This is a genomic window from Bradyrhizobium sp., from assembly GCF_016219575.1.
Taxonomy (GTDB): domain Bacteria; phylum Pseudomonadota; class Alphaproteobacteria; order Rhizobiales; family Xanthobacteraceae; genus Bradyrhizobium.
The window spans coordinates 1-56496 of sequence record NZ_JACRMG010000032.1; the positions used below are offsets into that span (position 1 = coordinate 1).

The 56496-nt window shown below is 65.4% G+C and carries 54 protein-coding genes, 2 tRNA genes and 1 riboswitch (1 of these 57 only partly in view); of the genes, 24 read left to right on the plus strand and 32 right to left on the minus strand.

What is annotated here, in order from left to right; translation table 11 throughout:
• Positions 1–304 precede the first annotated feature (304 nt).
• Genes folD through HZB49_RS24635 form a run of 3 tightly spaced genes read right to left on the minus strand, consistent with a single transcriptional unit; the run spans position 305 to position 1834 of the window.
• Positions 305–1189: a bifunctional methylenetetrahydrofolate dehydrogenase/methenyltetrahydrofolate cyclohydrolase FolD gene (folD, locus tag HZB49_RS24625; protein WP_291616111.1), complete on the minus strand. Its 885-nt coding sequence runs from the start codon at positions 1187–1189 to the stop codon at positions 305–307.
• Between the two features lies 1 nt (position 1190).
• Positions 1191–1535 carry a DUF167 domain-containing protein gene (locus tag HZB49_RS24630; protein ID WP_291616112.1) on the minus strand — a complete coding sequence of 115 codons (345 nt, stop codon included), beginning with the start codon at positions 1533–1535 and terminating at the stop codon, positions 1191–1193.
• 8 nt (positions 1536–1543) lie between these two features.
• Complete coding sequence (locus HZB49_RS24635) at positions 1544–1834, minus strand: YggT family protein (protein WP_291616113.1); 291 nt, start codon at positions 1832–1834, stop codon at positions 1544–1546.
• Between the two features lie 175 nt (positions 1835–2009).
• On the opposite strand from HZB49_RS24635, the gene HZB49_RS24640 reads away from it, so the two are divergent.
• A tRNA-Ala gene (locus tag HZB49_RS24640) sits at positions 2010–2085 on the plus strand.
• Positions 2086–2191: 106 nt separating this feature from the next.
• Here the strand turns inward: HZB49_RS24640 and HZB49_RS24645 are convergent.
• From HZB49_RS24645 to HZB49_RS24680, 8 genes are all read right to left on the minus strand, one after another.
• Entirely contained in the window at positions 2192–3004 is an 813-nt protein-coding gene (locus HZB49_RS24645) for an enoyl-CoA hydratase (RefSeq protein ID WP_291616115.1), read from the minus strand.
• Positions 3005–3045: 41 nt separating this feature from the next.
• Complete coding sequence (locus HZB49_RS24650) at positions 3046–3558, minus strand: nuclear transport factor 2 family protein (RefSeq protein WP_291616117.1); 513 nt, start codon at positions 3556–3558, stop codon at positions 3046–3048.
• A 90-nt stretch (positions 3559–3648) separates the two neighbouring features.
• Positions 3649–4446, minus strand: a complete 798-nt coding sequence (locus HZB49_RS24655) for a glutamine amidotransferase (protein WP_291616119.1) — start codon at positions 4444–4446, stop codon at positions 3649–3651.
• 135 nt (positions 4447–4581) lie between these two features.
• Positions 4582–5361 carry an SDR family oxidoreductase gene (locus tag HZB49_RS24660; protein ID WP_291616121.1) on the minus strand — a complete coding sequence of 260 codons (780 nt, stop codon included), beginning with the start codon at positions 5359–5361 and terminating at the stop codon, positions 4582–4584.
• Positions 5362–5579: 218 nt separating this feature from the next.
• Positions 5580–6080 (minus strand): TerB family tellurite resistance protein, encoded by a 501-nt coding sequence (locus HZB49_RS24665; RefSeq protein WP_291616123.1) that lies wholly within the window; start codon positions 6078–6080, stop codon positions 5580–5582.
• Between the two features lie 233 nt (positions 6081–6313).
• The gene (locus tag HZB49_RS24670; protein WP_291616125.1) at positions 6314–7723 is read right to left on the minus strand and encodes an adenylate/guanylate cyclase domain-containing protein; all 1410 of its coding nucleotides are present in this window, start codon (positions 7721–7723) and stop codon (positions 6314–6316) included.
• A 16-nt stretch (positions 7724–7739) separates the two neighbouring features.
• Complete coding sequence (locus HZB49_RS24675; protein ID WP_291616127.1) at positions 7740–9128, minus strand: cytochrome P450; 1389 nt, start codon at positions 9126–9128, stop codon at positions 7740–7742.
• 81 nt (positions 9129–9209) lie between these two features.
• A complete protein-coding gene (locus HZB49_RS24680) occupies positions 9210–10583 on the minus strand; it encodes a hydrolase (RefSeq protein WP_291616129.1) in 1374 nt (457 codons plus the stop codon).
• Between the two features lie 151 nt (positions 10584–10734).
• On the opposite strand from HZB49_RS24680, the gene HZB49_RS24685 reads away from it, so the two are divergent.
• Positions 10735–12423 (plus strand): MFS transporter, encoded by a 1689-nt coding sequence (locus HZB49_RS24685; protein ID WP_291616131.1) that lies wholly within the window; start codon positions 10735–10737, stop codon positions 12421–12423.
• A gap of 8 nt (positions 12424–12431) precedes the next feature.
• On the opposite strand, the gene HZB49_RS24690 is transcribed toward HZB49_RS24685, so the two are convergent.
• Positions 12432–12641 carry a hypothetical protein gene (locus HZB49_RS24690; protein ID WP_291616133.1) on the minus strand — a complete coding sequence of 70 codons (210 nt, stop codon included), beginning with the start codon at positions 12639–12641 and terminating at the stop codon, positions 12432–12434.
• A gap of 135 nt (positions 12642–12776) precedes the next feature.
• Entirely contained in the window at positions 12777–13061 is a 285-nt protein-coding gene (locus tag HZB49_RS24695) for a hypothetical protein (RefSeq protein WP_291616135.1), read from the minus strand.
• Positions 13062–13384: 323 nt separating this feature from the next.
• Between HZB49_RS24695 and HZB49_RS24700 the strand changes: the two genes are divergently transcribed.
• Positions 13385–14431, plus strand: a complete 1047-nt coding sequence (locus tag HZB49_RS24700; protein WP_291616137.1) for a polysaccharide deacetylase family protein — start codon at positions 13385–13387, stop codon at positions 14429–14431.
• A gap of 69 nt (positions 14432–14500) precedes the next feature.
• Here HZB49_RS24700 and HZB49_RS24705 read toward each other — a convergent pair whose 3' ends face one another.
• The 5 genes from HZB49_RS24705 to HZB49_RS24725 all read right to left on the minus strand — a co-directional run bounded on the left by HZB49_RS24705 (position 14501) and on the right by HZB49_RS24725 (position 19081).
• Positions 14501–14980, minus strand: coding sequence for a hypothetical protein (locus tag HZB49_RS24705; RefSeq protein WP_291616139.1), 480 nt, complete (start codon positions 14978–14980; stop codon positions 14501–14503).
• Positions 14981–15102: 122 nt separating this feature from the next.
• Positions 15103–15178, minus strand: a tRNA-Thr gene (locus tag HZB49_RS24710).
• 159 nt (positions 15179–15337) lie between these two features.
• Positions 15338–17071 carry a heme biosynthesis HemY N-terminal domain-containing protein gene (locus HZB49_RS24715; RefSeq protein WP_291616141.1) on the minus strand — a complete coding sequence of 578 codons (1734 nt, stop codon included), beginning with the start codon at positions 17069–17071 and terminating at the stop codon, positions 15338–15340.
• A gap of 17 nt (positions 17072–17088) precedes the next feature.
• Positions 17089–18285: a hypothetical protein gene (locus tag HZB49_RS24720; RefSeq protein ID WP_291616143.1), complete on the minus strand. Its 1197-nt coding sequence runs from the start codon at positions 18283–18285 to the stop codon at positions 17089–17091.
• A gap of 49 nt (positions 18286–18334) precedes the next feature.
• Complete coding sequence (locus HZB49_RS24725) at positions 18335–19081, minus strand: uroporphyrinogen-III synthase (protein ID WP_291616145.1); 747 nt, start codon at positions 19079–19081, stop codon at positions 18335–18337.
• Between the two features lie 146 nt (positions 19082–19227).
• On the opposite strand from HZB49_RS24725, the gene tsaD reads away from it, so the two are divergent.
• The 4 genes from tsaD to HZB49_RS24745 all read left to right on the plus strand — a co-directional run bounded on the left by tsaD (position 19228) and on the right by HZB49_RS24745 (position 23175).
• A complete protein-coding gene (tsaD, locus tag HZB49_RS24730) occupies positions 19228–20301 on the plus strand; it encodes a tRNA (adenosine(37)-N6)-threonylcarbamoyltransferase complex transferase subunit TsaD (RefSeq protein ID WP_291616147.1) in 1074 nt (357 codons plus the stop codon).
• Position 20302: 1 nt separating this feature from the next.
• The gene (locus HZB49_RS24735) at positions 20303–21283 is read left to right on the plus strand and encodes an NAD(P)H-dependent glycerol-3-phosphate dehydrogenase (protein ID WP_291616149.1); all 981 of its coding nucleotides are present in this window, start codon (positions 20303–20305) and stop codon (positions 21281–21283) included.
• Between the two features lie 2 nt (positions 21284–21285).
• A complete protein-coding gene (locus tag HZB49_RS24740; protein WP_291616151.1) occupies positions 21286–21699 on the plus strand; it encodes an EVE domain-containing protein in 414 nt (137 codons plus the stop codon).
• Positions 21700–21828: 129 nt separating this feature from the next.
• Positions 21829–23175 carry a diguanylate cyclase gene (locus tag HZB49_RS24745; RefSeq protein ID WP_291616153.1) on the plus strand — a complete coding sequence of 449 codons (1347 nt, stop codon included), beginning with the start codon at positions 21829–21831 and terminating at the stop codon, positions 23173–23175.
• 6 nt (positions 23176–23181) lie between these two features.
• Here the strand turns inward: HZB49_RS24745 and HZB49_RS24750 are convergent, their stop codons facing one another.
• A complete protein-coding gene (locus tag HZB49_RS24750) occupies positions 23182–24321 on the minus strand; it encodes a DNA topoisomerase IB (protein WP_291616155.1) in 1140 nt (379 codons plus the stop codon).
• A gap of 380 nt (positions 24322–24701) precedes the next feature.
• Here HZB49_RS24750 and acs point away from each other — a divergent pair, with 380 nt between their 5' ends.
• On the plus strand, positions 24702–26654 hold the full coding sequence (acs, locus tag HZB49_RS24755; protein WP_291616157.1) for an acetate--CoA ligase: 1953 nt from the start codon (positions 24702–24704) through the stop codon (positions 26652–26654).
• Between the two features lie 340 nt (positions 26655–26994).
• Entirely contained in the window at positions 26995–27510 is a 516-nt protein-coding gene (locus tag HZB49_RS24760; protein ID WP_291616159.1) for a L,D-transpeptidase, read from the plus strand.
• Between the two features lie 158 nt (positions 27511–27668).
• On the opposite strand, the gene HZB49_RS24765 is transcribed toward HZB49_RS24760, so the two are convergent.
• Together HZB49_RS24765 and HZB49_RS24770 are read right to left on the minus strand one after the other, a co-directional pair.
• Positions 27669–28247: a thermonuclease family protein gene (locus HZB49_RS24765; protein ID WP_291616161.1), complete on the minus strand. Its 579-nt coding sequence runs from the start codon at positions 28245–28247 to the stop codon at positions 27669–27671.
• Between the two features lie 50 nt (positions 28248–28297).
• Positions 28298–28501 (minus strand): DUF1674 domain-containing protein, encoded by a 204-nt coding sequence (locus tag HZB49_RS24770; RefSeq protein WP_291616162.1) that lies wholly within the window; start codon positions 28499–28501, stop codon positions 28298–28300.
• 173 nt (positions 28502–28674) lie between these two features.
• On the opposite strand from HZB49_RS24770, the gene HZB49_RS24775 reads away from it, so the two are divergent.
• Positions 28675–30021 carry an RsmB/NOP family class I SAM-dependent RNA methyltransferase gene (locus HZB49_RS24775; protein ID WP_291616163.1) on the plus strand — a complete coding sequence of 449 codons (1347 nt, stop codon included), beginning with the start codon at positions 28675–28677 and terminating at the stop codon, positions 30019–30021.
• Between the two features lie 155 nt (positions 30022–30176).
• Positions 30177–31892 (plus strand): heparinase II/III family protein, encoded by a 1716-nt coding sequence (locus HZB49_RS24780; protein WP_291616392.1) that lies wholly within the window; start codon positions 30177–30179, stop codon positions 31890–31892.
• A 214-nt stretch (positions 31893–32106) separates the two neighbouring features.
• Here the strand turns inward: HZB49_RS24780 and HZB49_RS24785 are convergent, their stop codons facing one another.
• The 4 genes from HZB49_RS24785 to HZB49_RS24800 form a co-directional block, all read right to left on the minus strand.
• The gene (locus tag HZB49_RS24785) at positions 32107–32862 is read right to left on the minus strand and encodes an SDR family oxidoreductase (RefSeq protein WP_291616164.1); all 756 of its coding nucleotides are present in this window, start codon (positions 32860–32862) and stop codon (positions 32107–32109) included.
• Positions 32863–32953: 91 nt separating this feature from the next.
• The gene (locus HZB49_RS24790) at positions 32954–33316 is read right to left on the minus strand and encodes an HIT family protein (RefSeq protein WP_291616166.1); all 363 of its coding nucleotides are present in this window, start codon (positions 33314–33316) and stop codon (positions 32954–32956) included.
• A gap of 73 nt (positions 33317–33389) precedes the next feature.
• The gene (locus HZB49_RS24795; RefSeq protein ID WP_291616168.1) at positions 33390–33875 is read right to left on the minus strand and encodes a pyridoxamine 5'-phosphate oxidase family protein; all 486 of its coding nucleotides are present in this window, start codon (positions 33873–33875) and stop codon (positions 33390–33392) included.
• A 99-nt stretch (positions 33876–33974) separates the two neighbouring features.
• Positions 33975–34544 carry a pyridoxamine 5'-phosphate oxidase family protein gene (locus HZB49_RS24800; protein WP_291616170.1) on the minus strand — a complete coding sequence of 190 codons (570 nt, stop codon included), beginning with the start codon at positions 34542–34544 and terminating at the stop codon, positions 33975–33977.
• Between the two features lie 99 nt (positions 34545–34643).
• Here HZB49_RS24800 and HZB49_RS24805 point away from each other — a divergent pair, with 99 nt between their 5' ends.
• Together HZB49_RS24805 and purH are read left to right on the plus strand one after the other, a co-directional pair.
• Positions 34644–35447, plus strand: a complete 804-nt coding sequence (locus tag HZB49_RS24805; RefSeq protein WP_291616172.1) for a helix-turn-helix transcriptional regulator — start codon at positions 34644–34646, stop codon at positions 35445–35447.
• Between the two features lie 46 nt (positions 35448–35493).
• Positions 35494–35574, plus strand: a riboswitch (ZMP/ZTP riboswitch).
• Between the two features lie 23 nt (positions 35575–35597).
• Positions 35598–37190, plus strand: coding sequence for a bifunctional phosphoribosylaminoimidazolecarboxamide formyltransferase/IMP cyclohydrolase (gene purH, locus HZB49_RS24810; RefSeq protein WP_291616174.1), 1593 nt, complete (start codon positions 35598–35600; stop codon positions 37188–37190).
• A gap of 108 nt (positions 37191–37298) precedes the next feature.
• On the opposite strand, the gene HZB49_RS24815 is transcribed toward purH, so the two are convergent.
• A complete protein-coding gene (locus tag HZB49_RS24815) occupies positions 37299–38735 on the minus strand; it encodes an MFS transporter (protein ID WP_291616175.1) in 1437 nt (478 codons plus the stop codon).
• Between the two features lie 124 nt (positions 38736–38859).
• Here HZB49_RS24815 and ggt point away from each other — a divergent pair, with 124 nt between their 5' ends.
• From ggt to HZB49_RS24830, 3 genes are all read left to right on the plus strand, one after another.
• Positions 38860–40602 carry a gamma-glutamyltransferase gene (gene ggt / locus HZB49_RS24820; protein ID WP_291616178.1) on the plus strand — a complete coding sequence of 581 codons (1743 nt, stop codon included), beginning with the start codon at positions 38860–38862 and terminating at the stop codon, positions 40600–40602.
• A 283-nt stretch (positions 40603–40885) separates the two neighbouring features.
• The gene (locus HZB49_RS24825) at positions 40886–41782 is read left to right on the plus strand and encodes an NAD(P)-dependent oxidoreductase (protein WP_291616180.1); all 897 of its coding nucleotides are present in this window, start codon (positions 40886–40888) and stop codon (positions 41780–41782) included.
• A 35-nt stretch (positions 41783–41817) separates the two neighbouring features.
• Positions 41818–43212 (plus strand): serine hydrolase, encoded by a 1395-nt coding sequence (locus HZB49_RS24830; protein ID WP_291616182.1) that lies wholly within the window; start codon positions 41818–41820, stop codon positions 43210–43212.
• A gap of 102 nt (positions 43213–43314) precedes the next feature.
• Here HZB49_RS24830 and HZB49_RS24835 read toward each other — a convergent pair whose 3' ends face one another.
• Positions 43315–43980 (minus strand): glutathione S-transferase, encoded by a 666-nt coding sequence (locus HZB49_RS24835; protein WP_291616184.1) that lies wholly within the window; start codon positions 43978–43980, stop codon positions 43315–43317.
• Between the two features lie 191 nt (positions 43981–44171).
• On the opposite strand from HZB49_RS24835, the gene HZB49_RS24840 reads away from it, so the two are divergent.
• The 6 genes from HZB49_RS24840 (at position 44172) to HZB49_RS24865 (ending at position 49730) form a co-directional block, all read left to right on the plus strand.
• Complete coding sequence (locus HZB49_RS24840; protein ID WP_291616186.1) at positions 44172–44750, plus strand: DUF2239 family protein; 579 nt, start codon at positions 44172–44174, stop codon at positions 44748–44750.
• Positions 44751–44830: 80 nt separating this feature from the next.
• Positions 44831–46186 (plus strand): MATE family efflux transporter, encoded by a 1356-nt coding sequence (locus HZB49_RS24845; RefSeq protein WP_291616188.1) that lies wholly within the window; start codon positions 44831–44833, stop codon positions 46184–46186.
• Positions 46187–46271: 85 nt separating this feature from the next.
• Positions 46272–46877, plus strand: a complete 606-nt coding sequence (locus HZB49_RS24850; protein WP_291616190.1) for a 2-hydroxychromene-2-carboxylate isomerase — start codon at positions 46272–46274, stop codon at positions 46875–46877.
• 126 nt (positions 46878–47003) lie between these two features.
• A complete protein-coding gene (locus HZB49_RS24855) occupies positions 47004–47741 on the plus strand; it encodes an SDR family oxidoreductase (protein ID WP_291616192.1) in 738 nt (245 codons plus the stop codon).
• A 125-nt stretch (positions 47742–47866) separates the two neighbouring features.
• Complete coding sequence (panE, locus tag HZB49_RS24860; protein ID WP_291616194.1) at positions 47867–48790, plus strand: 2-dehydropantoate 2-reductase; 924 nt, start codon at positions 47867–47869, stop codon at positions 48788–48790.
• A 13-nt stretch (positions 48791–48803) separates the two neighbouring features.
• Positions 48804–49730: an MBL fold metallo-hydrolase gene (locus tag HZB49_RS24865; protein ID WP_291616196.1), complete on the plus strand. Its 927-nt coding sequence runs from the start codon at positions 48804–48806 to the stop codon at positions 49728–49730.
• Between the two features lie 6 nt (positions 49731–49736).
• On the opposite strand, the gene HZB49_RS24870 is transcribed toward HZB49_RS24865, so the two are convergent.
• From HZB49_RS24870 to cobS, 4 genes are all read right to left on the minus strand, one after another.
• Entirely contained in the window at positions 49737–50747 is a 1011-nt protein-coding gene (locus HZB49_RS24870; protein WP_291616394.1) for an esterase-like activity of phytase family protein, read from the minus strand.
• A 64-nt stretch (positions 50748–50811) separates the two neighbouring features.
• Positions 50812–52701 carry a cobaltochelatase subunit CobT gene (gene cobT / locus HZB49_RS24875; protein ID WP_291616198.1) on the minus strand — a complete coding sequence of 630 codons (1890 nt, stop codon included), beginning with the start codon at positions 52699–52701 and terminating at the stop codon, positions 50812–50814.
• Positions 52698–53108, minus strand: coding sequence for a GNAT family N-acetyltransferase (locus HZB49_RS24880; RefSeq protein ID WP_291616201.1), 411 nt, complete (start codon positions 53106–53108; stop codon positions 52698–52700). The genes cobT and HZB49_RS24880 overlap by 4 nt, the downstream gene beginning before the upstream one ends.
• Positions 53109–53111: 3 nt before the next feature.
• Positions 53112–54107, minus strand: a complete 996-nt coding sequence (gene cobS, locus HZB49_RS24885) for a cobaltochelatase subunit CobS (protein WP_291616203.1) — start codon at positions 54105–54107, stop codon at positions 53112–53114.
• 275 nt (positions 54108–54382) lie between these two features.
• Here cobS and HZB49_RS24890 point away from each other — a divergent pair, with 275 nt between their 5' ends.
• On the plus strand, positions 54383–55033 hold the full coding sequence (locus HZB49_RS24890; RefSeq protein WP_291616205.1) for a DedA family protein: 651 nt from the start codon (positions 54383–54385) through the stop codon (positions 55031–55033).
• A gap of 2 nt (positions 55034–55035) precedes the next feature.
• Here HZB49_RS24890 and HZB49_RS24895 read toward each other — a convergent pair whose 3' ends face one another.
• Positions 55036–56259: a citrate synthase family protein gene (locus tag HZB49_RS24895; RefSeq protein WP_291616207.1), complete on the minus strand. Its 1224-nt coding sequence runs from the start codon at positions 56257–56259 to the stop codon at positions 55036–55038.
• 76 nt (positions 56260–56335) lie between these two features.
• Between HZB49_RS24895 and HZB49_RS24900 the strand changes: the two genes are divergently transcribed.
• Positions 56336–56496, plus strand: the 5' portion of a protein-coding gene (locus HZB49_RS24900; RefSeq protein WP_291616209.1) for a citrate synthase/methylcitrate synthase. 934 nt of this gene lie beyond the right edge of the window; only the first 161 of its 1095 coding nucleotides appear in the window; the start codon lies at positions 56336–56338; its stop codon lies beyond the right edge, outside the window.

Consider the following 56496-nt stretch of genomic DNA (forward strand, 5'->3'; position numbering starts at 1 on the left):
AAATGCTATCGCGAAATCGCATGCTCGGCCTTCTGTGTCTCGACAACCAGAAATGACCGATTTGCCTCGGTCGCGCCGGGCATGCACCGCGACATAGTGAATCATTCCCCGGACAGCCCTGCGCTCTTGCGGGGAGAGGGTCGGGGTGAGGGGTGGTTCTCCAAACTCGATAGAGAACGTGACGCGGTGAGTCCCCCTCACCCGGATCGCTTCGCAACATAGCCGAAGCTCCGCTTCGGCGTTCTTAGGAACGGCCGCCGAAGGCGGCCTATGCCTCTCCCCGCACGCGGGAAGAGGTGAAACGTCAAACCCCCGGCGCGGGGAGCTTGTGGATCGCGCAGGCCGCGCGCAGCGTGTTGACCAGCAGGCACGCCACCGTCATCTGGCCGACGCCGCCGGGCACCGGCGTGATGGCGCCGGCGACATCGAGCGCTTCCTGGAAAGCGACGTCGCCGATCAGCTTCGTCTTGCCTTCCGCCGTCGGGATGCGGTTGATGCCGACATCGATCACGGTGGCGCCCGGCTTCAGCCAGCTGCCGCGCACCATCTCCGGCTTGCCGACGGCGGCATAGACCAGATCGGCCTGCGCGCAGAGTTTCGGCAGATCGCGCGAGCGCGAATGCGCGATCGTCACCGTGGCGTTCTCGTTGAGCAGCAATTGCACCAGCGGGCGGCCGACCAGATTGGAGCGGCCGATCACGATGGCGTTCATGCCCTCGAGCGAGGGATGCACGCTCCTGGTCAGGATGATGCAGCCGAGCGGCGTGCAGGGCGACAGCGCGGCAAAGCCGCCGGCGAGCCGCCCGGCATTGTTCGGGTGCAGGCCGTCGACGTCCTTGGCGGGATCGATGGCGTTGATGATTGTTTCGGTATGCAGGTGCTTCGGCAGCGGCAATTGCACCAGAATGCCATGCACTGCGGGATCGCCGTTGAGCCCTGCAATCAGCGCCAGCAGGTCGGCCTGCGAGACATCGGCCGACAGCTTGTGCTCGAAGGAAGCCATGCCGGCGGCCTGGGTCTGGGTATGCTTGCTGCGGACATAGACTTCGCTCGCCGGGTCATTGCCGACCAGCACGACCGCGAGCCCCGGCGTGAGCGAGTTCTCGCGCTTCACCCGCGCTACTTCCCCGGCGACGCGGGCACGAAGATCGGCGGCAATGACTTTTCCATCGATGATGCGGGCCGTCATCTCAATCCTTCTGTTCAGAACTCCTGGCGGTCAGTGCGCGCAAGGCCTCGCCGAGCGATTTGGGGTCGCCGTCGACCGCGACCTGCTTGAGCCGCGAGGTCGCGCCCGACAGGATTTTCACGCTTGCCTTGGGCACGCGCAGCGCTTTCGCCAGCAATTCCGTCACCGCCTTGTTGGCCGCGCCGCCATCGGCAATGGCGCGGACCCGCACCTTCACCACGGAGCGGCCGTCGGCCAGCGTCTCGATCCCGTCGATGTCGTCACGGCCGCCGCGCGGAGTGACGCGCAAGGCGATGCTGATGCCGTCGCTGGAGTAGCGCCAGGGATCAGCGGACCGATCAGCCAATGACCCGCTCAAACGACGTTGGGATAGATGTAGTAGGAGATCACCCGCTGAATGAACATGATGATCAGGATCACGATGATCGGCGAGATATCGAGCCCGCCAAGGGACGGGATGAAGGAACGAATCGGCCGCAGCGCCGGCTCGGTGATCCGGTACAGGAACTCGGACACCGCCGCGACGAACTGGTTGCGGGTGTTCACGACGTTGAAGGCGATCAGCCAGGACAGGATGGCCGAGGCGATCAGGAGCCAGACATAGAGGTCGAGCACGATCAGGACGATGTCGAGGACGGCGCGCATGGCGGGAAGGGCTCGCGAGGTGTGATGCCGCCTAGATATCGGTTCAGCCCCCCGCAAACAAGGGAAGTTCCCGGCAAAATAATGCGGAAAACCGTATGGTTACCGTTCTTGACTTGGCCTGTGCCCGGCAGGTAAATGGCGCCGATTGTCGGTCGCCTTCCGGGGCGGCCGCGACGGGGCCATAGCTCAGCTGGGAGAGCGCGTCGTTCGCAATGACGAGGTCGGCGGTTCGATCCCGCCTGGCTCCACCAGCCTTCGCAGGCTGCGGCTGCTTCGGCTCGGCAAGCCCTATCGTAGCGAAGGCTGCCGCGGCGTAGCCCGAAGGGCGAAGACGGACTAGATCAGCAAACTCCCCTCCTACTTCCCCGTAAACCTCGGCGGCCGCTTCTCCATGAAGCTCGCCACGCCCTCCCGGAAGTCGCTGCCCCTCAGCGCCACCACCATCTCGCGGTTCGCATCGATCGTGGCTTCCGCCAGCGTCTGGAACGGCACGTCATAGAGCTGGCGCTTGATCACCGATATCGCACTCGGCGAGACGAAGTCGGCGAGATCGCGCGCGTAGGCATAGGTCTGCTCGGCCAGCTGGTCCGGCGGATAGAGCCGGTTGACCAGCCCAATGCGCAGCGCCTCGTCGCTGTAGACGCGCCGTGAGGACATCAGGAGATCCAGCGCATTGGCATGGCCGACGATGCGCGGCAGCATCCAGCTGATGCCGTGCTCGGCGATCAGGCCGCGGCGGGAGAAGGCGGTGGTGAACACCGTGTTGTCGGCGGCAAAGCGCAGGTCGCAATAGAGCGCATGCACGAGGCCGATGCCGGCGGTCGCGCCGTTGAGCATTCCGATCACCGGCTTGCCGATCGACGGATAATAGCCGTAGCGCGTCTGCCAGTCCGGCCCGCGGTTCATGTCGAATGGCGGCAGGGTCGCGGCCCGCCTGATATCGTCGGGATCGAGGGTCTTCAGCGCGTCCATGTCGGCGCCGGCGCAGAAGGCGCGGCCCGCGCCGGTCAGCACGATCACCCGCACATTGTCGTCGGCGGCCGCGGTCTCCATCGCGTGCCGCACGTCGCGCTCCATGATCGGTGTCCACGCATTCATGCGGTCGGGCCGGTTCAGCGTGATGGTCGCGATCTTGTCCTTCGCTTCATAAAGAATGTGCTGATAGCTCATGTCGTCTCCCTTGCTCGCCGCCTCAGGCAGCGGCGCGTTCTTCATTGGTTGAATGATTTCGCCCGCGAGCCCGTCGGCCGCGCCAGATAGTCCTGCGTCTCCGGCCGCTCGATCAGCCAGCCGGTCCAGCGCCTGAAGACTTTCGCCATCCGCTCCGGATCGACGCCGAGCTGCGACATCGCAACGCCGCCATTGACGGATTCGCGGTACTCCGCAATCAGCCCGTCGCGCACGATGAAGCGGCTCATGCCGTCGATCACCACGCGCTTGCCCTTGAACTGCGGGATGGTGGAGGTGAAGCTCGACAGCGACCACGCATAGCCCATGGCGCCGTCGAAGACAGGATCGAACATCTCCCAGCGATAGTCGGTGGCATCGCGGTGGAATAGATCCTGCATCATGTGCGCGATATCGGCGCGACCTGTGTGCGGGCCGTAGATGTAATCGTGGTAGATGCCGTCTTCGCAAAAATGCCGCGCGAAGCGTGCGCCGTCACCGCTCTCTGCCGAATGCGTGAAATCGCTCAGGAGTCTTGCGAATTCCTCACGCGTCATGCCGCCTCCCAACTTTGTTTGGGAGCGACAGTAGCACACCTGCGGAAATGACAAGCCGCCATGCGCGCACCGGATATTTTGCGCCGCGGATTATTCCGCAGCCTGCGCCAGCACCGGATGCGGCTTTCGCGCGAGCCAGCCGTCGATGAATTGCCTGAGCCAGGCGCGCTCGGCGAAATCATACACGGCGCGATCGGCAAAATGCTGGTGCCGCGCCCGCGCGCCCGGCGAATCCATGTTGTCGTAACCGCGCGTGGTCCAGCAATGCATCATCGCCCAGGTCACGTCGGGATGAAACTGGAAGCCGAAGGCTTGGCCGCTCTGGAAGGCCTGCACCGGGAAGTCGTCGCCTTCCGCGAGCAGCTCGGCACCATGAGGCAACTCGAAGCCTTCGCGGTGCCAGTGATAGACATGATCGGGCCAGTCCGGGCACACGGCGTTGCCGGCGGCAGTCGGGCGGATCGGATAATAGCCGATCTGGGTGACGCCTTGCGGATGCGGCGCGACTCTTGCGCCGAGCTGCATGGCGAGCATCTGCGCGCCGAGGCAGATGCCGAGGAACGGCCGCTGCTCGCGCAGGGCAATCTCGATCCAGTCGATCTCGCGGCGGATGTAGTCGTCGGAATCGTTGGCGCTCATCGGCCCGCCGAAGAACACGGCGCCAGCATGCGCATCCATCGTCTCCGGCAGCGCGTCGCCGAAACGCGGACGGCGGATGTCGAGGGTGTGGCCGAGCGCGCGCAGCGCATTGCCGACGCGGCCGGGCGTGGAGGTCTCCTGATGCAGGACGATCAGGACCGGAAGCAGGGCGTCGGACTCGACGGCGCGCGCCCCTCGCCCCGGAAAGGGCAGCACGCTTCCGCTCATCATGGTCCGCCGAAAAGACATGGTCCTTGCTTCTGACGACGCTCGGGTGAAATCGTACCTAAGTGGTCGTTAATTTGCGGTGAGTTCGGTCACACTCGGAAAAATCCAAGCAAATCACGGGCCAGTGATAACGGAGGAGCAGTTTGGGGCCGGATTTCAGCGATTCCGGAGCTGGAATCCGCCGACCGCCGCCAGGATGAACGAGCGGGGGAAGAACCGCAGCAGGAAGGGCACCAGCTTGATGCCAAGGCCGGGCAGCACGGCCCGCTTGTTGGCCATCAGCCCCTCATAGCCCTGCCGCGCCACTTCGGCCGGCGAGACTTTCAGAACTGCCGAATCGAAGCCGGGTGCGAACCCCGCCCGGGCCTGAAACTCGGTCAGGACGGGACCGGGGCAGACCACCGTGACGCGCACACCGTGCGGCGCGAGCTCGCGGCGCATCGCCTCGGAGAAGGACAGCACATAGGCCTTGGAGGCGTAGTAGACCGCCATACCCGGCCCCGGCAGGAAGCCCGCGATCGAACCAATATTGAGGATGCCGCCGCGATTGCGAACGAGCTGATCGGCAAAGCGCAGCGTCAGATCCGTCAGCGCGCCGACGTTGACCGCGATCATGCCGAGCTGGTCGTTGCGGTCGCGCCTGATCGCGTGGCCGAAAACGCCGAAGCCCGCATTGTTGACGAGATATTCGAGCTCGGCGCCGGCGGCAGCCAATGCGCTCTCGATCGTGGCGCAGGCATCCGCCTGTTCGAGATCGCAGGGAATGACGATGGGCTGTGCGCCGCCGGAGGCGACGATTTCACCGGCGAGCTGATCTAGGCGATCGGCACGGCGCGCGGCCAGCGCAACGCGATGGCCCTTCGCTGCAAAGATGCGCGCAAGCTCCATGCCTATGCCGGCCGAAGCCCCCGTAATCAGCGTCACACGCTCAGTCACGATCCAAACTCTAAAATAAAATGCCTGTGGCATCCCGTCGCGGGCGCGACAAGACCATAGGCTTGTGATGTGAGCAACCCACCCCGGGGCATCCCAGCATGCGCAATGCACTACAGAAAACATTGGAGCGCTGTGATTTGCCACACAGTCCGGCTGCGCGGCCACGTTAAATTTTGGTCATGTATGAATAGGCAGGCCGGAAGCGGCCGGCCGGCACCTCAAATGGCCGCGCCGGCACTGTCCTTGTCACCCCGGGCACGCGCCGCCTGGCGCTCCTGCACGGTATGCTTGAGATCGATCCGGTCGCGCCCGGAAATGCCCAGGAGTTCGGCGGCGCGCCACAGCACATTGTCCTCGAATTCGGTGACCTTGCCATCGGCAAACACCATCTCCCACATCATCTCGACGATGCGACGCCGGACCGCCTCGTCCACCTCGCGCATGATCACGCTGGTGAACCGGTAGAGATCGACCGCATCGCTCTCGGCCCGGGTGGCGGAGGCAATCAACCGGTCGGCCGTGCCGGGATCCAGCTTGAAGCTGGTTTCGATCAGGCTGTGCAGTTTGCGCTTCTCCATCGCCGTGGGCTCGCCGTCGAGCGAGACGATGTGAATCAGGAGCGCGGTTGCGGCAAGACGATAATCGGTCTCGTCAAAGACCCGCTGCATGGCGTCGGGAGAAACGATATCGGCGATGAATTGGCGAAGTCCGTCCAGCATCGATTCTCTCTGTCGAAAACGGTGAGGTTGCTCGGCTGAATATATGGGCCGGACCGTGAAGGGCGCAATCGGCACAGGCGACGGCAGTGCATTACGTTTCGGAAACCTCTCTCCTCGTCATGCCCGGGCTCGTCCCGGGCATCCACGTCTTCCTTTCCCGCTGGTCCAATGACGTGGATGGCCGGGACAAGCCCGGCCATGACGGCGTGGAAAATGCGGGTGTCAACAATTCCTCACGGTATCTCGTACACCACCATCTTGTCGGCGATGCCCCGCAGCGCGGCCTCTTTCCGGATCGGCTTGATCGCCTCGCGCTCTATGATGGCGGCAACTTCAGGCGCGCCGATCACCGGCTGGGTGATGTGGATTTCCTGATTGGTAGACAGGCTCTGCACCCGCGCCGCCACATTCACGGTCTGGCCGAAATAATCCTGCCGTTCGTTGAGCATCACGGCGAGGCACGGCCCTTCGTGAAGGCCTATCTTGACGATCAGGTCTTCGGTGCCGCGCGTCTTGTTGAGCTCCTTCATCGCCGACCGCATGCGCAAACCCGCCTGCAGCGCATGCTCGGGGCGGATGAAGGTTGCCATCACGGCATCGCCGATGGTTTTCACCACCGCGCCCTTTTCCGAGGCGATGATTTCGAGCAGCGCGCGGAAGTGCGCTCGCACCAGGTCGAAGGCAGCGAGATCGCCGACGCGCTCATAGAGAGCGGTCGAGCCTTTCAAATCGGTGAACAGAAAGGTCAGCGAGGTGATCTTGAGCCGCTGGTCGATGTTGAGATTGTCCGCCTTGTAGAGGTCGCGGAACGTCTGGTTGGAGAGAATCCGCTTGGCGGTGAGGATCGGCTTGCGCTTGCCCAGCAATTCATGCAGCGCGTCGCCGGCGATCCAGACGCCCGGCAGCACGCGGTCACCGGACTGATTGTCGAGGGTGAGGCGAATCGGCCCCGGGCGCATCACCGTGGTCCCGGTTGGCGCATGCACCTTGTTGAACACGATCGACAGCTGCTGGCGCTCTTTGGTCGGCTCGCCCTGCACGTCGATGAAGTGTGCCGAATGCGTCACCGGCTCGAATATGATGATGAACTGCTTCGGCAATTGCAGCGACAGCACGGCCCTCTCGCCGGGAGGCAGCTCCATCGACTCCAGCGTGACCTCCTCGGTCAGCTGCGGCATCGTCTCTTCGTTGAGATCGATGCCCGAACTCCAGAAGATCTGCCGGTAATACTCCCAGAACGGCAGCGTGCCGGGGTCGTGGGCGCCGATGCGCCGGATGCGCGGGCTGACGGTGAAGGAGACCTCGACGAGATCGTCGACCGACGCCTCGTATCCCGCGGCGCACAGCGCGCAATTGTAGTCGTCCGGGCGAAGCGATTTCAGCGTGGCGTGGGCGTCGAGCACGCCGCTGCAGCCGGGGCAGAGCACGTTCCAGCCGAGATCGAATATGCCGAGCCGGGAGGCATGCAGAAAGCCGGAGATTACCTTCTCCTCGTCGAGACCGGTCTTGCGCGAGAAATCCAGCAGATTGACGCGGTTGAGTTCGCGGTCCTCGCCCTTCTCGACCACGTCCTGGATTGCGTCGACCACCGCCGGATCCGCGGTCTGCTTCAGCACCGAGAACAAGGCCTGCGTTTCGCTCATGGTGCTGACCTTGGTTTCAACGCGGCGAGATCGCGAACATCGGCGAGCGGTCGGGCTGCGTGGTGACGACACCGACCGGCATCACCGGTGCCTTGTCGAGCAGCGTGACCCGGAAGGCGCCGATGATCTGCGCCAGAGCCAACGTGGCTTCGACCAGCGCGAAATGCGCGCCGATGCAGATGCGCGGACCGACGCCGAACGGCAGATAGGCAAAGCGGTCGGGCGGCGGCGACGGCGCCATGAAACGCGACGGGATGAAGGCGTTGGGATCCTGCCAGAGCTTTTCGTGGCGATGCAGCAGCCATGGCGAGATCAGGATCACGTCGTTCTGGCGCACGGGACGGCCGGCGATGACGTCGGGCCCCGCGGCGGCGCGCGCGATCAGGAAGGCGGGCGGATAGAGCCGCATGGTCTCGTCGAGAACCGCGCGGGTGAATTTCAGCCGGTCCAGATCAAGCCCGCCTTTGGCGACGGCTTCGCGCGCTTCCACCGCCACCTGTTCCTGCACGGCGGGATCCAGCGCAAGCAGATAGAGCGACCAGAACAAGGCGGTCGCGGTCGTCTCATGCCCGGCGAGGATCATGGTGGCGACTTCGTCACCGAGCTGCTCTTCATTGAACGCCTGCCCGGTCTCGGGATCGCGCGCCTCGCCCATCAGGTCGAACAGGTCGCGCGGCGGCGCGCCGTCCTTCTTGCCGGCGGCGCGGCGCTCGGCCATCAGCTGGCCGACGAACTTCGTCCAGCGCTTGCGGAAGCGGGCGCGCTGGAAATCCTGCGGGCTCGGCCAGTTCAGCGGCAACAACAGATCGAGCAAGTGCGGCCGCGCCAGCCGCTCGCCATATTCCATGACATAGTCGCGCAAGGTCGCGCCGTGCTGCCCCATCCCGAACGAGAACATGGTACGGCCGGCGATCTCCAGCGTCATGCGCTGCATCACCTCGCGCAGATCGACCGGCGCATTGCTCGCGGCCTTGAGTTTAGCAAGCGTCTCGTCGATGGCACCGGTCATATGCGGGATCAGCATGTTGACGGCGCGCGGCGTGAAGGCCGGCGCCAGCGTGCGCCGCTGGTGTTTCCAGGCGCGGCCCTCCGCGATCAGGACACCGTTGCCGAGAATGGGGCGCAGCACGCGGATGCCGGCGGCCGTGCGGGTATAGTTTTCGTAATTGTCGACCAGCACATGCTTGATCGTGTCCGGCGTGTTGAGGATGAAGCTGCTGCGCCCGACGAAGCGGCCCTGGATGATATCTTCTTCGTAGGCGCGGTTGCCCCAGGTCTGGATCGGGTTGACGCGCATGGTCCGCATGCGTCCGAACGCCGTCATGTTGTCGGGCGCGCGCGGCGGGCGCGGCGGCACCAGGGGCTGTCGGGTGAGCGGCAGATCGATGACTTCGGCAATGCTCATGGGGCCTCGCTGGGGGCTCGGTCTCTACCCAATCTATGTGCGCCAGGGCGGCACCGCAAAGGCCCTTTCGCCCGGAAAGGCTCAGTAAGTCAGCTCCGCCATCACAATCCGGTTTTCCGACGCCGGCCAGGCCCGCGCCACAATCCGTTCATGATTGAAGATGGCAACCACCGGCCGCCCCGTCTCGCCAGTGGGGAGCCGCAACGTGGCCGTGGAGTCGGTCGGAACCCCGGTCTTCACGTCGGCCGGCTCCTTGCCGTCGAGCAGGACCACGTCGCGCGGCAGCCCGAAATAGCCGCGCGGCCGCGTCATGATGACGACGCTGCCCGCGCCTGCATCGGCAGGCCCCGGCGCCTTGGCCGCACGCAGGTGCACGACGTCTGAAGAGCGCGGAAACGGCGAACGGTAGAAATGCGTGATCGGCGCGCCCGGCGAGGTCAGCACCATCTCGAGATGCCAGGCGGGATCGACCTTCGCGGGACCCCAGCGCCCGTCCGCGCCGGTCTGCGAGGAATGGATCGGACCGCCGAGACGCCCGCCGCTGTCCGGCGACACATGATAAATCTCGACGGTGGCGCCGCCGACCGGCCGGTTGGTCTGGACGCCGCCGGGCGTTGCCGTGACGAGGCCGCTCAACCTCACCTCCGCTTCCGGCACGATCTCGATCCGCGAGGGCTCGCGGCCGGCGATGAACCTGTAGATCTCGCGGAAGGCGCGCGGATGGAACGCGACCTCGCGGTGATCGATCGTTCCCAGCATGAGATTGGTCGCGCCCTTCAGCGCCGGACCGTCGTTGGTGACATTGGTCGGCACGCCGGGCTTGCCGACAAAGCGGCCGTCTCCTTGCGCGTATTTGTCCATGCCGTCGCTGCGCAGCGTGAGGAATGCGGTGCCCGGCGTGACCTCGCTCTCGCCTGCGTTGAGTTCGCGCAGGAATGGACCGCGGCCGTTGAACTCGCTGCCGGGATTGTCCTCCCAGTCGAACACGCCGTGATTGGGCACGCCGCACAGCACGGCGTGGCTGACATCGCCGCCGCCGCCATTCCTGATGACGTTGCGGATCGCGTAGCCGCCGCGCGAATTGCCGACCAGCGCGACGCGCGAGGCGCCCGTGCGTTGTTTCAGATCCTTGATCGCCTCAGCGAGTTCGCGCCGCTGGTCGGCGGTCGAGGAGCGGCCTTCCTGCGCCACCGAATCATCGGTGCGGGCGAGCGGATCGGTGAAATTGATCGCAACCATCCGCTCGCGCGGCACGCCGTTCGATTCCATCCGCCACAGCGTCGAGATCCACAGCGCGGCATGATCGCCATTGCCGTGCACGAACAGGATCGGTGGAATGTCGGCCGCGGCAGTGCCGGCCGGCGCGGTCTGGGCGATGGCCGGAGCCACAAAGCTGCCGGTCCACAGGGGCAAGGTTCCGGCAGCCCCCAGCAGCGTTCGCCGCGATATGCCCATCCTGTAATCTCCCTCGTGTTTTCAGCAATTTAGCGGAGCCGAAAGAGTCCGGAAAGCACGCTTATCCACTGGACAGGGGCGCGCATTCACAGGCATCTCTTGGGCTGGCCGCTGCTCGCGGCCTGCCATAGCAAGCCAAACGGGACGGGATATGACGGAATCGCCGCCGCGCAAGACCGCCGATCACAGCATCACCGCACCGCTGAAATTTTCGGTCTTCCGCCGCATCTGGCTGGCCAGCCTGCTCTCCAATCTCGGCCTGTTGATCCAGGGTGTCGGCGCCGCCTGGGCGATGACGCAGATGGCATCGTCAGCCGACAAGGTCGCGCTGGTGCAGACCGCGCTGATGCTGCCGATCATGCTGATCTCGATGCCGGCCGGCGCCATCGCCGACATGCACGACCGGCGCGTCGTCACCATGGTCGCGTTGTCGATCTCGCTGGTCGGCGCCACCGCGCTGACTGTCCTCGCCTGGCTCAACCTGATCACGCCGAACATCCTGCTCGCCTTCTGCTTCATCGTCGGCACCGGCATGGCGCTGATGGGCCCGGCCTGGCAGTCATCGGTGAGCGAGCAGGTGCCGCCCGAAGCCTTGCCGGCGGCGGTAGCGCTCAACGGCATCAGCTTCAACATCGCGCGCAGCGTGGGCCCGGCCATCGGCGGCGTCATCGTGGCGACATCGGGCGCGGTGGCAGCCTTTGCCGTCAACGCCGTGATGTACCTGCCGCTGCTGGTCGTGCTGTTCCTGTGGAATCGCGTCAGCGAGCCGTCGCGGCTGCCGCGCGAGCGGCTCAACCGCGCCATGGTCTCCGGCGTGCGCTACATCGCCAATTCGCCGTCGATCAGGATCGTGCTGACGCGCACGCTGGTCACCGGCATCATCGGCGGCTCGGTGCTGGCGCTGATGCCGCTGATCGTCCGCGATCTCCTGCATGGCGGCGCGCAGATGTACGGCATCATGCTGGGCGCCTTCGGCATGGGCGCGGTGGTCGGTGCACTCAACATCACCGAGGTGCGCAAGCGGCTGAATGGCGAGAGTGCGATCCGCGCCTGCACGATCTCGATGGCGGGCGGGATCACGGCGGTGGCGCTGAGCAAGCAGCCGGCGCTCACCGCAGCCGCACTGGTGGTGACGGGCGCGGCATGGATGCTCGCGGTCGCCTTGTTCAATATCGGCGTGCAGCTTTCGGCGCCGCGCTGGGTCGCCGGCCGCTCGCTCGCGGCGTTCCAGGCGGGAATCGCGGGCGGCATCGGCGTCGGCAGCTGGTTCTGGGGCCACCTCACCGACTATGCCGGCGTCGAGATCGCGCTGCTGACTTCCGCCGGACTGATGCTGCTGTCGCCGCTGCTTGGCCTGTGGCTGCGCATGCCGCCGATCGGCGCGCGCAACGAGCCAGCCGCCGAATTGCTCGCCGATCCCGAGGTGAAGCTGTCGCTCACGGGACGGAGCGGTCCGCTGGTGGTGGAGATCGAGTACCGCGTCGCGACGGACAACGCGCGCGCGTTTCACAACGTGATGCAGGAGGTGCAGCTCAGCCGCCAGCGCAACGGCGCCTATGGCTGGTCGATCGCGCGCGATATCGCCGATCCCGAGCTATGGACCGAGCGCTATCACTGCCCGACCTGGCTCGATTATCTGCGCCAGCGCAACCGCGCCACGCAGTCCGAGCGCGTGTTGTATCAGCAGGCGATCGACTTCCATCTCGGCCCCGAGCCGGTGCGGGTGCGCCGCATGCTGGAGCGGCCGTTCGGCTCGGTGCGCTGGAAGGAGGAGACGCCCGACCGCGCCGCCGAGGAAGTGCTGCCCGTGGTCGCGCAGGCGGCGGGGAGCAGCACGTAGCGCTCGTCTTATCGCCCGTGCGAGGCCAGCGTCGCCTGGCAAGCCTTGCTCAGGCGGGCGCGATTCTGCTGCAGGCAGGCGAGCACGACCATGTCGCCGGCATTGAGATGGGCGCGGCAGAAGCGCGAGGCGTCGCGCGCGCAGGCGTCCTGGCCCTGCGCCGAAGCGCTGCCAGCCGCGATCGCGACAAAGGATACAACGAGAAGAAACCGGATCATCGCAGTCACCTTGAATACCCAGCGATGAGGGCGTTCTAAGGCCGGCTTGCCCGCATCGCAATGGGCATGTCGGAAAACGACGATCCGGCGCGAGGAAGCCTCGCGCCGGATCGCGTGACCGCAAACTTCGGAGGATCAGTCCGCGGCGGAAATCTTGCGCGTCTTCTGGGCCGCGAGGTCCTTGTCCATGACGGAGCGGCAGCCCGGAGAAAGCTCGGCGCGGTGCTTGAACATGCAGGCGGTGATTTTCGGGATGTTCGGGATCTCGCTGCTGCAGAGGCGGAACGCGTCGCCCGTGCACTGCTGCTGGGCCTCGGCGCTGTAGGCGAAGGTCTGGGTCGAGGTCATCGCGCCAAGCGTGGTCGCAATGGTCAAAGCCAGAATGGCCTTGCGAAGGGTCTTGGTGAGGGCGGCGGTCATGGTCGGCTCCTGTTGGCCCCGCCATGGGGCCGTTGACTGTTGGTGTCACAATGCCCCGACCGCGTTCCCGGCACCGTGATAGCCATCACAGAGCAGATCACACAAGCAAGCCATTGATAATACTGCAGTATCAGGAGTACGGCGGATTCCGGCGCCGGTTTCGTACGGCGGCGGCCAAAATTTTCCTGGGCCGGCCGGCCATTCGTTGGTGGGGCGTTAAGACCTCATTCGCATTAATGCGCCGTTACGGGATTGGAGCGTTTTCGAGCGAAGTGGGTACCGGTTCGCGCGAAGAAACGCGTCGTTCAGTGGGAATTTTAGTGATGCGTAATGCGTTGGGCCTGATGCTGGCCAGTGTCGTTGCGGCGGTCGTGATCGCCGGAGTTTGGTTCTGGACTTCCTCGCCGCACGCCGATGCGGCCGCTCCCCAAACCATCGCCGCCAGGAGGGCCGAGCCGCTGCCGCCGGCCGCGGCGAAGCCCGCCGCAAAGGACGATGTCCAGGCTACCGCCTCGCTCTCCAGGCCGGTTCAGATGGCCGCGCCTTCGCCCGCACCGGCCACGCCCGTGCAGCAGAAGCCGGCCTGCGCCAATCCCAACGCGCTCGGCGTCGCCCGCACCGTCGTCATCGACACCAAGGGCGGCCCCGGCTTCGGGTTCGAGCATTTCAAGCAACTCGATTTCCTCGCCGACAAGGAAGTGGTGCTGACCTTCGACGACGGCCCGTGGCCGAACAACACGCCGGCCGTGCTGAAGGCGCTTGCCGAAGAATGCACCAAGGGCCTGTTCTTCTCGGTCGGCAAGCATGCGACCTATCACCCGGAGATCCTGAAGCAGGTTCTTGCCGCCGGCCACACCGTCGGCACGCACACTTGGTCGCACGTCAACCTCAACAACAAGAAGATGACGGAGCAGCAGGTCCGTGACGAGCTGGAGAAAGGTTTCAGCGCCGTGAAATCCGCGCTCGGCCAGGCGCCGGCGCCGTTCTTCCGGTTTCCCCAGCTGCAGCACAATCCGGCGGCGATGACCTATCTCGGCACGCGCAATGTGGCGATGTTCTCGACCGATCTCGATTCCTTCGATTTCCGCTCGAGCAATGCCGATCAGATCATCAACACCGTGATGACCAAGGTCGACAAGCTCGGCAAGGGCATCATCCTGATGCACGACTTCCAGAAGCTGACCGGCGAGGCGCTGCCCACGCTGCTGCAACGGCTGAAGGCCGGCGGCTACAAGGTCGTGCACATGAAGGCGAAGACGCCGTTCGACACGCTGCCGGAATATGACGCGATGATGGTGAAGGACTCGAAACTGCCGACCGTCTCGAGCCGCCCGGTGAGCCAGGTGGTGCAGACCGTCACCAACGATTGATCGGTCCATCCATCGCTGCAAACGAAAACGCCCCGGAGACGATCCGGGGCGTTTTGTTTTGTTTGGGCCTCACCAGCCGCCGAGCATCCCGGCATAGCCGCCGTAGCGATAGATCTCGCGCATGATGCGCGCCTCGTCCCAATGCTGGCGCTGGCGCTTGGGCTTTTCGCTCTTCGCCTGTTTGGGTTTCTCGGGCGTGGCCGTCGTCGCAGGAGCCGCGGGCGCAGGCTTGCTTTCGTCGAACGTCACCTGGCCTTCCCTGTTCTCGGCCGGCTTGGTGCCGGCTACCGACGGACGCTGCACGAAGGTCGGCGTTTCCTGAGCGGGAGCGGCAGCAGGCGCGGCCTCGACAGCCTTCGGGGCCTCCGGCGGCCTGGGCGGATCCGGCGGCCTCGGGGCTTCCACGACTTTCGGCGTTTCAGCCGCCTTGCCGAGCGCGCCCGGCAATTTCTGGTCGACGCCCGACAGCGACAGGCTGCGGCCTTCGCCGGCTTGCACGGGCGCGATCGAAACCAGTGCGAAGGCGGCAATCAATGCGAATATGCGCATGGGAAATCTCCCCCTGTAATCAACGCGGCAAAGTAACCGGCGCGGGCAGATCGTTATGTGAGTTAGATCACGGACAGTATATTGGTCGAACCAACGCGACGCCGAGTTCAACGGATAAAAACTGGTGCCGCAAGAGGGACTCGAACCCCCGACCCCGTCATTACGAATGACGTGCTCTACCAACTGAGCTATTGCGGCGGACCATCGAAAGCGGCGTCCGAACAAGGCCGGAACGCGTGCGCACCTGATATCGGGCACGGCTCCGATTGGCAAGGAAAAGCAGCCTTTCCCGCAGCGTTTTCAAGCGAAGCGGGCACCGGTCCGCGTCAAGAAAACGCGTCAAATCAAAGGCCCGTCTCAGCTGCCCCAGCGGGACAGGAAACCGCGCCAGCCGCCGGCTTGGGCCTTTGGCGTGCCGATTTGCTCGGCAAATTCGTCGCCTGGCACCTCGTCGTCGACCCCGGGGTCGTCGGGGGGGCGGACGATGGGAATGACCTGGGGAATGGTTTTCGGGATGTCCTGGCGGGTGCGGAACAGGGGCGCCGGCTGGGAGGGGGTCGATTCGGCTTTCGCGGGGGCCGGAGCTGGTGCGGCCGCGGCAGGCGGCGCCGGCTCGGCGGGCGCGGCAGCCTCCGGCGCCGATGCGACCGGCGCATTGTCCTGCGCGGCCGGCGTCAGCGGCACGACGACGTCGTCGCGCGGCGGCTCGGCAAGTCCGTTGCTCTCGGATTCGATCCGCTTCGGCGGGGGAGCCGCCAGCATCGCGTCCTCGAAGGGCGAGGATTCGATCGCGGCGCCCTTGTCCGACGGCAGGCTCGCCACCGGCGTCTGCCACTGGAACGCATCGAGCTTGCCCGACACCGGCGACACCGGACGCCAGCGTTCGCTGACATAGCCGTCCGCGGTCCAGGCCGGGTCGTGCAGCGCGCGCACGGCGCGCATGGCCCAGGCGCGCGCCCGCCCGCTGTCGCCATGTTCGGTGCGCTCGATCTCCGCCATCAGCACCGCGACGCGCTGCGTCGGCTTGTCGATGAAGGGCGCCAGCGCCTCGCGGGCGCGGGCAAATTCGGAAGCATCGATCGCCGCGCGCGCCACCGCCAGCGCGCCCTCGATATGGCCGGGCATTTTTGCCGCCAGCGTCTCCATGCGCACGAGACGTTGCCGCGCGGAATCGCCGAGCTTCACATGCGCGTAGGCCTCGGCGAGATCGGGATGCGGCTGCGCAAGCCATGCCGCTTCGACGATCCGCATCGCGCGGCGCACCTGATGCGCCTCGCTCTCGAACCTGGCGGCGAGCACCGCGGCCGGCACCAGCGTCGGCGCGAGCTTGACGGCCTCCATCGCGCTATCGCGCGACAGGTCGCGGTCGACCTTATCCAGCTCCAATGCGCGCGCGGTGAGCAGCACGCCGCGCTGGCGGCGGTAGGTCGCCTTGTCGATCAGGCCGGAGGAGAGATTGTTGTCGAGGATCGACAGCGCGCCGTTCCAGTCGCCCTTGGCGCAGCGGAAGCCGAGCACCGCATGCGAGGCCCAGGTCGAGGACGGCGAAATCTTCAGCGCCTCGTCCGCGATCATCACCGCGGAAACCGGATCGTCGGCGCGCTGCGCCTCGATGAACAGGCCGCGCAGGCCCAAGAGCCGCGTGTCGTCGCGCTCCGCCATGGCGCGGAAGGCGCGCTGCGCGCTCTCGCGGTCGCCTTCGAGCTGCGCCGATTGCGCCGTCAGCAGCAGCGCCAGCGGATCGTGCCCGGCGTGACGCTGCGCGTCGCTCGCATGCCGGCGCGCCAGCGACACGTCGCCATGGCCGACCGCGAGCAACCCTTGCGTGATGGCATGACGGCCGCGCGCCTGGCGGCGCTCGTGCCGCCTGCGGCGCATGCGATCGGGCGTGCGCCACAGCCCGCGCAGGATCGACCACAGGATGACGCCCGCCACGACGGCGACGCCGAGCCCCAGCACGAACACCGGCAGCGCCATCTCGGCGCGCCAGCCGCCCCAGGACAGCACGACGTCGCCGGGCTGGTCGGCAACCCATGCCGCGCCCGCGGCCAGCGCTGCGATCAGGGCCAGGAAAAGAATGATGCGGATCATGAATTTCCTGCTTGTTCCTATTTGGCTGTCGCGAGCGCAGCCATGGCGTCGGAGGCGAACTTGCGCGAGGCGGCGAGCGCCGCGTCGCGGGTATCGGCCTTCTCGAGCCAGGCTTGCGCGGCGGCGCGATCGGCGGGGGCCAGCGTGTTCAACTCGCGGCGCGCTTCGTTGAGATCGTTGCGCAGCGCAGCCGCAGTGACGCGCGCCACCACGCTGGCGCGGTCGGTGCCGGTCGCATCCGCGCGCTGGATGCGCACGAGTTTCGTGGCGCCCGCCTGCAGCCGGTCGACGATGCCGCTGCCGGTGGTCTCGGCCTCCGGCGGCGGCGGCGCGAGCTTCGGCACGATGGCCACGAGCTCGCGGCACAGGGCCGGCGCGCCGGGAACGCCGGACGCGGCGAACGCCTCGAGCGGCTTCAGCGCGTCGGCGCTTGCCGCGAGCGATTTCGCCGTCGCGAGCTGGGCGGCAAAGGGGTCGCCGTGGCGCACGGAGACGTCGAGCAGCGAGGCCGCGACCACGCGGCGCAGCGCGGCGTCATCAGCGGGCTTCGTGTCGACCGGCTTCGTTTCAGCCGACTTGAGCGCGGCGATCTCGGACTCCTGCGCCTTCGCCGCCCGCTCGATCTGTGCGATGCGATCGTTGACCGGAGAGAGATCGACCGGCACCGGCGCCGGCGCCGAGCCGTCGGCACGCGGCTGCGCTTTCACCTCGTTGACGGCGGAAGCAAGCTTGTCGGCCTGCGCCCGCGTTGCCGCGAGTTCGCTGCGCAGCGCGGCGACGGATTTTTCGATGCCGTCCATCCGCGCGGCGGCAGCGGGATCGGCAACCGGCGCGGCCGGCTTGCCCGCCTTCGATTCGAGACCGGCGATTCGCACGGTGAGATCGTCAATGGCGGCGGCATTGAGTTGCGGCGCAGGCGCGGGTGCCGGCGCCTGCACGGCCGGCCAGCCCAGCACCCAGCCGACGCCGATCACCAGCGCGGCTGCGACGGCTCCGGAGACCGGCGCGATCGCCCAGGGAGAGATCGGCTGCGAGACGGGCTGCGAAGGCTGCGGTGCGGCCTCGGCCGCCGTGTGCCCGCTCTCCCCGGTCGTTCCGGCCTCCGCCTTGGGGGTCTCGGTGACGTCGGTGGCCTTCAGGTCGATGGTGGGCGGCTCACGTTTGGGCCGGCTGGGCTCGGCTGGCGCCCCCTCTTCGGGCCTGTCATCGACCATCGCAAATACCTCTGATTTCGACCGAACTTAGCAGATCAGGCCTGCTCTCTTAAGCCAGTCGGGCCGGCAAAGCACGCTTCAATGCCTCGAATAAGGCATTTTCGTCCGGCCTGGCCGCGACCGTGACCTGGGTGGCGCCGGCCTCGCGAACGATTTCGGCGACCGCCGGCGATATGCAGCATTGCGGCAGTGCCAGCGCCGAGATTTCCACCCCGCCCGTCCGCGCCGCCTCGACGAAGGCCCGCGCGCTGCGCCGGGAATAGTGCAGCACCGCCTCGATCCGGCCGGCGGCAAAGCCGTCGATCACCTCGTCCGGCAGGCTCTTGGCCGGCACCATGCGGTAGGCGATGTGGGTAATGACCTCAAAACCCATTTCGCGCAGGTCGCCCGCGAGGTCCCTCGCCAGCTCCTCACCGGCGAGATAGAGCAGCGGCGATTTCTTCTTCAGCTTTTTCGCTTTGGCGCTCTCGACGACGAGATCGCGCAAGGCAGCCGCATCGCCGTCGGCGGAAAGCACCTTTGCGAAACCGGCGGCACGTGCCGCCGCAGCCGTGCGCTCGCCCACCGAAAACAGCGGCAGCTTCAGCAGCGGGCTTCTTGCAAGGCTCGGTTCGACGGCGCGCACCGCGTTGGCGCTGGTGACAATGATCCCGCCATAGGGAACCTGGTCCCCTTCACTGAAACCGAACGGCTCGAATCGCAGCATCGGCGCAGCGACGACCTCGAACCCCCGCGCGCGCAGCTCGGCGGCGGTGGTCTCGCCGTCGGGCAGCGGGCGGGTAACGAGAACGGCCATTTCCGAGAGTCTCCGCTCCAGGGGTCTCCGCGAGGATATTTGCCGCAGCCGGACGATTGCACGCGGCGACCCCGCAATGGTACCGAAGCAGCAAGACGCATCTTTAACAGATCATGCAAGGCCTCACCTTGACGAACGATAAACCGATGCTGGTCCTGGGCATCGAAACCACCTGCGACGAAACCGCCGCCGCCGTGGTCGAGCGCCGGGGCGACGGCAGCGGCAGGATCCTGTCCAACGTCGTGCGCTCGCAGACCGAGGAGCATGCCCGCTTCGGCGGCGTGGTGCCGGAGATCGCCGCGCGCGCCCATGTCGATCTGCTCGACGGCATCGTCGACCGCGCCATGAAGGACGCCGGCGTTTCCTACGTGCAGCTCTCGGCGGTGGCAGCGGCCGCAGGCCCCGGCCTGATCGGCGGCGTGATCGTGGGGCTGACCACCGCAAAGGCGATCGCGATGGTGCACGATACGCCGCTGATCGCGGTCAACCATCTCGAGGCGCACGCGTTGACGCCGCGGCTGACCTGCGCGCTCGCCTTTCCCTATTGCCTGTTCCTCGCCTCCGGCGGCCATACCCAGATCGTCGCCGTGATCGGCGTCGGAAATTATGTGCGGCTCGGCACCACGGTCGACGACGCCATGGGCGAAGCCTTCGACAAGGTGGCGAAGATGCTGTCGCTGCCCTATCCCGGCGGGCCGCAGGTGGAACTGGCGGCAGCCGGCGGCGATGCGAAACGGTTTTCATTTCCGCGGCCAATGCTCGGCCGGCCGGACGCGAACTTCTCGCTTTCGGGCCTGAAGACCGCCGTGCGCAACGAGGCCAGCCGCATCACGCCGCTGGAACCGCAGGACGTCGCCGATCTCTGCGCGGGCTTCCAGGCGGCCGTGCTGGAATCCACCGCAGATCGGCTGGCGGTGGGACTGAAACTGTTCCGCGAGCAATTCGGTCCGCCGCGTGCGCTGGTCGCGGCCGGCGGCGTTGCCGCCAACCAGGCGATCCGCGGCGCCTTGCAGGATGTCGCGGCAAGGGCGCAGACCACGCTGATCATTCCGCCGCCCGCGCTCTGCACCGATAACGGCGCCATGATCGCCTGGGCCGGCGCCGAGCGCATGGCGATCGGGTTGACCGATACGATGGAAGCCGCGCCGCGGGCACGCTGGCTGCTCGACGCCAATGCCAGGGCGCCGGCCGGCTATGCCAACAGTCGCGCGGGCTATTGAGATGGCCTCCTTCAATTCAGTCGCGGTGATCGGCGCAGGCGCATGGGGCACGGCGCTTGCCGCGGTCGCCGCGCGTGCCGGGCGCGGCGTGACACTCTATGCACGCAGCGCCGCGAGCGTAGCGCGCATGAAAGCGACGCATGAGAATCTGCGCCTGCCCGGCATTCGGCTCGAAGCCGGCATCGACATCACCGGGGAGATCGCGCTTGCCGCATCCGCTGACGTCATCCTGATCGCGACACCGGCACAGAATCTGCGCGAGGCCGTGAACGCCCTCGCCCCGCACCTGAAATCATCGACGCCTGTCGTCGCGACGGCCAAGGGCATCGAGCGCGGCACGCACAAGTTCATGACCGAGGTAATTGCGGAAGCTGCAGCAAATGCGATTCCCGCCATTCTCTCCGGCCCGAGCTTTGCCGACGATGTCGCGCGCGGCTTGCCGACCGCCGTCACGCTGGCGGCCGGGGATGAAGCGATCGCCGCCGCGCTGGTACATGCGCTGGGTTCCGCGACCTTCCGGCCCTATCACACCACCGATATTCGCGGCGTCGAGATCGGCGGCGCGGCCAAGAATGTGCTGGCGATCGCAGCGGGAATTGCGGTCGGCCGCGAACTCGGCGCGTCCGCGCAAGCGGCGCTTACAACGCGCGGGTTCAGCGAACTCGCCCGCTTCGGCCGCGCCTGCGGTGCGCGCGCCGAAACACTGGTGGGCCTGTCGGGTCTCGGCGACCTCATCCTGAGCTGCTCCAGCCTGCAATCCCGCAATTTCGCGCTCGGCATCGCGCTCGGCCGCGGCGAGCCGCCGCCTTCGGGCAAATTGGCCGAGGGACAGTTCACCGCGCCGGTGCTGGTGGAGTTCGCGGCTTCGCAGGGTGTCGATATGCCGGTATCAAGAGCGGTAGCCGCAATCCTTGCGGGCAAGATCTCGATCGACGCCGCGATCGAAGGCCTGCTGACGCGGCCGTTCAAGGCGGAGGAATGACAATGGCGTATTGGCTGGTGAAATCGGAACCGTCGACCTGGTCGTGGGACCAGCAGGTGGCCAAGGGCGCGAAGGGCGAAGCCTGGACCGGCGTGCGCAATTTCACCGCGCGGCAGAATCTCGTGAACATGAAGAAGGGCGACAAGGCGTTCTTCTATCACTCCAACGAGGGCAAGGACATTGTCGGAATCGCCGAGGTGATCAAGGAGGCCTATCCGGATCCTTCCGACAAGACCGGCAAATTCGTCTGCGTCGACATCAAGGCCGACAAGCCCATGCCGAAGCCGGTGACGATGGCCGCGATCAAGGCGGAGAAGAAGCTCGCCGCCATGGCGCTGGTGAAATATTCGCGGCTGTCGGTGCAGCCGGTAACGACGGACGAATGGAAGCTGGTCTGCAAGATGGGCGGACTTTAAGCGGCATTTAACCACAACGACCGCTGTTTGTCCGTAGAGTACCGGACCCTAACCGCAGGGGAAATTTAGCATTTCAGGCGCTCTACTCCCTTACCAACAGCAAAGCGGAACAACGGGAGAGGGCAAGCCTTGAGATCGGGCGCCAGCACAGTTAACGCGGCACCGCTCGACGACATGGCGGCAGTGCCCATGACGCCGGCTCTCGAGGCCGAGACCAGGCGGCTGCTGTCGGGACGGGCGCGCGACATCCGCTTCTCTGACGCGTTGATGCACGCCTATCGCCAGAGGGACTGGCCACAGCGCAGCAAGATCGCACGCGCCTGGATGGTCTGGGTTGCCCTGATCAGCATGACCTTCGTACCGGTCAGCTACCTTCTCGCGCCGGATTTCCTCTGGCTTACCACCCTCATCAGCGGCGTCCTGGTGCCGGCGATGCACGCCTGTGCCTGGCTGGTCTGGCGCAAGCCGCGCAGCGCCACGGTCGAGGGACTGTCGCTGCTGTTGCTGATGAGCGGCGTCATGATCGTCTACGGCTTCCTCGCTGCAGCCGCTGGCGGCAGCAGCTATGAGCGGTTCCTCACCTGCATCATGTACGCCAACACCATCGCGATCGTGGTGCTCAACGTCGAATATTTCTGGTCGCTGTCCCTGATGATCTGCTCGACCGCAATCTTCTTCGGCTTCGAGATTTTCAATCCCGCGATCAGCCTGAAGGAAGCCGTGGGAACATCGATCTTCTATGCGATCGGAATCTATGCGGCGACGATCGCGCGGAAGACCCAGTCGATCCTGGCAAAGAAGGCATTCCTGCTGTCCCTGCACAGCCAGTATCACAGCGACGCGCTGAAAGGCGCCAATCATCAGCTGGAAATACTGGCGACACACGATCCCCTCACCGGGCTCGGCAATCGACGCTCGTCGACCGACCTGATCGACCGGCTCTGGCGCAACCCGGCGATCCCGAAAGCCAATATCGCATTCATCATGGCCGATATCGACCGCTTTAAGTTATTGAACGATACCGCCGGCCACGCCGCCGGCGACGAATGCCTCAAACGCGTCGCGAGGGCGATCGAGCATTCGGTGCGGATCGGCGAAGACGCCGTTTTCCGTTACGGCGGCGAGGAATTCCTGGTCGTCCTCGCCCATGCAACTCCGGACCTCGCCTGGGCGATCGCCGAACGCATCCGCCACGCGGTGGAAGCGCTTGGCATCGTCAATCCGGGAATCCGGCGCGCCGATGGTTCTGCCGGCGTGGTGACGATCAGTCTGGGCGTCGCCTTTGCGCGGGAAGGTGCCGCGCCGGAAACGGTGGCGAAATGGGCGGACGATTCGCTCTACGACGCCAAGCGCAGCGGCAGGAACGTCGCGTTCATGTCCACCGCCCATGCTGCCGGCGACGCGATTCCGGAACGGGCTGACAGCCGACGCGGCGCGCCGGCGCTGCTGCCCGAGATGGACCGTTTACCCGGCTGAACGGAATTACGCCGCAGCCGCCAGCACCACCTGCGCCAGCAGCTGCTCGCGCTTCTTCTGGGTGCGGTAGCCCTTCATGGTCGCTGCAAAGCGCTCGAGGATGCCGTCCTCGAAGGCGGTGACGATGGTGTCGTGCACGTAGCTCTTGCGGCAGATCGCCGGCGTGTTGGAGAGCTCGTCGGCTGCGGCCCGCACGGCGTCCAGCACCTGCTTCTTGCGGCCGCGGGCGCTCGCCGCGGGCGAAATCCGCGACAGCGATTCCAGCACCACGGCCGAGGCCATCAGCGTGCGGAAATCCTTCAGCGAAATCTTGATGCCGGCGATCTCGCGCAGGAAGGCGTTCACCGTCGTCGTCGACACGGCGCGGATCGTGCCGGAGGCGTCGCGATACTGGAACATGCGCTTGCCCGGCACGGTGCGCAAAATGCCGATGGCGCGCACGAGCTTCGCCGCGTCGCATTCCTTGCGCACGGCCTTGCCGCCCTTCGCCTTGAAAGTCAGCACGAAGCTGTCTTCTTCCAGCGTGACGTTGGACTTCAACATCGTGGTGGCGCCGCGGGTGCCGTTGAGTTTTGCGTAGGACTCGTTGCCGGGGCGGATCGCGGTGCGCGCGATCAGCTCGATGACCGCCGACAGCGCGAATTCCCTCGTTGGCTCGTCGCCGGCGAGATGCGCCGAGACGTTGCGGCGGATTTTCGGGAGCGCGCCCACGAGCTTGGCCAGGCGATGGGCCTTGCGCTGCTCGCGCACCTTCTCCCAGTCGGCGTGATAGCGGTATTGCAGCCGGCCGGCCGCATCGATGCCGACCGCCTGCAGATGCGAGCTGGGGTCGGCCGAATAGCGCACGTCGCGATAGGCCGGCGGCACCGCCATCCGATGCAGGCGGCGAATGGTCGGTTCGTGCCGGACCTTCGTGCCGTTGGCGCGAATGAATGAATAGCTCTTGCCGCGCTTGATGCGGCGGATGGTGAGTGCGTTCTGGTCGCCGAGCTTGAGGCCGTGATGTTCGGCCAGTTCCGCCACCGAGGTCTTCGGCTTCGGCTGTTCGGCCGGAACCTTCGGCAACTGGCCGAGCATTTCCGCCAGCGCAACGGCGGGATCGGCGGAAGCGGGCCCTGTAGCCTCGAAATTCTGCTGATCCATCATCGTCGTGAACGCCTTGCTCCGCCTGTTGCGCCGGTAATGCCGCTTGTTGGGGCTTCGTTCCGGGAGGGCCGTCCGGCCCCGGGGTGGCCATTTAGGGGGTGCGGCGCGGGATTGCGAGTCCCGAATCAGTCATCTGCGGTGCCTAAACACCGTTCATGGGAGCCATTCGCCCGATAACGTTGATTTTGCGCTGTCTCAATACGCCGGGCACGCTGCCGTGGCTGGTGAACCATTGTCGGCGGAAGAGCAAGCCAAACCAAGGTTTGAGGCGGCTGCGCTTGTCCCGACGCCGTCCGGCGACGCATAATCGCGCCAATAATTGTAGCCAGCTTGCGATCAATTTCGTTCGCGAGCGGCCAGTGACGTTGAGTGGAGGGAATATGTCCGAGAAGATTTACGATGTGCCCGCGGAGTGGTCGAAACGCGCCTGGATCGACGACGCCAAGTATCGCGAGATGTATGAGCGCTCGGTCAAGGACCCCAACGGCTTTTGGGCCGAACAGGCCAAGCGGGTCGACTGGGTCAAGACGCCCCACAAGATCGAGAACGTCTCCTTCGCGCCCGGCAACATCTCGATCAAATGGTTCGAGGACGGCGTGCTCAACGCCGCCTACAATTGCATCGACCGCCACCTCGCCAAGCGCGCCAACCAGACCGCGATCATCTGGGAGGGCGACGACCCCTCGCAATCCAAACACATCACCTACAAGGAATTGCATGACGAAGTGTGCCGGATGGCCAACATCCTGCGCACGCGCAACGTCAAGAAGGGCGATCGCGTCACCATCTATCTGCCGATGATCCCCGAGGCCGCCTACGCGATCCTCGCCTGCGCGCGCATCGGCGCCATCCATTCGGTGGTGTTCGCCGGCTTCTCGCCCGACAGCCTCGCCCAGCGCATCAACGACTGCGAGTCCAGGATCGTCATCACCGCCGATGAAGGCCTGCGCGGTGGCCGCAAGGTGCCGCTGAAAGCCAATCTCGACGCGGCACTGGAGAAATCCCCCGGCGTCGACTGGGTCGTGGTGGTCAAGCGCACCGGCGCCAACGTCAACATGAACCCGTCGCGCGATCTCTGGTATCATGACGCGGCCAAGATGGTGACCACGGAATGCCCGTGCGAGCCGATGCATGCGGAAGATCCGCTGTTCATCCTTTACACGTCGGGCTCGACCGGCCAGCCCAAGGGCGTGCTGCACACCACCGGCGGCTATCTGGTGTTCGCATCGATGACGCATCAATACGTCTTCGACTATCACGACGGCGACATCTACTGGTGCACCGCCGACGTCGGCTGGGTCACCGGCCACAGCTACATTCTCTACGGACCGCTCGCCAATGGCGCCACCACGCTGATGTTCGAGGGCGTGCCGAACTATCCCGACAATTCCCGGTTCTGGAACGTCGTCGACAAGCACAAGGTCAACATCTTCTACACCGCGCCGACCGCGATCCGCGCGCTGATGCAGGGCGGCGACGAGCCGGTGAAGAAGACCTCGCGTGCCTCGTTGCGCCTGCTCGGCTCGGTTGGCGAGCCGATCAATCCGGAAGCGTGGGAATGGTATCACCGCGTGGTCGGCGACGAGCGTTGCCCGATCGTCGACACCTGGTGGCAGACCGAGACCGGCGGCATCCTGATCACGCCGCTGCCGGGCGCGACGAAGCTGAAGCCGGGCTCGGCGACGCGGCCGTTCTTCGGCGTGGTGCCGGAGATCGTCGACGCCGAAGGCAAGGTGCTGGACGGCGCGACGTCAGGCAATCTCTGCATCACGAAATCATGGCCGGGCCAGATGCGCACGGTCTATGGCGATCATGCCCGCTTCGAGCAGACCTACTTCTCGACCTACAAGGGCAAGTATTTCACCGGCGACGGCTGCCGGCGCGATGCCGACGGCTATTACTGGATCACCGGCCGCGTCGACGACGTCATCAACGTGTCCGGCCATCGCATGGGCACTGCCGAAGTCGAAAGCTCGCTGGTGGCGCATGAAGCCGTGTCGGAAGCCGCCGTGGTCGGCTATCCCCACGACATCAAGGGCCAGGGCATCTATGCCTATGTGACGCTGATGACCGGCAAGGAGCCGAGCGAGGCCCTGCGCAAGGAACTGGTGGCCTGGGTGCGCAAGGACATCGGCCCGATCGCCTCTCCCGACCTGATCCAGTTCGCGCCCGGCCTGCCCAAGACCCGCTCCGGCAAGATCATGCGCCGCATCCTGCGCAAGATTGCCGAGGACGAGCCCTCGAGCCTCGGCGACACCTCGACCCTGGCCGACCCCGCCGTGGTCGACGACCTCGTCAAGAACCGCCAGAACAAGAAGGGCGCATCGGCCTAGAGGTCGGGCAGAAAAGCCACGGTCGATCTCCGAAATCAGGGCTCCGGAACCGTCCGGAGCCCTTTTTCCTGCGCGATTCCAGAGGCCTCACGCAGCCGTGTCCGCACTGTGTCTTTTTCGGGACAAGTGTTGTTTTCAAGTCATTTACTTTAATTCGAACATTTCCTTTGTTCCCTCCATCGAAGTCGCGGCTTCGGCCGGCGTGGAAACCGTCCGGTTAAGGGACGCGGTTAAGAATGCGTGCCTGAGAAATGCGTGCCTGAGACCGGCGGATTGCCTCCTTCAAAGGTCAGCCGACGAATTTGGTCCCTCCAGGGGACAATGGGGAATGGAGAGAACGATGTCGTTGAGGATTGCGGCGGCGCTGGCCGTCACCATCGGGGCAGGGATGATGATGTCGTCGCCCGCCCAGGCGCGCCCCGAAATGGTCGGCATGCGCAGCGCCGAATATTCGCCGGGCACCATCGTCGTGAAGACCGGCGAGCGCCGCCTCTATCTCATCCTCGATAACGGCCGGGCCATGCGTTACCCGGTCGGCGTCGGCCGCTATGGCAAGCAGTGGGCCGGCACCACCCGCATCGATGGCAAATATACGAATCCGGCCTGGTCGCCGCCGCGGGAAGTCAAGCGCGACAAGCCCAACATGCCCGACGTGATCCCCGGCGGCTCGCCGCGGAATCCGATGGGCGTTGCGGCCATGACGCTGTCCGGTGGCGAATACGCCATCCACGGCACCAACATGCCGGGCTCGGTTGGCGGCTTCGTCTCCTATGGCTGCATCCGCATGCTGAACGGGGATATTACCGATCTCTACCAGCGCGTTTCCGTCGGCACGACGGTTGTCGTGACCCGCTGATCTACGTCTAAAGCGCGATGCGATTTGGTTGAATCGTCATCGCGCTTTAGGTTGTTGTTTGAGCATGATCTTTTCGGAAAACCGCTTCACACTTTTCCGGATCATGCTCTAGGCGTTTTCAACGCAAAGAGCCGCGCCAATGCGCGGCTCTTTCTTTTTCACCGCGGTACGTTCGCGCACCAGCCGTTGCGGTGGCCGCCGTTGTAGCTGCGCACATGACCGGCTGCGAGCAGCGCTGCCGCGACATTGCCGGTGCGTTTGGTGGCAACGTCGGCCAGGACGCGGCCCTGATACTTGTCCGGACCGATGTTGTAGATCGCGACCTCGCCCTGCCGGAGCAGGTCGCGCAACGCCTCGGTCGCAGCTTCGGCCAGCCGCAATTCCTCAGCGCAATCCGCCTTGAGTTCCGGCGCATCGATGCCGCGCAGTCGAACGCGCGTCATCACGTCCTGGCCGGGCGCAAGAGGCACCCGCGCCTCAAACGTGTCGCCATCAATCGTGCGAATGACGTCGGCCGATCGATGCCGGTCGAGGTTGCCGGCAGGCCGCCAGATCGTCTCGAATTCCTGCGACCCGCCGTCATGCCAGCGCGGCAAATGCAGCCATTGCCGGATCGGCAGCATGGCGCCTGCCGCAACCGCGAGCACAAAGAGCCAAGGCAGGGCCGCGGAAAGCCGCCTCCGGGGCGGGCGGGCGCGCCCGGTCGGCCGCCAGGAATTTGCTCTCTCAATAGGCATTGCGGGGAAGCTGGACTGAGTCGGCCAGGCCGGCAAGAGTCCATCCTGCCTCAGAAATCCGAGGCGATGCCCTTGTTTTCCCAATCGCCGTAACGCGTCGGCTCCGGGCCCTTGGGGCCCTGGAATTCCTTATCCATGGGCCTGGCATTCGCGGCCGCCTGGCGGCGGCGCTCTTCGGCCTCGGCAAGCGCCCGCTGCGCCGCCGGCGTCAGCGGCTTCCGTGCGGCATCGTGCTTTGCGGGTCCGTCGGTCATTTCAACTGTTTCCTCCCGGCCGCCGATGCGGTCAAGCCCGCCCGCCGCATCACAATCGCGAAATCCGATTTGCGATTCTTACATTTGGCATATTCGCATGCCACAGCTTGCTCCCGTTGCGATGGCATGAGCCGAAGCATCACGTCACATAGACCCAAGAACATTTCCACGCCATGCCTCCACAACGATTCGCAGTCGCCTCCGAAGTGCCTGGCCTGGCGGCACGGCGGATCGCCGCCGACATCCTGGACGGCGTGCTCCACCGCCACCGCACCCTCGACGACCAGCTCGAAGGCGCCGGCGCCCATCCCGGACTGAAAGCGCTCTCCGACCGCGACCGCGCGCTGATGCGGCGGCTGGTCGCCACCATCCTGCGCCGGCTCGGCACGCTCGGTCATCTGCTGTCGCGGCTGCTCGACCGCGGCGTTCCTACCGATGCGCCGCGCGCGCAAAGCGCGCTCCTGATCGGCGCCGCGCAAATCCTCTGGATGGACGTGCCCGATCATGCGGCCGTCGATCTCTCGGTGCGGCTGGTGCAATCCGACCGGCGCGCCGCACGCTATGCCGGCCTCGTCAACGCCGTGCTGCGCCGCTGCGCACGCGAGGGCACGGCGATCGTCGAGGACGTCAAGTCGCAAGCGCTGGATCTGCCGCCATGGCTGTTCGCGCGCTGGACCGCGCATTATGGCGAATCCACCGCACGTGCGATGGCTGCCGCCCTCAGCCATGAACCATCGCTCGACCTCACGCTGAAATCGGACGCTTCGCAGTGGGCCACGCGCCTGCACGGCGAAGTGCTGCCGACGGGAACGGTGCGCACGCTGCTGCACGGTTCGGTGACCATGCTGCCCGGCTTCTCCGAAGGCCAATGGTGGGTGCAGGACGCCGCCGCAGCGCTGCCCGCGCGATTGTTCGGCGACATCGGCGGCAAGAAGATTGCCGATCTCTGCGCTGCACCCGGCGGCAAGACCGCGCAGCTCGCCTATGCCGGCGCACGCGTGACGGCGGTCGATCGTTCGCCGGCACGGATGACGCGGCTGCGCGACAATCTTGCGCGGCTTTCGCTGGAGGCCGAGACCGTCGTTGCCGATGCCGTGGAATGGCAGGCTCCGGCGGAAAGTTTCGATGGCATTCTGGTCGACGCGCCCTGCACTTCGACCGGCACCATCCGCCGGCATCCGGACGTGGCGTGGCTGCGACAGGAGACCGATATCGCGCCGCTCTCGGCGCTGCAGAAGCGCCTGCTGCAAAAGGCCGTCGCGCTGCTGAGGCCCGGCGGAACCCTGGTCTATTGCACCTGTTCGCTGGAACCGGAGGAAGGCGAGGCGGCCATTTCGGCGCTTCTTGCCGCCGGGACCGGCCTGCGGCGTGCGCCGGTTGCGACGGCCGAGGTGGCCGGACTTGCCGAAATCGTCACCCCCGACGGCGATCTCCGGACGCTACCCTGCCACTTGCCGCACACTGACCCGCGCCTGGCGGGACTGGACGGTTTTTACGCCGCCAGGCTGGTTAAGGCCTGATTCTGCAGCGGATTCTTCGCCGCAGGGGGCTGATTCGCCTGCTTTCAAGATGGCACGGAAGCCACGATTCCGGCTAAATACGAATCGCAGGAATTCCCTCCCTCCCAAGGCACGGCGTGTCGGTCGCTCAACGCAGACGAATCTCGACCCTGATCATGGGCCGCTTCGCGCGGAACATGATGGCCCGCGCCAGCGGCGGCACGGTCGCGCTGTCGCGGCTGTGGCCCGGCCGCGCCGACCGCCTGACCATCGCCCCGCATGATCTGCGCACCGCCGACGCCACCCGCGCCGCCGAAATCTATGCCGGGCGCTTCGTCTTCGCCGGCAAGATCGTCACCTGTCACGGCCGCTCCATTTTCGATCTCGAGCCGCCCTCGGAAGACTGGGAGGTCGCGCTGCTCGGCTTCGGCTGGCTTCGCCATCTGCGTGCCGCCGACACCGCGCTGACCCGCGCCAACGCCCGTTCGCTGGTCGACGACTGGATGTCGAACCAGACGCGCAAGCGGCCGCTGGAGCGCCGCGCCGACGTGCTGGCGCGCCGCGTGATCTCGCTGCTGTCGCAGGCCCCGTTGGTGCTCGGCGACACCGACGGAAAATTCTATCGGCGCTATCTGCGCGGGCTGACCCGCGAGATCCGTTACCTCCGCTATGCCATGATCGACATCGGCGACGGCGTGCCGCGGCTGCAGGTGCTGATCGCGCTGTGCTACGCCTCGCTGTGCCTCGCCAACCAGGCCAAGCACATCCGCAGCGCCTCGCGAAAGCTGTCCGACGAGTTGCAGCGGCAGATCCTGCCCGATGGCGGGCACATCTCGCGCAATCCCGGCGCGCTGGTCGAACTGCTCAGCGATCTCCTGCCGCTGCGCCAGACCTTTGCGGCAAGGAACATCGCCCCGCCCCCGGCGCTGCTCAACGCCATCGACCGCATGATGCCGATGCTGCGGTTCTTCCGCCATGGCGACGGCAGTTTCGCGCTGTTCAACGGCATGAGCAGCGCACCGAATGACTTGGTAGCGACGCTGCTCGCCTATGATGACACCCATGGCGCGCCGATGGCGAACATGCCGCATACCGGCTACCAGCGCATCGATGCCGGCGGGCTGACGCTGATCATGGATACCGGCGCGCCGCCGCCGCCGAGCGTCAGCCAGGACGCGCATGCCGGTTGCCTTTCCTTCGAATTGTCCTCCGGGCCGAGCCGCATCGTGATCAATTGCGGCATGCCGACGACCGGCCGCGACAACTGGCGCTCCTTCGCGCGCGGCACGGCTGCGCATTCGACGCTGACCTATCACGACACCTCGTCATGCCAGTTCGTCGAATTCTCGGCGATGAAGAAGCTGCTGCAGGGCGCGCCGGTCGTCTCCGGGCCGACCAATGTCGAGAGCTATCGCGAGGCGGTGCCCCATGGCGAATTGCTGACCACCTCGCATGACGGCTATCTCGCCCGCTTCGGCGTGATCCACCGCCGGGTGCTGATGGCCGCGCAGGACGGCTCGCGGCTCGACGGCGAGGACACGCTTTCTCCGGCGCCGGGCGGCAAGATCAAGGGCAACGAAGCCGACTTCGCGCTGCGCTTTCACCTCCACCCCTCGGTGAAGGCGAGCCGGCTGTCGGACGCGCGCGGGGTGATGCTGGTGCTGCCGAACCGCGACGTCTGGACCTTCGAGGCCCTGGACGACAAGGTCGATCTCGAGGACAGCGTGTTCCTGGCCGGCAATGACGGTCCCCGCCGCACCGCCCAGATCGTGATCCGGCAGGATTCCCGCCACGCCTCCTCAATCCGCTGGAGTTTTGTGCGCTCCTCGACCTCGGCGTCGCAGACCAACGCCCGGCGCAACGCGCGCCGCGAGCCGGAACTGCCGCTCTGACCCGGGTGGTCACGGCGCCGACCAAAATCTCGAAAACAACCCCATGCAAAGTAGCCAGCATGTCGATGGGATCAGCATGGCACGCAATCCTGGCAGATCCCCGGGCCCTCTGATGATGAGCGGCGGCGCTTCGGCTATCGCCACTTGCATGTGCGGCTCAAACGGGAAAGTCCGGAACTGAGCTTGAGAGCGAATGAGATCCAGTGCCTAATCCCTACACTCGACGCACCGCCCCTCCATCGACCGGGATCGCCGCACCGTTGACATAGCGAGCGAGCGGCGAGGCGAGAAAAGTCACGAGGTGCCCAATGTCGCAAGGTTCACCAAAGTATCCAGCGGGAATGTTCTGCTTGATGAACTCAGCCTTCGATTGCTCCGTTGGAGGCAGTTTTTGAATCTGAGCCGAATTGATGCGACCGGGGGCGATCGTGTTCACAGTGATGCCGTGCGCGCCAAGTTCGGAGGACAGTGTTCGGGACCAGCTGACGAGAGCTGCTTTGGCGGGCGCAGCGCCGTTGAGCCTTGGTGCAACCAGTGCGCCGGATATATTGACGATCCGACCCCAGTTCTTAGCTTTCATTCCGGGAATGATGAGATCAGTTAGTCGCCGTGCTGCGAGGAAATTGAGTGTAAGTGCCTCGTCCCAGAACGCATCGTCTGCTTTGTCTGTGACGGGCCTCGCACCACCGACATTGTTGACGAGGATATCGACGCGCCCACCAAGAGCCGCCAAGGCTTCGGCTACGATCTGGGCGGGACCGTCTATCGCACAAACGTCCCCGATAACGATCGCCGGACGACCACCGGAACAAGAGGCAAGGCGTCCGGCCACTTGCTCCAGCGCCGCTGCCTTACGCCCGCTGATCGCCACATGCACGCCAGCGTCCGCAAGCGCCGCCGCGATCCCGCTGCCAATGCCGCCACTTGCGGCCGTTATCAGGGCAGTCTTGCCTTCCAGGCCCAGATTCATTGGATCAACTCCGTGCGTGGATGACGCAGTCCAGGGCAACTTTAGGCGACAACTTGGGTGACAACTCCCGGCGCTGCCACGGTGCTCTGGCTCATTTGTTCGAGAGAACGCATCGTATTCCGCCGCTCGGATCAACAACATCACCACTATAACGTGGGATCAAATGCAGGTGCACGTGCATTCGGTTTTGTCCGGCGGCTCGCCCAATGTTGGCGCCGATGTTGTAACCGTCCGGCGAATGATCTACCGCAATCTTGCTTTGCGCGCGATCAAGCAGCGATAGTATTTCGGTCTTCTCCTCGGTGGTCATGTCAAAATAACTCGCGACGTGTCGGCGTGGTATTATCAGGACATGTCCACGGCTCAGACTGTTGTTATCGTAACGAACATACGCGAGGGAGCCCTCAAGCAAGACGCATTCGGGTCGGCACAACTCGCAATCCGCAACCGCCATGGCATCGATCCTTCTCAATTAGCGTCGACGCATCCAACAGTATCTTCACGACAGCAGAGTTCGCCAGTCGCCCTCAGTGTCCGGAGCGCACACCATAGGCTGCATAAGCACTCTGCATGCGCTCTTCGTCCGCGCGATCCGGAAACAGCGTATAGCTTGGAGCCCATATCCTCGAAATGCGGTCGATTCTGACCGAAATGACATTGCGGATCAGAAAGTCCTCGCCGGCCATGCGTAGCAGCTCCGCCCCTAAGGTCGCGAAATCCTCAGCTTCTGGTGGGATAATCTTGGCCGTTCCGACGAACTTGAAGCCCCTTTGCCGGAATATGTCGATGAAGCTCACGCAGACATTTGGCTGTAAGCGGATGTTCCTGACGCTGTTGGACGATGCAATGTCAGCGATCACGATCCGGTCATCGCCATGGCTCGTAAAGATTTCCTTAGGTGTGACGTTCGGAACGCCCGCCGGGTCAACGGTCGCCAACCAGCAAAGCACCGAATTTTTCAAGTCAGTCTTGACAGCTTGATTGATCGGTCCGCGGTCTTTGCGTACTGCCATGACACATCCTCCGAAATCAGACGCAGGCCGAAAGCAGCCAACACAGTGCCCGATGGCCTGTTCTGTCCAGAGGCCGACGCGGAACGCAATCCTGGTCTGTCAGCCCGGCGGAGCCATGCTGTCAGGGGCAAAGCCGGTCGGCAGGCCGTCGATGCTCTTCATGTTCTTCAGACCCCAGTATTTTCGCAGATTGTCGATGCTCCGCTCCGCCCAGTAGCGCACCAGGCTGCCGCGCTCCTGCTTGTAGTCGAACAGCGGCACGCCCATGCCACACGACGTCTGCACGAGATCAACCGAGAGGCGTACGATCTGGCGGGCGCCTGCAACTTCCTCGAACTTCGAAACGAGATCGGCGTACTCCGGCGTGCCCCGCATCAACGATCGACCCTGGCCATAGAGCCGCAGGATCACCGGAGCGCCCTCGAAGGCGCAAAACATGATGGTCAACCGCTTGTCATCCGAGGCGATCAGGTGAGCGCGGGTCTCGCTGCCGCTGCCGGTGCAATCGAGATAGGCGACGTCGTTATCTCCGAGCACCCGGAATGAGGACAGGCCCTTGGGCGAGACGTTGACGCGTCCCTTGGGCGGGGCGCTGGCGACGAAGAAGATCTTCTGCCGCGCGATGAAAGCCGCGTGCTCCGGTTCGATCCTTGCGAATTGCTTGCCCATGCCCGTCCGTCCTTTGCGCAGCGACGAAGTCGAGACAAGAAACTATCACCCCATTTGTACCAGTTTAAGGATACATATTATCCCGGTATAAAGACCACCATGAAAGGACAAGACCCGATCGCTCCGGCTCTCTCGCTCAGCGCGTTCTTGCGGGCGCTCCGGGAGCGCCAGTCTCCGGCAGAATTCGGTCTCGCCGCCGGACCACGACGGCGCACGCCCGGCCTCCGGCGCGAGGAGGTCGCCCAGCTCTGCGGGTTGAGCGTCACCTGGTACACGTGGATCGAGCAGGGGCGCGATGTGTCCGTCTCTGCTTCGACACTTGCGCGCCTCGCCCGCGGATTGCGCCTGTCACGCGCCGAGCGCTTCTATCTGTTCGACGTTGCGGGCAAGCGCGATCCCGAGCGGCCGGGCCACAGGGATGACCCTCCCGAGGCGGTGCTGTCCTGCGTCGATGCGATCGATGGTCCCGCCTACATCCTCGATCGCACATGGGGCGCGCGTCGCTGGAACGCGAAAGCGGCAAAACTGTTTGCAGGATGGCTCGATGCCGACGGCGAAAAAAACCTGCTGCGCTATATCTTCCTCAGGCCTGAGGCGCGAGCTCTAATCCTTGACTGGACGTCCCGTGCGCAGCGCGTCGTCGCAGAGTTCCGCGCCGCGGCGACAGGCTACGCCGACGATCCGGATATTCGCCGGCTTGTCGATGAACTGCGAATTGCAAGTTCCGACTTCGCGCGCTGCTGGCATACACAGGGGGTTTTGGCACGCGAAGGCGGCGAACGTGCGTTCAATCATCCGACCATGGGACTGCTGCACTACCAGCAGGTTTCGCTGTCTCTCGCGGGCTGGCCCGACTATCGACTGACGATGCTTCTCTCTGCACCGACCGTACGCGATCGATGACCGGTAGCGAGGCCATTGAGAACTGCGCCAAAAGCTGCTAACCAGCTCGCACTCGCGCAACTGGCGACTTTGGATGGAGCACCATCGGGAAGCGCGAGATTGATCGCCGCGCGCCTGGGCATAAGAATCTCCTGACAAAGGACCTTGCCCATGACCGATACCACCCGCCGCGTTTCCCGTGCCCTGCTCTCCGTTTCCGACAAGACCGGTCTGATCGAATTCGCCAGGGCGCTGGCCGCGCGCGGCGTCGAGCTGGTCTCCACCGGCGGCACAGCGAAGGCGATTGCCGCCGCCGGACTCGCGGTGAAAGACGTCTCCGAACTGACCGGCTTCCCCGAGATGATGGACGGCCGGGTCAAGACGCTGCACCCGAAGGTGCATGGCGGCCTGCTCGCGATCCGCGGCAACAAGGAGCATAGGAGTGCGATGCAGGCGCACGGCATCGCGCCGATCGATCTTCTGGTCGTCAACCTCTATCCGTTCGAGGCGACGGTCGAGAAGGGCGCCGGTTTCGAGGACTGCATCGAGAACATCGACATCGGCGGCCCCGCCATGATCCGCGCAGCCGCGAAAAACCATGACGACGTCGCCGTCGTGGTCGAGGCGCAGGATTACCAGGCCGTGCTCGACGAGCTCGCCGCCAATAACGGCGCCACCACGCTTTCGCTGCGCCGCCGTCTCGCGGCCAAGGCCTACGCGCGAACCGCAGCCTACGACGCCGCCATCTCGAACTGGTTCGCTGCCCAGAACCGCACCGACGCTCCCGACTTCCGCGCCTTCGGCGGCCGGCTGCTCCAGTCGCTGCGCTACGGCGAGAACCCGCATCAGAACGCGGCGTTCTACGCCACCCCGGAAAAACGGCCGGGCGTCTCCACGGCGCGGCAGTTGCAGGGCAAGGAGCTTTCCTACAACAACATCAACGACACCGATGCGGCCTATGAATGCATCGGCGAGTTCGACCCCAAGCGCACCGCGGCCTGCGTCATCGTCAAGCACGCCAACCCCTGCGGCGTGGCGGAAGCTCCCGACCTCGTCGCCGCCTATCGCAAGGCGCTGGCCTGCGATTCGACGTCGGCCTTCGGCGGCATCGTCGCGGTCAACTGCGTGCTGGATGCGGATGCCGCGCGCGCCATCACCGAAATCTTCACCGAGGTGATCATCGCGCCCGATGCGACCGAAGAAGCGATCGCCGTCGTCTCCGCAAAGAAGAACCTGCGGCTGCTGCTCGCCGGCGGCCTGCCCGACCCGCGCAGCATCGGCCTCACCGCAAAGACCGTTGCCGGTGGCTTGCTGGTGCAGAGCCGCGACAATGCGGTGGTCGATGACATGAACCTAAAGGTCGTGACCAAGCGTGCACCGACTGAGGCGGAGCTGCGCGACCTGAAATTTGCGTTTCGCGTCGCCAAGCACGTCAAGTCCAACACCATCATCTACGCCAAGGATCTGGCGACGGTCGGCATCGGCGCGGGCCAGATGAGCCGGGTCGATTCCGCGCGCATTGCCGCGCGCAAGGCGCTCGATGCTGCCAAGGAGCTTGGGCTTGCCGAGCCCCTGACCAAGGGCTCGGTGGTCGCGTCAGACGCATTCTTCCCGTTTGCCGACGGCATGCTCGCCTGTATCGAGGCCGGCGCCACCGCGGTGATCCAGCCCGGCGGCTCCATGCGCGACGACGAGGTGATCAAGGCCGCCGACGAGCACGGCATTGCCATGGTGTTCACCGGCGTCAGGCATTTCAGGCACTAGCCACCACGACCACTGCTGTCGTCCCGGCGAAAGCCGGGACCCATAACCACGAGTGTGCGGGCTAGAACTCGCTGTGGCTATAGCGAAGCGCAGCACTGACATTCGTGGTTATGGGTCCCGGATCGCGCTCGCTACGCTCGCTTGTCCGGGACGACGGGACGGCTCCTTTACCATCATCAGCAGCGCCATCCCCGCCGTGAAGAAGATCACGAGCACGGCCATGCCGGCCTTCTGGCTCGCGGTTACCGCGGTGACGACGCCGATCAGCAGCGGGCCGAGGAAGGACGTCACCTTGCCGGTCAACGCGAACAGCCCGAAATACTGCGCGATGCGGTCCTTTGGCGCGAGGCGGATGAGCAGCGTGCGCGCTGCCGCCTGCAGCGGGCCGCCGGCCGCCCCGATCAGACAGCCGAGCACGAGATAGGCCTTTTCCGACGCGCCGGCGAACAGCGCGCCGCCGGGCTGCGGCGGGGTGACCTTGACGAAGAAGACGTGGTCCTTGTCCACCAGCAGGATGGCAATGACCGCGAACAGCAGCACCATCATGCTGCCGGCTATCACCCGCTTCGGGCCGAGTTGGTCGTCGAGCTTGCCGCCGAGCCAGGCACCGAGCGTGCCTGCAATCGCAAGCAGGATGCCGAACGTGCCGATCTGCAGCGTGTGCCAGCCGAAGGTGCCGGCCGCATAGATGCCGCCGAAGGCGAACAGCGACACCAGCCCATCGGTATAGACCATGTTGGCGAGCAGGAAGAGCAACATCGATCGCTGCTTCGGCAATTCGGCGATCGTCCCCTTCAGCTCGCTGAGCCCGGCGCGCAGCGCCTCGCGCACGGGTCGCCTTGCCGGATAATCCGGCGTCAGCAAGAACATCGGCGTCACGAAGATGACGAACCAGATCGCAGTCAGCGGACCGGTGATGCGATCGCCCTGATGCGTGACGGGATCGAGCCCGAACAGCGGCGTGAGGCCGAACAGCGTTCGGCCGGAATCGGGATTGGCGGCAAGGAAGCCGAGCACGATGATCAGGCTGACGATGCCGCCGATATAGCCGGTGGCCCAGCCGGTGCCGGACAGCCGTCCGATCCGGTCCGGCGGCACCAGCGTCGGCATCATCGCATTGTTGAAGACGGTCGCGAACTCGACGCCGACCGAGGCAATGGCGTAGGCGAGCAGCAGCGCCGGAATGATCGAGGGATCGCCGGGCCTGCCGATCCACATTGCGCAGGCGCCGATGACGAGCAGGGCGCCAAAGCCGGCAATCCACGGCTTGCGCCGGCCGGACGCATCCGCAATGGCGCCGAGCACCGGCGAGAGAAGCGCGATGGTGAAGCCGGCGGATGCGGCCGCGAATCCCCACAGCGCCTGACCGGTTGCAGGATTTGGCGCCACGAAGTTCGCAAAATAGGGCGCGAACACAAAGGTGGTGATCAGGGTGAAATAGGGCTGGGCCGCCCAGTCGAAGAAAATCCAGCTGATGACGGCGGCGCGGCGCGGATAGACCGGCATTCCCTCCGCGCGACCAGCCGCAAGATCCGTCACCGCCATGTGCAAGGTCACCTTTTGATCACAAACAGGCGTTTTGCCTGCCGCCATGAAATCCATATAGCATGCGCGCCGGTTGCGGCTTCGCATGTTGTCGCATGTCTGCCGGCCGGATACGCGGATTCCGATGATTTTCTCTACGACCAATTGCTGCAAGGGTTTCGCGATAGCCGCGCTGGCATTGCTTGCCTGGCGGGCGGACGCGCAGGAACGCCGGCTCTACACGCCGCCGCCGCTTGATTCGGTTCAGCCCGTAGCTGCCGAACACGGCATGGTGGTGGCGCAGGAGAAGCTCGCGGCCGAGATCGGCGCCGAAATCCTGCGGCAGGGCGGCAACGCCGTCGATGCCGCGGTGGCGACCGGCTTTGCGCTGGCAGTGACCTATCCGCGCGCCGGTAATATCGGCGGCGGCGGTTTCATGGTGATCCACTCCGCCGAACGCGGCCAGGACATCGCCATCGACTATCGCGAGACCGCGCCGGCCGCGATCACGCCCGACGTTTTCCTCGGCTCCGACGGCAAGCCAGATCCGGCGAAGTCGCGCGACTCGGCGCTCGGCATCGGCGTGCCCGGCACGGTTGCGGGACTGGCGCTGGCGCTCGAAAAGTTCGGCTCCGGCAATTTCACGCTGGCCGATATCCTCAAGCCCGCCATTGCGCTCGCGCGCGACGGCTTTGTCGTCACCCATGACACCGCCGATACGCTGCCGGACATGTATCGCCGCATGTCGCGCTGGCCGAATTCGGCAAAGAGCTTTTCAAAGGCGGACGGGAGCCCGCTGCGCGAGGGCGATACGCTGGTCCAGAGCGATCTTGCTTCGTTCCTTTCCACCATCGCCGAACAGGGCCCGCGCGGCTTCTACGAAGGGCCGGTGGCCGAGAAGCTCGCGAAAGCCATCCGCGATGCCGGCGGCATCATGACGACGGAGGATCTGAAATCATACCAAGCCGTTCTCCGCGCGCCGGTGCGCGGCACCTATCGCGGCTACGACATCGTGTCGATGCCACTACCCTCCTCCGGCGGCACGGTGCTGCTGGAGACCCTCAACATCCTCGAGGGCTTTCCGCTCGGCGACATGAAGCAGGGCTCGGCGACCTCGCTGCATCTGATGATCGAGGCGATGAAGCGCGCCTATGCCGATCGCGCGCGCTATCTCGGCGACCCCGCCTTCGTCGATGCACCGACCAATATGCTGATTGCCAAGGATTATGCGGCCAGGCAGCGCGCCAGCATCGACCTTGCGCGCGCAACGCCGTGGACAGAGGCAGCGCCGGCGAAGCCGCAGCGCGAAGGCAGCAATACCACGCATTATTCCGTGGTGGACTCGCGCGGCAACGCCGTCAGCAACACCTATACGCTGAACTTCCCCTATGGCGTTGGTCTCGTGGCCGAAGGCACCGGCATCCTGCTCAACAACGAGCTCGACGATTTCACCGCGGCGCCCGGCGCTGCCAACGCCTTCGGCCTGGTCGGGTTCGAGGCCAATCTTCCCGGCCCGGGAAAACGGCCGCTTTCCTCGATGTCGCCGACCATCGTGCTGAAGGACGGCAAGCCGGTGCTGGTCACGGGAACGCCCGGCGGCAGCCGCATCATCACCGCGGTGACGCAGGTCATCGTGAATACGATCGACTATGGGCTGAACGTCGCCGCCGCGGTCGCCGCTCCCCGCATTCATCATCAATGGCTGCCGGACGAGGTGCGCGCCGAGCGCGGCATCCCCGCCGAGGTGCTCGCCGAACTCCGGGACAAGGGCCACAAGGTCGTCGATACGCTCGGCCAGACCTCGGCGAATTCGATCTTCGTCGGCCCCAACGGCCCCCTCGGCGCACCCGACCCGCGGACGCGAGGAGCGTGGGCGGCGGGGCAGTAGATCGATCCACCGAATTCTTCCGGCAAAGTGAGGGACGCACAGTCGGATGGGTTCCCTCCCCCTTGCGGGGGAGGGTTAGGGAGAGGGGTACCGCTTGCTCGACTGCCAGACCGATAGAACGAGTCAGTCCCAACCTACCGGTTCGTTGATCCAGTATCGCGCTATGTCTACGATCAGCGCCCGGGGCTTACCCCTCTCTCCAGCCCTCCCCCGCAAGGGGGGAGGGAGCCCGGCCAGCCTGCGTCCCTGACTTCGCATTACCTCGCTCACAGGAGTCCTCCTCATGGCATCGCTCAAAGGCAAGACGCTGTTCATCTCCGGCGCGAGCCGCGGCATCGGCCTTGCAATCGCGCTGCGGGCGGCGCGGGACGGGGCTAATGTCGCAATCGCGGCCAAGACCGCCGAGCCGCATCCGCGACTGAAGGGCACCATCTTTACCGCCGCCGATGAGGTGCGTGCCGCGGGCGGCAAGGCGCTGCCGATCGTCTGCGACATCCGCGAGGAGGCGCAGGTGATGGATGCGATCGAGAAGACCGTCGCCGAATTCGGCGGCATCGATATCTGCGTCAACAACGCCAGTGCCATCAGCCTCACCAATTCGCAAGGCACCGACATGAAGCGGTTCGACCTGATGATGGGCATCAACACCCGCGGCACCTTCATGGTGTCGAAATACTGCATCCCGCACCTGAAGAAGGCGGAGAACCCGCACATCCTGATGCTGTCGCCGCCGCTCGACATGAAGGTGAAATGGTTCGAGCACTCCACCGCCTACACCATCGCAAAATACGGCATGAGCATGTGCGTGCTGGGCCTGTCGGGCGAACTGAAAGGTGCGGGCGTGGCCGTCAACGCGCTGTGGCCGCGCACCACCATTGCCACCGCCGCGGTCGGCAATCTCCTCGGCGGCGACGCCATGATCCGCATGAGCCGCACGCCCGAGATCATGGGCGATGCGGCGCATGCCATCTTCTCCAGGCCTTCGCGCGAGTTCACCGGCAATTTCTGTATCGACGACAAGATCCTGTACGCAAGCGGAGTGCGAGATTTCGAGCCCTACCGCGTCGACCGCTCGATGCCGCTGATGTCGGACTTCTTCGTGCCCGAGGACGACGTGCCGCCGCCGGGCGTAACGGTGCAGCCGTTGCCCTCGGTCGGAGCTGCACAGACCTCGCGCTAGGCGTATTGTGCGGCCGCGCCGCGCCGGAGATCTGCGTGACATCCTGGAAATGGATCCTCGCTACCGCCGTCGCCTTGGTGCTGGCGGCGCTCGCCGGGCTGACCTTTCATTTCCGGCCGGACCGCGCCATTCGCGTCGCCACCGGCGGCGTTGCGCACCTGATCTGCTCGAAGACCTTCGTTTCCGGGCTCGATCCGCAGATCGTCTTCGCCGAGACGCTTGAACGTCCCGGCTTCCGTCGCCTGCGCCATGTGATGGATTTCCGGATCGATCGCAAGGCCGGCACGGTCGATGCCTCGACATTGGGATTTTTCACAGGCCGCGCCGTCTTCCATGACGGGTTCGGCTGCGTCGAGCGGCACGGCACCGGAGAGCCCTATCTCCTGAAGAGCGACGTCGAGGTGCTGAAGGTGCCCAAGACGCCGCCGCTATTGCCAGACATTGCCGGTCCCGCCGTGGTCGAGCCGGCCGATCCCGCGCTCAAGGCCGCGCTCGATCATGCCTTCGAGGAGCCTGCATCACCGCCATTCCGGCGCACCAGGGCGGTCGTCGTGGTGCGCGACGGCAAGGTGATCGCCGAGCGATACGCCCCCGGCATCGGCGTCGACACGCAGCTGTCGGGCTTCTCCATGACCAAGTCGATGGTCAACGCGCTGATCGGCGTGCTCACCCAGCAAGGCCTGACCTCGCCGTCCTTGCCAGCGCCGATCCCGGAATGGCGCCGCATCGACGACCCCCGCCGCGAGATCGAGGTCGAGCATCTCATGCGCATGACATCGGGGCTCGACCTCGACGAGACCAATTCCGGCTTCGATCCGTCGACCCGGATGTATCTGTACGACGACATGGCTGCCTTTGCGGTCAACACGGGGATGATCGCGCCGATCGGCACCCGCTTTCACTATTCGAGTGCCACGACGCAGATCCTGGCGCGCATCATCCGCGACCTGACCGGCGGGCCGGAGCAGACGCTCGCCTTTGCATGGCGCGAATTGTTCAATCCGCTTGGCATGCGCCATGTCACGCTGGAGTTCGACGGTGCCGGCACCTTGCAGGGCGCCAATTACATGCTGGCGAGCGCCCGCGACTGGGCGAAGCTCGGCCTGCTCTATCTCAATGACGGCGTGGTCGGCGGCAAGAAGGTCCTGCACCCGGACTGGGTGGATTTTTGCGCAGCCGCAACGCTGGACAGCGATTATGCCGCGGGCTTCTACACCAATCGCAGCGACCATCCCGACGCCAAAGGCCGCGTGCAGCTCGGCTTTCCCCGCGATTCCTTCTTCGCCTCGGGCCTGCTGGGCCAGCGCATCGTGATCATGCCGTCGCAGCGCATGGTCGTGGTGCGGCTGGGAGATTCCATCGATCCCACCGGCGATATCAGGGGCGTGGCGCGGCTGGTGAAGGAAGTGATCGCGGCCACGCAGCCGTAGGGCGACGGTTTAATCCGTCGTTCCGGGATGGTCCGAAGGACCAGACCCGGAACCTCGAGATTCCGGGTTCATGCTTCGCATGCCCCGGAATGACGACGGAAATCACCGCCCGATCTCGTACGGCCCGCCCTTTTCCAGCGCCCGCTTGTAGGCCGGCCGCGCGTGGATGCGCTCGACGAACGCCATCGCCTTGGGATGGCCCTGCTCCAGCCCGGCGCGCGCGGCAGCGGCTTCCAGCGGGAAGCTCATCTGGATGTCGGCGGCGGTGAACTCGCTGCCGGCGAACCACTCGCTCTTTGCAAGCTCGCTCTCCCAGTAGTCCATGTGCTGCTTGAGCTGCGGATTGACCAACGTGGTGAGCGCCTGGTTGCAGACCTTGCGCACCAAGGGCCGCAGCAATGCCGGCGCCCGGCGCGGCATCAGCGTGAACAGCAGTTTCAGGAGCAGCGGCGACATTGCCGAGCCCTCGGCATAGTGCAGCCAGTAGGTATAGCGCAGCCGCTCCGGCGTATTCTCCGGCGGGATCAGGCGGCCCTTGCCGTAGGTGGCGATGATGTATTCCGCGATCGCGCCGGACTCGGCGACGGTGTTGCCGTTGTCGGTGATGACGGGCGATTTGCCGAGCGGATGGATCGCGCGCAATTCCTTTGGCGCGCGCATGTCGGGCTGCCGCTGATAGCGCACGATCTCGTAGGGCACGCCCAGCTCCTCGAGCAGCCACAGCACCCGCTGCGAGCGCGAGTTGTTGAGATGATGCACCGTCAGCATTGGCCGTCCCCCTGCAGGAATTTTCTGGGTGTTCCCGTATCAGGCCTTGCGCCGATTAGCGACCTGTCCGCCCTGACCAAAACGGCGAAGGATCCGGGTCGCCTCCGCAAAAATTATTACCCGGGTGATATTGACGCTTAAATATATCCGGGTATAAATAAGCCAACATGTGGCCATTCCGGAAACTTAAGATGGGTCAAATATTTACGGCCTTCGAGGGCCAGCGGCGCCTGATCTCCGGCACCCTTGCCGAGGTCGCGCTCAAAGTGAAGCGCGCGGGCCAGGCGGCGGGGCCAATCATCATCTTCAATGATGCCACCGGGCGCTCGCTCGATCTCGACCTGCGCGGCAGCGATGACGAGATTGTCGCGCGGCTCCCCAAGGCTGCGCCTGCTGCCGCCCCGGAAGCCCAGGCCCCCGAGCCGCGCGGCCGCGGCCGGCCGAAACTCGGCGTGGTCGCACGCGAGGTGACGCTATTGCCGCGGCACTGGGAATGGCTGAACGGCCAGCCCGGCGGCGCATCGGTCGCCTTGCGCAAGCTGGTCGACGAGGCCCGCCGCGCCACCGGCGATCGCGACCGGCTGCGCGCCGCGCGCGATGCGGCCTATCACTTCATGTCGGCCATGGCCGGCGACCTCGCCAATTTCGAGGAAGCCTCGCGCGCCTTGTTTGCCGATAACCGGCGGCGCTTCGCCGGCCTGATTGCGGATTGGCCGACCGACATCCGCGACCACATCGTCAAGCTTGCCTACAGCGATCGCGCCGACTAGCGCGATCGCCCACTCCAAAACCCGAACCTTCCAAACCGCCATCTGCGCGCGGCACGACCTGCCGCGCCCATTGCAAGGCCATGCCCGTGACCAGTCCCGCCCCGCTCTGGAAGAATTTCCTCGTCTTCCTGCTGCCGATGATGGCAAGCAACATCCTGCAATCGCTGTTCGGCACCATCAACAACGTCTATCTCGGCCAGATGATCGGCGTCGACGCACTCGCGGCGGTGACCGTGTTCTTCCCGGTCATGTTCGCCTTCATCGCGCTGGTCATGGGCCTGAGCACGGGCGCTTCCGTCCTGATCGGACAGGCATTCGGCGCCGGGGACCACGTCAAGGTCAAGGCGGTCGCCGGCACGACGCTCGGCATCGCGCTGTCGTTCGCGGCCGTCATCGCCCTGTTCGGATCGCTGTTCGCCGGCGATCTCGTGGTCGCGCTCGGCACGCCGCCGAACATCCTGGATGAGGCCACCGCCTACGCGCGGGTCTCGATGATCTTCATGCCGCTCACCTTCGCGGTGATCCTGGTGACGGCGATGATGCGCGGCGTCGGCGACACCATCACGCCGTTGCTGGCGCTGGTGGTCTACACGCTGATCGGGCTCGTGGTGACGCCTGTCATGATCGCGGGCCCGCTCGGCCTGCCGCGGCTTGGCGTGGCCAGCGCGGCATGGGCGTCGGTGGCCTCGAGCATTCTCACGCTACTATGGCTGCATTTTCATCTGCGCGCGCGGTCGCACGCTCTGGCCTTCGACAGGGAGTTCCTCCGCGCGATGCGGCCGGATGGCCGGCTGCTCCGGCTGGTGCTGCGCATCGGCATTCCCGCCTCGCTCAGCATGATGGTGATGTCGGTCGCCGAGCTGGTGCTGCTCGGCCTCGTCAACGGCTATGGCTCGGACGCCACCGCCGCCTATGGCGCAGTCGGGCAAGTCATGAGCTATGTGCAGTTTCCGGCGCTGTCGATCGCGATCTCGGTCTCGATCTTCGGCGCCCAGGCGATCGGCCGCGGACAAGGGAGCCAGATCGGCGCCATCGTCGGCACGGGCCTGCAGATGAACCTGTGGCTGACCGGCGGACTGGCGGTGCTCGGTTATCTCTTTTCGCCGGGCCTGATGGCGCTCTTCATCACCGAGCCCGCGGTGCTCGAGCTGGCGCAGGGGCTGCTGCACATCGTGCTGTGGAGCACCGTACTGTTCGGCATGGCGACGGTATTTTCCGGCGCGATGCGCTCGGGAGGCACGGTATGGGCGCCGCTTGCGATCTCGTCGTTTGCGATCCTTGCGGTGGAAATTCCGTCCGCCATCTTCCTCAGCCGGCATATCGGCATCGAGGGCGTGTGGGCGGCCTATCCTATCGCCTTCTGCACCATGTTCCTGCTGCAGATGAGCTATTACCTGCTGGTCTGGCGCAAGCGCACGGCCGCACGCCTCGTTTGACTCGGGCGAGGGCACGTTACAATATGACGGTCATCATAGCTCCGGCGGCCATGCCGCCGGAGTGGAAAAATCGAGGGAGGCCGCCGTGAGTCAAAGTCCGCAATTCCTGTTCGACTTCGGCAGTCCCAACGCCTTCCTCAGCCACAAGGCGATCCCGGCGATCGAGAAGCGCACCGGCGTGAAGTTCGAATATGTGCCGGTGCTGCTCGGCGGCATCTTCAAGGCCACCAACAACAAGTCGCCTGCCGAAACGCTGGCCGGCGTGAAGAACAAGCGCGAATTCCATGCGCTGGAAACCGAGCGCTTCCTGAAGCGCTTTGGCGTCAAGCCCTACACCTGGAACCCGTTCTTCCCGGTCAACACGCTGAATATCATGCGTGGGGCCGTCGCGGCACAGTTAGAGGGCGTGTTCGAGAAATATGTCGAGGCGGCCTTTCATCACATGTGGGTCGAGCCGAAGAAGATGGATGATCCGGAAGTCGCCGCCAAGGCGCTCGCGTCTTCCGGCCTCGATGCGGCAAAGCTGTTCGCCCGCGCGCAAGATGCCGACGTCAAGGCGAAGCTGATGGCGAATACACAGTCCGCCGTCGAGCGCGGCGCATTCGGCTCGCCGACGTTCTTTGTCGGCAAGGAGATGTTCTTCGGCAAGGAGCAGCTGCGCGAGGTCGAGGAAATGGTTTCGGGAAGATAGCCACTGTCACCCCTCATGGTGAGGAGTCGCGCATCGCGCGGCGTCTCGAACCATGAGGCCCCGCAAGCTCATCCTTTGAGACGCGGCGAAGACGCCGCTCCTCAGGATGAGGAGGAGTGCAAGACCATGCAAAAGCGAAACGCCACCTGCGCCGTGATCGGCGCCGGCGATTTTATCGGCGCCGAGATCGCGAAGAAGTTCGCAGCCGAGGGCTTCACCGTCTTCGCCGGGCGGCGCAACGGCGAAAAGCTCGAGCCGCTGATCAAGGAGGTCGAGGCCGCCGGCGGCACGATTGTCGGCCGCTCGCTCGATGCGCGCAAGGAAGACGAGATCGCCGCCTTCCTCAACGACGCCGACAGGCACGCGCCGCTGGAAGTCTGCATCTTCAACGTCGGCGCCAACGTCAATTTCCCGATTCTCGAGACCACCGACCGCGTGTTCCGGAAGGTTTGGGAGATGGCGTGCTGGGCAGGATTCCTCGCCGGGCGCGAGGCGGCCCGGCTGATGGTCCCGCGCGGACAAGGCAACATCTTCTTCACCGGCGCGACCGCCAGCTTGCGCGGCGGCAGCGGCTATGCGGCGTTTGCCAGCGCGAAGTTCGGGCTGCGCGCCGTGGCGCAGTCGATGGCGCGCGAACTCGGGCCGAAGAACATCCATGTCGCGCATCTCATCATCGATTCCGGCGTCGATACCGCCTGGGTGCGCGAGCGCCGGGCGCAGATCTGGGGCAAGGAAGCGCTTGATAATCCCGATCTGCTGATGCCGCCCGCCTCGGTAGCCGCCTCCTATTGGCAGCTCTACCAGCAGCCGCGCAGCGCCTGGACGTTCGAGCTGGAAATCCGCCCGTTTGGCGAGAAGTGGTGACGCATATCATTCATGCGTCATGGCCGGGCTTGACCCGGCCATCCACGTCTTACTTTGTATCCCGGAACAAAGAACGTGGATGCCCGGCACAAGGCCGGGCATGACGGTCAGTGGGAGGGCAAGAGATGCGCATTCTCGTGGTCGGCGCCGGCGCGATTGGCGGCTACTTCGGCGGCAGGCTGCTGCAAGCCGGCCAGGACGTCACCTTCCTGGTACGCCCCAAACGCGCGGCGGAGCTCGCAAGCGCAGGCCTCGTGATCAGGAGTCCGGCCGGCGATGTCACGCTGAAGAATCCGCCGACGGTACAGGCTGACAAGCTCACCGGAACCTTCGACGTCGTGCTGCTGAGCTGCAAGGCATTCGACCTCGAGGATGCCATCAAGTCGTTCGCGCCCGCCGTCGGCCCGAACACCTGCCTCATCCCGCTGCTCAACGGCGTGTCGCATCTTGACGTGCTCGACAGGAAATTCGGCCGCGAGCGCGTGCTCGGCGGGCTCTGCGCGATCGCGGTGACGCTGAACGAGAAGCGCGAGGTGGTGCAGCTTGCACCGATGCAGTCGCTCGGTTTCGGCGAGCGTGACGGCACGATGTCCGATCGCGTCAAGGCGATCGCGGAAGTCTTCGCCAAAGGCAATTGCGGGGCGGCGCCGAGCCCGCATGTCATGCAGGACATGTGGGAGAAGTGGGTGTTCCTGGCCTCGCTGGCCGCCTCCACCTGCCTGATGCGCACCTCCGTCGGCAACATCATGGCGGTTGCCGGCGGCAAGGATTTTCTGCTCGGCATGCTCGACGAATGTTCGGCGGTCGCCACCGCCGAAGGCTTTGCGCCGGCCGGACCGTTCTTCCAGCGCACCCGCGGCATCCTGACCACGGAGGGTTCTCCGATGACGGCCTCGATGTTCCGCGACGTCAAGGCCGGCCTGCCGGTCGAGGCCGATCACGTGATCGGCGATCTCGTGGCGCGGGCGGATGCGGCAAAAATTCCGGTGCCAAGACTGCGCACGGCCTATACACATCTGAAGGCCTATGAGAAGCAGCGCGCAAGCTAGGGCCGGAAATTCCATGAACGTCACTGCCACAGAATTGAGCCGCCGCGCGATCCCGCGCGCCGATTTCGGCCGGGTTACCGTCTTCTTCGGCGAGAAGAACGGCAAGTATCCCGACGCCAACCAGGTGATCGTCCACGGCACGGATACGCAGGCCGCGTTCGATACGCCGATCGTGGCCAATCACATCGGTCCGGAATTCGACCGCAGCGACCTCGTGATCCTCGGCCATGTGCACGAAGATCACATGGCCGGACTGCACCGCCTGCCGAAGGCTGCCGTGCATGTGCACGAGGCCGACCTCGTGGCCGCGCAAAGCTGGGAAGGCTTGCGCGCCGCCTATGGCAGCGACGAGAGTTACGTGGCCGAGATGCTGGCGCGTTTCAAGCGCGACTTCTTCTACACGCCACGTCCCGATGCCATCGGCTACAGGGACGGCGCGGTGTGGGAGCTCGGCGGATCGCGCGTTCGCGCCTTCCATGCGCCCGGTCATACCGCCGGGCATTGCGTGCTGCTGGTCGAACCTGAGGGGGTCGCCTTCATCGGCGACATCGATCTCTCCAGCTTCGGCCCCTACTACGGCGACGCCTCGTCGAATCTCGGCGATTTCCGCCAGACGCTGAAGTCAGTCGCTGACATCCCGGCCAAGGTCTGGGTCACCTCGCATCACCGCGGCGTCTACACCGACCGCGCGCATTTCCTGCGCGATCTTGCCGCCTACACCGCCACGCTCGACGCACGCGACCAGCGCCTGCTGGACCTGCTGCGGGGGTCGCCGAAGACGCTCGCACAACTGGTCGAATGCCGACTGCTGTATCCGCCCGGCCATCAGGATTTGTGGGTGGTCGATGCGGAGACGCGCTTGATTTCCCGTCATCTCGATGAGATGCTCGCTGACGGACGGGTGCAGGTGGACGAAGGCGGCGTCTTTCGGCTCAGTTGACCGCGCCTATTCCACCAGCGTGAACTGCAGCAGCAGGTTGCGCTGGATCATCGAGAAATTGTCGTCGGAGACCATGGTGATCACGGTGTCGCCGGAAGGCGTCACGTGCGCGTCGATCCCCTCCATATTGTCGATCTCGTGGCCGAGATCGGCGGAGAAAATCGCCGGCCCGTCGACCACGGCACCCGGCGAGAACGATTTCAGCGCGATGCGCCGGATGCGGATGCCGACGCCGCCGAGCCAGGAGAATTTCCGTTCCAGCAGCAGTATGTCGCCCGACGGCAGCAGTGCCGCGTCGCTGACGTCGAAATCCTCGGATCGCTGTACCGAAAACTGTCCGGGAGTCTTGCCGCCGATCAGGAAGCCGAGAATGTTGCCCTGGGCATCCAGCGCGCGCTCGGAGATCGCAATCAGCGTGCCCGCCAACGGCTGGCCCTTCGGTATCTTAACCAGCGCTTCCAATCCCCTGTTGAAGGGCAGCTTGCGCGCCGGCGGCGGGAGCGGCACCTCTTCGCCATGCGCGCGGGTGAAACCCCGGGCAAAATCATAGCGCAGGATACGGTTGACGCGCTCCAGCCCGACATAGACCAGCGAACCGTCGAGCGCGATGCATTCGGTATCGAACCAGCCGCGCGCGGTGATCGGCTTGCCGTCGGGCCCGAGCATCGGCGAGGCCTCGACGTCCTCGAGCCCGATCATTTCCTTGGCCCGATAGGCGATGCGGCCGGTGAACCAGCCGCCCTTGTCGGAGATGGCGATGAAGCGCTCGCCCTTTGCATCGAGACGCAGGCCGGACAACCCGCCAAAGCCGCGGTATCGCGAGGTCAGCACCAGTCCGCTGCGGAATTCCAGCGCACCGAAGCGCGTGCGGGAGCGGTCGCGAGTATCGAAGCCGGCGAGCGGCCGCGCATTCACCTCGACCGAGACCGGCTCGGTGACGGAGAATTCATCCGTCTTCGCCCGCTTCGGCGGCGCCTGCACCGCCGTTTGCGTTAGCGCTTCCTTTGGAAAGGCCAGCCCGAAGAATCCCGCAGCCGCTGCGGTCAACAAACGGCGGCGGCTCAAGCCGGGGATCATGGGCTCAGGAATGCAGCCGTCGCCGGCCGCCGGACGCGGGCGCGCCATGAGTTTCGCTGAAGAGTTCGGCGAGCTTTTCGGTGATCGCGCCGCCGAGCTCCTCGGCATCGACAATGGTCACCGCACGGCGGTAGTAGCGCGTGACATCGTGGCCGATGCCGATCGCGATCAGCTCGACCGGAGAGCGGGTCTCGATCTCCTCGATGATGTGGCGCAGATGGCGCTCCAGATAATTGCCGGGGTTGACCGACAACGTGGAATCGTCGACCGGCGCGCCGTCCGAGATCATCATCAGGATCCGGCGCTGCTCGGGACGCGCCAGCAGGCGCTTGTGCGCCCAGTCCAGCGCCTCGCCGTCGATGTTTTCCTTCAGCAGGCCCTCGCGCATCATCAGGCCGAGATTCTTGCGCGCGCGCCGCCACGGCGCGTCGGCCGACTTGTAGATGATGTGGCGGAGATCGTTGAGCCGGCCCGGATTTGCGGGCTTGCCGGCGGCAAGCCACGCCTCGCGCGACTGCCCGCCCTTCCAGGCCCGCGTGGTGAAGCCCAGGATTTCGACCTTGACGCCGCAACGCTCCAGCGTGCGCGCGAGAATATCGGCGCAGGTCGCCGCCACCGTGATCGGACGGCCGCGCATCGAGCCGGAATTGTCGAGCAGCAGCGTCACCACGGTGTCGCGGAACGTCGCTTCCTTCTCGTGCATGAAGGACAGCGGGTGATAGGGATCGGTGACGACGCGCGACAGCCGCGCCGGATCCAGAATGCCTTCCTCGAGATCGAACTCCCAGGCGCGGTTCTGCTGCGCCATCAGGCGGCGCTGCAGCCGGTTGGCGAGCCGCGCGACGATGCCCTGCAGATGCGCGAGCTGCTTGTCGAGGTAAGAGCGCAGCCGCTCCAGCTCGTCATGGTCGCAGAGGTCCTCTGCCGCGATCACCTCGTCGAATTTCGGCGCAAATGCGTGATATTCCGGCCCGCGCGGCTCGTTGCGTCCGTGGCTATTCGGCCGTGTCGCCTCGCCCGGCGTCTCGTCGTCGCCGAGCTCGCCGTCGTCGAAAGTATCGGACGTCGAGGCCTGCGCGCTCTCCATTGCGCTTTCCGACATTTCGTCGGTGGAAGCCTGCGCCTGGTCGGCGCTCATCTCCTGCGCGGCGTCGCTGTCGGGCGCGCCTTCCGCGCCGGACTGGTCGTTCTCGCCGTCCTGGTTCTCGTCCTGGTCCTCGTCGTCGGAGTCCATGTTGCGGTCTTCGCCGAGATCAAGCGCGGACAGCAGGTCGTGCACGAGGTCGCCGAAGCGGGCCTGGTCCTCGGTGAAGCGGGCGAGCTGGTCGAGCCGCGTGCCGATCTTGTCCTCCAGCACCGGGCGCCAGAGGTCGACCATCTTCTTCGCCGCCGTGGGCGGCGCCATCCCGGTCAGGCGCTCGCGCACCAGCATGGCCAGCGCATCCGACAGCGGCGCATCGGCGCGGTCGGTGATCTCGTCGAACTTGCCGCGGTGGAAATGGTCGTCGAGCATCGCGGTGAGGTTCTTCGCCACACCCGACATCCGTCGCGCGCCGATAGCCTCCACCCGCGCCTGCTCCACCGCCTCGAACACGCCGCGCGCCTGCGGATTGCCGGGCATCAGCTTGCGATGCACCTTGGGATCGTGACAGGCGAGCTTGAGCGCGATCGAGTCGGCATGGCCGCGGATGATGGCGGCGTCGCGCTTGGACATCTTGCGCGCCGGCTCCGGCAGGCGCGCCTTGCCGGGCGCGAGGCCCGGCCGCTCGGCGGCGAAGGTGACGTCGAGTTCGGGTGCCTTGGCGATCGCCTTCAGGCACGAGGTCACCGCCCGCTTGAACGGCTCGGTGGGCGCTTCCCGGTTGTTGCGGAATTTCGAGTTGGAGATGCTCATAGCGCTTTCGTGAACCAGTGGCGCGTCACGCCTTCAGGATAGCCTTCGATCGAGCCGAATTCCTCGTAGCCGCAATTGCGGTAGAAGCCCGGCGCCTGAAAACTCATCGTATCCAGATAAGACCTCGTCGCTCCGAACTTCCTCGCTTCGTCCTCGATCGCCTTGATCAGCTTCGTGCCGAAATCCTTGCCGCGATATTTCTGCTCGATCCAGAACAGCTGGATGAACAGCACCGTGGTCCAGACCTCGCCGACGATTCCACCGACGATCTTGCCGCGCTCGCGTAAGGTGATGGCAAAGCGCTTGTACTTCTGCTTCCCCATCTTCTCGGTGTTGTAACCGATGAGGCCGCCGAGCACCGCCTTCTTGGCCTCGCCAATGGTGCGCTCGACGGAAACCTTTGGCATGGGCTAGCTGAGCGCCACGTTGACGGAGGATTCCGTCAGCTCCGCATTGAAGCAGCGCTGATAGAACTCGGCCACCAGCGGCCGCTCCAGCTCGTCGCACTTGTTGAGGAATGTGACGCGGAAGGCGAAGCCGATATCGCTGAAGATGTCGGCATTCTCCGCCCAGGTGATCACCGTGCGCGGGCTCATCACCGTCGACAGGTCGCCATTGGCGAAGGCGTTGCGGGTGAGATCCGCCAGCCGCACCATCTTGTTGACGATGTCGCGGCCTTCCGTCGTGCGATAGTGCTTCGCCTTGGCGAGCACGATCTCCACTTCCTCGTCATGGCCGAGATAGTTGAGCGTGGTGACGATCGACCAGCGGTCCATCTGGCCCTGGTTGATCTGCTGCGTGCCGTGATAGAGGCCCGAGGTGTCGCCGAGGCCGACCGTGTTGGCGGTCGAGAACAGGCGGAACGCCGGGTGCGGCTTGATCACCTTGTTCTGGTCGAGCAGCGTCAGCCGGCCGGAAACTTCCAGCACGCGCTGGATCACGAACATCACGTCGGGGCGGCCGGCGTCGTATTCGTCGAACACCAGCGCGATGTTATGCTGAAGCGCCCAGGGCAGGATGCCGTCGCGGAATTCGGTGACCTGCTTGCCGTCCTTGACCACGATGGCATCCTTGCCGACGAGGTCGATACGGCTGATGTGGCTGTCGAGGTTGACGCGCACGCACGGCCAGTTCAGCCGCGCCGCGACCTGCTCGATATGGGTCGACTTGCCGGTGCCGTGATAGCCGGTGACCATGACGCGGCGGTTCTTGGCGAAGCCGGCGAGGATCGCGAGCGTCGTGGCGCGGTCGAAGCGGTAATCCGCATCGACTTCCGGAACGTGCGGATCCACTTCCGAATAGGCCGGGACTTCCATATCGCTGTCGATACCGAACACCTGCCGGACCGACACCTTCATGTCGGGCAATCCCGTTATTTCGTTCTTGGTCATGGCGGCGGTCGTCATAAATCCTCCGAGGCCTCGGACGCGTTCCGAAACCAGATTGCATGAATGGCTGCGGATTGGGGGCTTTCTTGAAGCCTATCAGAGAGCACGGGCCGGCAGAAGCCCGCCGAACAATCAAAGTTCCACTGCCTTTTCATCAAGATAGGTGCTGGTCGCGGATTTTGGAAGGCTGCCCTGCGAATCACGCCGTACTTTTGCCGGAACGCCGCCGCCCTGGGGCATCCGATCGGTTGTAAGGTTCTCACGCCCTGCCGCGCTGCCGAAACGGGAATTTCGTGACCTCACTCCTCGATCCCCTCATTGCATTCGTTTCGGCCCATCCCTGGCTCGGCTATTTGACGCTGTTTCTGGCCGCCCTGCTGGAAGCCGTGCCGGTGGTCGGCGCGGTAATCCCCGGCTCGACCGTGATCCTCGCCTTGAGCGCGCTGGTGCCGGGCGGGGAGCTGCGGCTCGAAGGCGTGATGGCCGCCGCAGCCGCCGGCGCGCTGCTGGGCGACGCCACCGCCTTCTGGCTCGGCCATCGCAGCCAGCGTGCGATATTGGGCGCCTGGCCGCTCGCGAATTACCCGCGCCTGATCGAGGAGAGCGAGACCTTCTTCCGCCGCTGGGGGACACTCGCCGTGCTGTTCGCGCGCTTCGTGCCGCCGGTCCGCGCCTTCGTGCCGATCACCGCCGGCTCGCTCGGCATGGCGCCGTGGAAGTTCTACGGCGTCAATTTCATTGCCGTTCTGGCCTGGGCGTCAGCGCACACGCTACCCGGCGTGCTCGCGGTATCGGCAATGCATCGATATGCCGGACTGCCGCACCATGAGCATGTCGGCAAGCATCTGTGGATGTACGCCGTGGTCGGCGGCGCGGCGATCCTGGCGCTGGCGATCAGGACCATGCGTCGTCGCCGCGGCGGAGCGGTGAAGCCGGCGAAATAGTCCTACAAGATCTTCGGCGAAGTGCTGCGGCCCGGCGCCGGACCGACATAGCGGGCGCGCGGGCGGATCAGCTTGCCATGCTGCAATTGTTCGCTGGCGTGCGCGATCCAGCCGACGCTGCGCGCCATGGCGAACAGCGCCAGCTCGCTGCCTGCCGGCATCCGCAGCGCATGCACCAGCACCGCGAGCGCGTAGTCGATATTGACGAATTCGCCGGTCGCTTCCGCGATCCGTTCCGGAATTTCCCTGGTGAATTTCCGCGGCGCTCCGGCGCGCGTCAGCGCTTCCAGCAGCGACATGGCGCGGGGATCGCCGCGCTTGTAGACGCCATGGCCGAAGCCGGCAAAGCGCTCGCCCAGCGCAACACGCTCGCGGATGACCGGCGCGACGTCATTGTCCACCAATGTCTTCACCAATCGCGACGCCAGCACGCCGGCGCCGCCATGCTTCGGGCCCTTGAGCGCGGCGAGACCGGCGATCACGGCGTCATAGAGATTGAGGCCGGTGGAGGCGGCGCAGCGCACGGTGAAGGTCGAGGCGTTCAGCTCATGGTCGGCGAGCAGCACCAGCGCGCGGCGGATCAGGTCGGGTGCGTGCTTGTTGTCGGGCGCCCAGGCCTGCGCGATCTGCATATGCAGCGGCTCGGGCGAAGTGCTGCGGTTGAGCATGGTCGCCACCAGCAGCCGCACGATGCGCCCGCCGACCATGGCGCGGCCGTCGGCCGCGCGGGTGAACGCGCGCGGATCGGCGCTGGCCGCGAGCGCCAGTACCGCGATGGCGCGATCGATCGGTGCTGCGCGATGCGCGGCCTCCGCGATCGTTCGCATGGCGTCGGACACGGATGGGCAATTGTCGGGCGCAAAGGGATCGACGCTGGTGACGTCCCACAGCAGCGTCGCGGTGTGCTCCAGCGTGTCCTTCTCGGCGAGGTCGACGCAATTGACGCCGCGATAGATCGCGCCCTGCTCGGTGATGGTCCCGATCGCAGAATCCAGCACGGGCAGATCGGCATCGAAGCTGCGCAGGCCGCGCGGCTCCGGCGCCGGCACCCGGCGCTCCTTCAGGCCCCTGACGTCCTCGGCGCGGTAGCGGTGGCTGCGCGAATCCGGCGACGGTTCGGAGCGGATCAGACCGCGGCTGACATAGGCATAGAGCGTGGCGGGCGAGATCGACAGCTCGGCGGAGGCCTCGCGGGCGGAGAGGTAGAGCGCCTCGGATTTTTTCATATTGATTGATATAATCAAGATTGATCAATCTGTCGAGTCGTCCGACCTTAATCTCCGTGAACAAGGAGATCCGGCCATGAACATCCACCTCACCAAGAGCCAGATCGGTCTGGACGGCGTGCCCGCCGCCGAAACCGTGCTGAGCCATGTCGATGGCGAGCGCGGCGAGCTGATCATCGCGGGCGATTACGTCGGCCACCTCGCCGGCAAGTCGAGTTTCGAGAGCGTCACGGCGCG

Bases quoted from the DNA above. Each gene is read 5' to 3' on its own strand.
- HZB49_RS24750 (WP_291616155.1), bottom strand. From the start codon at position 24,321: ATGATGGATCAGCAGAATTTCGAGGCTACAGGGCCCGCTTCCGCCGAT.
- HZB49_RS24800 (WP_291616170.1), bottom strand. From the start codon at position 34,544: ATGGGCAAGCAATTCGCAAGGATCGAACCGGAGCACGCGGCTTTCATC.
- HZB49_RS24805 (WP_291616172.1), top strand. From the start codon at position 34,644: ATGAAAGGACAAGACCCGATCGCTCCGGCTCTCTCGCTCAGCGCGTTC.
- HZB49_RS24680 (WP_291616129.1), bottom strand. From the start codon at position 10,583: ATGGGCATATCGCGGCGAACGCTGCTGGGGGCTGCCGGAACCTTGCCC.
- HZB49_RS24840 (WP_291616186.1), top strand. From the start codon at position 44,172: ATGGGTCAAATATTTACGGCCTTCGAGGGCCAGCGGCGCCTGATCTCC.
- HZB49_RS24770 (WP_291616162.1), bottom strand. From the start codon at position 28,501: ATGACCGACGGACCCGCAAAGCACGATGCCGCACGGAAGCCGCTGACG.
- HZB49_RS24690 (WP_291616133.1), bottom strand. From the start codon at position 12,641: ATGATCCGGTTTCTTCTCGTTGTATCCTTTGTCGCGATCGCGGCTGGC.
- HZB49_RS24895 (WP_291616207.1), bottom strand. From the start codon at position 56,259: ATGAAAAAATCCGAGGCGCTCTACCTCTCCGCCCGCGAGGCCTCCGCC.
- HZB49_RS24865 (WP_291616196.1), top strand. From the start codon at position 48,804: ATGAACGTCACTGCCACAGAATTGAGCCGCCGCGCGATCCCGCGCGCC.
- HZB49_RS24695 (WP_291616135.1), bottom strand. From the start codon at position 13,061: ATGACCGCCGCCCTCACCAAGACCCTTCGCAAGGCCATTCTGGCTTTG.
- tsaD (WP_291616147.1), top strand. From the start codon at position 19,228: ATGCTGGTCCTGGGCATCGAAACCACCTGCGACGAAACCGCCGCCGCC.
- HZB49_RS24765 (WP_291616161.1), bottom strand. From the start codon at position 28,247: ATGCCTATTGAGAGAGCAAATTCCTGGCGGCCGACCGGGCGCGCCCGC.
- HZB49_RS24835 (WP_291616184.1), bottom strand. From the start codon at position 43,980: ATGCTGACGGTGCATCATCTCAACAACTCGCGCTCGCAGCGGGTGCTG.
- HZB49_RS24740 (WP_291616151.1), top strand. From the start codon at position 21,286: ATGGCGTATTGGCTGGTGAAATCGGAACCGTCGACCTGGTCGTGGGAC.
- folD (WP_291616111.1), bottom strand. From the start codon at position 1,189: ATGACGGCCCGCATCATCGATGGAAAAGTCATTGCCGCCGATCTTCGT.
- HZB49_RS24795 (WP_291616168.1), bottom strand. From the start codon at position 33,875: ATGGCAGTACGCAAAGACCGCGGACCGATCAATCAAGCTGTCAAGACT.
- HZB49_RS24775 (WP_291616163.1), top strand. From the start codon at position 28,675: ATGCCTCCACAACGATTCGCAGTCGCCTCCGAAGTGCCTGGCCTGGCG.
- HZB49_RS24790 (WP_291616166.1), bottom strand. From the start codon at position 33,316: ATGGCGGTTGCGGATTGCGAGTTGTGCCGACCCGAATGCGTCTTGCTT.
- HZB49_RS24675 (WP_291616127.1), bottom strand. From the start codon at position 9,128: ATGAGCATTGCCGAAGTCATCGATCTGCCGCTCACCCGACAGCCCCTG.
- HZB49_RS24725 (WP_291616145.1), bottom strand. From the start codon at position 19,081: ATGGCCGTTCTCGTTACCCGCCCGCTGCCCGACGGCGAGACCACCGCC.
- purH (WP_291616174.1), top strand. From the start codon at position 35,598: ATGACCGATACCACCCGCCGCGTTTCCCGTGCCCTGCTCTCCGTTTCC.
- HZB49_RS24760 (WP_291616159.1), top strand. From the start codon at position 26,995: ATGTCGTTGAGGATTGCGGCGGCGCTGGCCGTCACCATCGGGGCAGGG.
- HZB49_RS24635 (WP_291616113.1), bottom strand. From the start codon at position 1,834: ATGCGCGCCGTCCTCGACATCGTCCTGATCGTGCTCGACCTCTATGTC.
- HZB49_RS24855 (WP_291616192.1), top strand. From the start codon at position 47,004: ATGCAAAAGCGAAACGCCACCTGCGCCGTGATCGGCGCCGGCGATTTT.
- HZB49_RS24685 (WP_291616131.1), top strand. From the start codon at position 10,735: ATGACGGAATCGCCGCCGCGCAAGACCGCCGATCACAGCATCACCGCA.
- HZB49_RS24645 (WP_291616115.1), bottom strand. From the start codon at position 3,004: ATGAGCTATCAGCACATTCTTTATGAAGCGAAGGACAAGATCGCGACC.
- ggt (WP_291616178.1), top strand. From the start codon at position 38,860: ATGATTTTCTCTACGACCAATTGCTGCAAGGGTTTCGCGATAGCCGCG.
- HZB49_RS24650 (WP_291616117.1), bottom strand. From the start codon at position 3,558: ATGACGCGTGAGGAATTCGCAAGACTCCTGAGCGATTTCACGCATTCG.
- acs (WP_291616157.1), top strand. From the start codon at position 24,702: ATGTCCGAGAAGATTTACGATGTGCCCGCGGAGTGGTCGAAACGCGCC.
- HZB49_RS24825 (WP_291616180.1), top strand. From the start codon at position 40,886: ATGGCATCGCTCAAAGGCAAGACGCTGTTCATCTCCGGCGCGAGCCGC.
- HZB49_RS24720 (WP_291616143.1), bottom strand. From the start codon at position 18,285: ATGGTCGATGACAGGCCCGAAGAGGGGGCGCCAGCCGAGCCCAGCCGG.
- panE (WP_291616194.1), top strand. From the start codon at position 47,867: ATGCGCATTCTCGTGGTCGGCGCCGGCGCGATTGGCGGCTACTTCGGC.
- HZB49_RS24880 (WP_291616201.1), bottom strand. From the start codon at position 53,108: ATGCCAAAGGTTTCCGTCGAGCGCACCATTGGCGAGGCCAAGAAGGCG.
- HZB49_RS24715 (WP_291616141.1), bottom strand. From the start codon at position 17,071: ATGATCCGCATCATTCTTTTCCTGGCCCTGATCGCAGCGCTGGCCGCG.
- cobS (WP_291616203.1), bottom strand. From the start codon at position 54,107: ATGACGACCGCCGCCATGACCAAGAACGAAATAACGGGATTGCCCGAC.
- HZB49_RS24670 (WP_291616125.1), bottom strand. From the start codon at position 7,723: ATGAGCGAAACGCAGGCCTTGTTCTCGGTGCTGAAGCAGACCGCGGAT.
- HZB49_RS24665 (WP_291616123.1), bottom strand. From the start codon at position 6,080: ATGCTGGACGGACTTCGCCAATTCATCGCCGATATCGTTTCTCCCGAC.
- HZB49_RS24655 (WP_291616119.1), bottom strand. From the start codon at position 4,446: ATGTCTTTTCGGCGGACCATGATGAGCGGAAGCGTGCTGCCCTTTCCG.
- HZB49_RS24705 (WP_291616139.1), bottom strand. From the start codon at position 14,980: ATGCGCATATTCGCATTGATTGCCGCCTTCGCACTGGTTTCGATCGCG.
- HZB49_RS24700 (WP_291616137.1), top strand. From the start codon at position 13,385: ATGCGTAATGCGTTGGGCCTGATGCTGGCCAGTGTCGTTGCGGCGGTC.
- HZB49_RS24785 (WP_291616164.1), bottom strand. From the start codon at position 32,862: ATGAATCTGGGCCTGGAAGGCAAGACTGCCCTGATAACGGCCGCAAGT.
- HZB49_RS24735 (WP_291616149.1), top strand. From the start codon at position 20,303: ATGGCCTCCTTCAATTCAGTCGCGGTGATCGGCGCAGGCGCATGGGGC.
- HZB49_RS24815 (WP_291616175.1), bottom strand. From the start codon at position 38,735: ATGGCGGTGACGGATCTTGCGGCTGGTCGCGCGGAGGGAATGCCGGTC.
- HZB49_RS24845 (WP_291616188.1), top strand. From the start codon at position 44,831: ATGCCCGTGACCAGTCCCGCCCCGCTCTGGAAGAATTTCCTCGTCTTC.
- cobT (WP_291616198.1), bottom strand. From the start codon at position 52,701: ATGAGCATCTCCAACTCGAAATTCCGCAACAACCGGGAAGCGCCCACC.
- HZB49_RS24780 (WP_291616392.1), top strand. From the start codon at position 30,177: ATGGGCCGCTTCGCGCGGAACATGATGGCCCGCGCCAGCGGCGGCACG.